This window comes from Natrinema sp. CGMCC1.2065, from assembly GCF_051225675.1.
Classification (GTDB): domain Archaea; phylum Halobacteriota; class Halobacteria; order Halobacteriales; family Natrialbaceae; genus Natrinema; species Natrinema thermotolerans.
Genome location: NZ_JBPJSJ010000008.1, coordinates 1 through 55,160, shown reverse-complemented (window position 1 = coordinate 55,160; position 55,160 = coordinate 1). Strand labels below are relative to the sequence as shown.

The window sequence follows — 55,160 nt, the reverse complement described above, 5'->3', positions numbered from 1 at the left end:
TCCGTTCGGCACGGACGTTGCCGTGGAGTCGGCAGTCGTCGCCGATCGTCGCGGGCGTCGAGACGCGCCAAGCGTCGTCGCCGACGGTCGCGTTCCGGGGGATCACCAGCGGTTCGGCCTCGGAGTCGCCGTCGTCGTCCTCGACGAGTTCGGACACGAGCCGCTGGGCGGTGTCTTCCTCGCCGATCAACAGCAAGTGCTTGAGATAGACGAACAGGAAGACGATCGTCGGCATCGGGTTCCGGATGACGATCCAGCCGTTGGCTTCGAACCCCTCGTCGATCTCGACGTCGTCGCCGATGTCGAGATCGCCGGCGACTTTGAGCCTGCCGCCGATATGAACGCGCTCGCCGACGTAGGCGTCCTCGCCGACCAGGACGTTCTCGGCGACGTCACACCACATGTCGAGTCGGCAGTCGCCGTCGGCCTCGATCGCGCCGCCGAACTCGGCGGACTCGCCGGCCAGCACGTTCCGGCCGCGTACGCCGAACCCGACGGTCGAGCGGGCCCCGACGAGGACGTCCCCGTCGGTAACGAGGTCGCGCTCTTGGGCTTCCGTCCCGTCGGGAACGACGAGTTCGTCGAGCGGGTCCCTGCTGAAGGCCACACTCGGGCCCAAAGGGGGCACCACCTAATAAACCTCGCGCGTCGTCAGTCGTCCGTCGGACGCCCGTCTGCCGGTCCCGGCGCTCGGCCGTCGCGACCAGTCGCCTCGCTTTTACACCCCCGCTGCGTACTCTCGGCCATGACTACGCTCGCATTCGACGACGAGGGCGTCGACGTCGTCTACGAAGGCACCGAGTTCCGTCTCGAGAAGGACCTGATCGAGGAAGCCACCGAGAAGTCCTACTACGACGTGACCGACCACGAGGTGTTACAGATCGTCGCCGAACAGCCGAACCTGCAGGGTGAGCCACGACGCGTCGGTGACATTCTGGACTGAATCCGACCCGGTCAGTAGACCACGTGGAGTAACACGAAGACGACGATCCCCAGCGAGAACGAGACCAGCCACAGCGACGCCGCGACGCGGCCGATCCGGGCGTGGCTCGTCGCCGGGATCTCCGCGACCGGCCGCGAGGCCGCAAGCAGGAGGACGTAGTACAGCAGCGGGATACAGACGATCGCCAGCAGGATGTGAATCGCCAGCAGCGGCAGGTAGACGAACTGCTCGATCGTCGCCGGCCCCGGGAAGTCCGACGGTCCGCCCATCACCGTCAGTCGATAGAGATAGAGCGCGAGAAACGTCGCGAACAGCCCGAACGACGACAGCATCGCGACCCGATGCCGGCCGATCGCACCGCGGCGGATCGCCCGCCAGCCGACCGCGATCGTCCCGATCGCGACCGCACTGATCACGGCGTTGACCGCCGGAATCACATCGATGACCCACTCCGGGGCGGCGGGCACGCTCGAGGCAGGGATCCGGCCGCCGGCGGCCGCGAAGACCACCGCTAGCGACACGACGCTCAACACGCCGGTGAGCAGGCGCACGCGCTCTCGAGGGACGTATTCCATGTGCGATCGTTCGAGCGAAGCGGGAAAGCGGTTACCTTCCGCGACAGCCACGACGGCGTTTGACACCGAACCCGGTATCGAACGCTGTCATCGAGCCGAGTAGAACCGCTCATAGCGCTGTCGCCGCTCTCCTCGAGAACACGTCACATCGGCTCCGTACTGCTGTCGCTCGTCGGTGTAGCGTCGGAAAGAATTATGCGTGGGTGATGTCCACGAAGGGAAATCACCTGCATCGGTTTGGGGTGGAGCTCAGCCACCTGTGCGATGCGTGGGACCGGATTCGAACCGGCGGACCCCTACGGGACAGCGCCCTCAACGCTGCGCCGTTGGCCTGGCTTGGCTACCCACGCTCGCGGTCTCTGTCTGCACTCAATGGTATCCAGTGTGATTATAAAAGCCCTTTCCTTTGGATCGGCGACTGCGGCCGGATCACACGCGGACGACGGTCCCGCGTGACAGGTTCGCGGACTACTCCCCGACCGAGACGCCACGGTCGCGAACACGTGCGGCAGTTCCCGTCGCGCCCCACGAGACACAAAGGTTTCAACGCTCGAGCGAAATCTCAGATCGATGCAGTCGGGACGAACACGTGCGCTCGCAGGTGCTGTCGTGGCCAGCGGCATGGTCGCAGCGGGTCTGCTCGTCTCGCCGTCGACGGCAATCGGGGCCGTCGACTCGCTCGCCGCCGATCCGCTTTCCTTCGGCCTCGTCGTCGCCGGGCTCTATCTCGTGCGGCCCCTGCTCGCGTGGCCGACCACGCCGCTCGCGGCCGTCGTCGGCTACGGGTACGGTGTCGCCGTCGGCGTTCCGGTCGCACTCGCAGGCGTCGTCGTCACCGTCCTGCCGATCTTTGTCGCCGTCGGCTGGCTCGCTGGCGACGAGTCGACCGAGGATGTTACCACGGCGTCGAACGGGTGGGATGAGGGCGGACTCCTCGAACGCGCCGGCGACGCCGTCGGTCGTTACTACGAGACCGCGGGTCCGCTTCGGGGCGTCGTCGCCTCGCGGCTGGCCCCGATCCCGTCGGACGTGGCGACGTGTGCCGCGGCGGTCAGCGACGTTTCGCTCCGGTGGTTTCTCGTCGGGACGGCGGTCGGCGAACTCCCATGGACGATCGCTGCGGTCGTCGTCGGGGCCTCCGCGGCGACGGCGACGGCGGGCGGGATCGGCGACGCCGGGCTAGCAGTTTCGCTGGCCGGCCTTCTCGCGGCCTGTCTCTTGCTCGCCGGGCCCGCCTACCGCACGCTCCGGTCGCGAGACCCGCTCCGAACGGGAAACGGCCAGTCGACGGACAACTGAACGAACAGCCCACCGCTGCTCGTCGCTACTCGCTCTCGAGCAGCGACTCGCTCATCGCCGGGAGTTGCGTCTCGAGTCGGGCGTTCGGCTCGATATAACGAGAACGGCTCAGCGGAAGGGGTCGCTACAGTCGATGATGACCCCGTGTTGGGGGCAGACGTACTTGCAGTGGCGCTTGTACATCGGGGCTTCGCAGTGGGGACACCGCGGCGCGCCGGTACCGTCGCTCGAGGCCGCCGTCTCCCTACCACCGGCGGAGCCGTCCCCAGCGTCGGCAGTCATACGACGCCGTTCGCGCCGGCCGGTGCTAAGTGTGGTGTTTGCGGTGACGCTCCCGTCCGCTGTCCCGAAAAAACGACCGCGAAAACGGAACCGAACCCTCAGTTAGCGCTCAGCACTCGCTCCAGCCACAGGACTCGCAGGTCTTGCAGCCTTCGGAGAAGTACAGCGACATCGAACCGCAGTCGGGACACTCCGGCGACTCGCCGGCCTCGATGAGGTCCTGGGTCGTGTCGTCGGCGTCCGCGGACGCGGCGGCCGCCCCGCCGTCGGTCTTCGGCCCGTCGTAGACCTCGGCGTCGGCCGACTCCTCGAGGGTCTGCTGTTTCGGATACGGCTTGTCGATCTCACCCTCGAGGTACCGGCGCATCGCGGTGCCGATGGCGTCCGGAATGGACTGAATCTGTTCGCCCTTGTCCCAGGCGACTTTCGGCGACCGGGTCCCACAGAGTTCGTCGACGATCTCCTCGGGGTCGACACCGGAGCGCAGCGAGGTCGAGATGACCTTCGCCAGCGCCTCGGTGAAGGAGTTGGTGAAGCCACCCGAATGGCCGATGTTGGCGAACAGCTCGAACGGCTGACCGGTCTCGGGATCCTCGTTGATCGTCACGTAGATCTTCCCGTAGCCGGTGTCGATGCGCTGGCTGACACCCTGCAGGGCGTCGGGCCGCTCGCGCTTCTCGGTGAAGTCGACCTGGACGGGCTCGCCGTCCTCGTCGAGGAGTCCGCCGACGTCCGCCTCGAGGACGTCCTGGACTTCCTCGCTCTCGAGGAACGCCGTTAGGCCGCCGAAGATCTCGTCGATCTGCTCGACGAGGGCCTGTGCGGCCTCGGTCTCGTCGGCGAAGTCGGCGTTGTCGGCGCGGGTGGTCAACACCTGCTTGCTGCGGGTGCCGTCGCGGTAGTAGGTGACGCCCTTGCCGCCGTGTTCGTAGATGTACTCGAACACGTCCTTGGCGTCCTCGAGCGTGGAGTCGTTTGGCGCGTTGACCGTCTTCGAGATCGCGGAGTCGACGCCTTCCTGACAGGCGACCTGGACGCCGGCGTGTTCCTTCGCCGAGAGGTCGCCGGTCGTGACGAACAGTTCGCCGATGGCGTCGGGCACCGTCGAGAGTCCCTCGACCCCGTCGAACTGGTTGGTGGCCATCTGCTCTTTGGCCTCTTCTTTGACCGCGTCGACGTCGATGTCGTTGTCCTCGAGAACGCGGAGGAAGTAATCGTCGAACTCGACCAACATCTCGTCGCCCTGGACGTCGTCGGAGACGTTCTTGTAGTAGGCGACGTTGTAGATCGGCTCACAGCCGCCGGTGGTGTTGCCGACCATCGAGGTCGTGCCGGTCGGTGCGATGGTCGTTGTGTTGTGGTTCCGGATGGCGAAGCCGTCTTCCCAGTCGTCGGCGTCGAGGCCGGTCTGCTTCTCGAACCACTCGCGGTACTCGGTCGGGTTCGCGTACTTCGAGTTGTCCCACTCGTCGAAGCTGCCCCGTTCTTCGGCGAGTTCGTGGGAGGTCCACTTCGAGGTATGGTTAATGTGGCGCATCAGCTGGCGCGCGACCTCGTTGGAGGTTTCGCTGCCGTACTCCATGCCGAGCTGGATGTACAGCTGTGCCAGGCCCATGATGCCCAGGCCGATCTTGCGCATCTCCCGGACCTTCTGCTCGATCTTCTCGACCGGGAAGTCGCTCATCGTGACGACGTTCTCGAGGAACCGGGTGCCCATCTCGATGCGGCGGTCGAACTCCTCGAAGTCGATCGCCTCCGCGAGGAAGGCATCGACGGCCTCGGCTCGCGACTCGTACTCGTCGCCGTGGTCGTCGTACCAGACGCGCCAGTCGGGGGCCTCCAGATCGGCGAGCGTCGAGAGGTTGATGTGCCCGAGGTTACAGGCCTCGTACTCCTCTAAGGGCTGCTCGCCGCAGGGGTTGGTCGCGAGGATGCGGTGGTCGGGGTGTTTCTCGACGTCGAAGGAGTGCTGTTTGTTGATCCGCTCGAGGTAGACGACGCCGGGTTCGCCGTTCTCGTGGGCACCCTCGACGATGTCGTCCCAGAGTTCTTCGGCCGGGATCGACAGCTCTTCGCCGACCTCGACGTGGTCGCCGAGGCCGAACATCTCGTAGAGTTCCTTCGTCTCGGCCGTGGCGATGTGGGGTTCGCCTGTTCGGGGGTTGGTGAACGTGAACTCCTCGCCGTTCTTGACGGCGTCCATGAAGTCGTCGGTGATGCCGACGGAGATGTTGAAGTTCGAGAGGTGGCCCTCGACCGCGTTCCGGAGGTGCTTGGGGACCCGCCCGTCGTCGTCGATGAGTTCGCGGGCCTCCTCCAAGGCGTCCTGGAAGGAGGTGTGCGTGTAGTCGTCGGGGTCGTTCAGCCGCAGCGTCTCGGCCAGCGAGACGTCCTTGTTCTTGGCGTGGATGAACTGGATGACGTCCGGGTGAGAGACGCGCATGACGCCCATCTGTGCGCCGCGGCGAGCGCCGCCCTGGGCGATCGTCTCGCACATCTGGTCGTAGGTGCGCATGAACGTGATCGGGCCGCTGGCGATGCCGCCGGTCGAGCCGACTGCGTCGCCGTAGGGCCGGAGCCGCCAGAAGGCATAGCCCATCCCGCCGCCGCTCTGGAAGACCTGTGCGGCCTCCTTGGCGGTCTGGTGGATATCGTCGATGTCGTCCGCGGGGGAGTCGACGAAACACGCCGAGAGCTGCTGGAGTTCGTCACCGGCGTTCATCAGGGTCGGCGAGTTCGGCATGAAATCGAGGTTCTCCATCATGCCCTGGAACTCCTCGGCAATCGACTCGACGTGGTCGCGGATCTCGTCGGGGAGTTCGGGGACGACGGTGTCGTAGGCGAACTTGTTGACGTTGTAGATAGACAGCGTGGCTTCGGCATCGTCCTCGGCGGTGGTGCCCGCGCCGAACACGTCCGCGGCGAGTTCGTCCCGTCGCGGGTGGTCGGGCTTGAGCTGGTCGGGCGTAACCGTAATCTCAGTATCGCGGTTTTCGGCTTCGTAGACGGCCTCGGCCAGCGCGATGTTCTTGCCGACGCGGTCGAAGAGATCCTCCTGGGCCTCGATGAGGTTGCCGTCGGCGTTCTTGCGGAGATAGCGGGCCGGCAGAATGTCGTGATAGGCGTTGTCGGTCAACCGCTCCTCGAGGGTTTCCCCCTCGGTGCGCTTGATCGGGAGCGTCAACTCTTCCGCGGAGAGCTCGGCGTCGCTCATGCGCGCGTCACCTCGTCGCTACCTCGCTGCAGTACGTCGATCGTGGCGTGGGTCCGGGTCCTGACTTGCATCATTCGTGACGAAGGTTCGGTATTCATCCATCCATCATAAAACGTGGTGTTGTAGTCCTACCGTTCTTGTAGTAATACAAATTAGGTTGTATAGATGTCTCTGTCACCTTGTCGTGTTCGGTCAGCAGGCGACCGGTGAAACGGCCGCTGCCGTGGTCGCTCGAACCTACGTGGCCGACCGTCTTAACCATTTTCAGACCGGACTGAAAGTGACTGTCTGCGACGTGATCACGGTTCCCTCCGGTGGTTTTCTCTTTCATGGCCTCACAGTCCGACGCGCCGAACGATCGCTCGAGCGAGTCAGTCATCGGCGACTGGCAGTCACGACTTCCAGAAAGATTACGTCCCTCCAGTGCGGGGGGTCGTACATGATCGAAGCACTGACTTCGGGACCGACGATCCTCCTGGTCCTGGCGGCGCTTGCCGCATTCGCCGTCGCCGTCGTCGCGATCAAGATCGCAATCAAACTGGCCGTCCGTATCGGCATCGTCGCCGCCGTCGTGCTGGCGGCGCTGTACGCCACCGGCTTCACCGACCTGGGCTTCCTCCCGTTCTTCTGAGACGCCCCCTTTTCGCCGCCCTCACTCCTTCGCGAACGCGAGGAAGTTCTCGATCACGTCGTGCCCGACGGCCGTGAGGACGCTCTCGGGGTGGAACTGCACGCACTCGAGGGGGTATTCCGCATGGCGCACGCCCATAACGAGCGTCTCCGAGCCGTGTTCCGCGGTCGCCGTCACGTCGAGACAGTCCGGCACGTCGGTCGCGACCAGCGAGTGGTACCTGCCCGCACGGAATCCCTGCTCTAAGCCCGCAAAGACGCCCTCACCATCGTGGTCGACCGCGGAGGCCTTGCCGTGGATCGGCTCCGGCGCGCGGCCGACGCTGCCGCCGTACTCGTAGACGGCGGCCTCGAGGCCGAGACAGACCCCCAGGGTCGGTACCTCGGGGCTGATCTCCCGGAGGACGTCCATCGTGACGCCCACGTCGCGGTCGTTCTTCGGATGCCCGGGGCCGGGGCTGATGACGATCGCATCGGGGTCGACCGCGCGGACGTCCGCGAGCGACGCGGTGTTTTTCAGAACTGCGGTCTCGGTGCCGGCCTGCTGGCTGACGTACTCGACGAGGTTGTAGGTGAATGAGTCGTAGTTGTCGACGAACAGCACCGTCAGCGGCTCCGTCTCGCCGTCGCGGCCCGCCGCGTCGCGGTCGTCCGCCGCCGTCGCGCTCATCGGCTCACCTCCGGCGTCGCGTCGGGTTCGCCGTCCGACGGCTGCTCCGCGGCTGGGAGTTCGATCTCTTCGAGGGCCGCGAGGACGCCCCCCATCTTCTGTTCGGTCTCCTCGTACTCGGCGGCGGGGTCGCTGTCGGCGACCAGTCCCGCGCCCGCCTGCACGGTGATTCGATCCTGCTCGTCCTCGGTTTCCACGGTCGCCGTCCGAATCACGATCGCGAAGTCCGCGTCGCCGGACCACGAGTAGTAGCCGACGCCGCCGCCGTAGAGCCCGCGGGGCTCGGACTCGAGGTCGTCGATGATCTCCATCGCGCGGACCTTCGGCGCGCCCGACAGCGTCCCGGCGGGGAACGAGGCCCGCGTCGCGTCGAACGCGTCCGAGTCCGCGGCGAGCCGGCCGGTCACCGTCGACTCGATGTGCTGGACGTGGCTGTACTTGAGGACGTTCATGAACTCGTCGACCCGGACCGAGCCCGGTTCCGAGACGCGGCGCACGTCGTTGCGCGCGAGGTCGACCAGCATCGTGTGTTCGGCGCGTTCCTTGCCGTCGGCCAGCATCTCCCCCGCGAGCCGGCGGTCCTCGACGGGGCTCGAGCCCCGGTCGCAGGTGCCGGCGATGGGGTTCGACATGACCTCGCGACCGCGCACCGAGAGCAGGGTCTCGGGACTGGCCCCGACGACGGTCAGATCGTCGTGGTCGAGCAGATACATGTACGGCGAGGGGTTGACCTCGCGCATCGCCTCGTAGAAGCCGAGCGGATCGATGTCACCGTAGAGTTCCCGCGTGCGGGAGATCACGCCCTGATAGATGTCGCCGTCGAGGACGTGTTCCTTGGCCGCACGGACGCTGTCCTCGTAGGTGGCTTTCGGCCCGGCGTTCTCCTCGTCGCGGACGAAGCCGCCGGTCTCGGGCGGTTCGGCCGCACACAGCGTCGCCGCCACCTCGGCGGCTTCCGCGACGAGCGCGTCGTAGACCGCGTCGGGGTCGTCGTCGGCCTCGAGAACGGGCGTACAGACCAGCGAGATCGTCCCGTCGCGCTCGTCGAAGGTCAGGGTCTTCGTCGTCAGGAGGAACTGCGCGTCGGGAAACCGCGAATCGGGCCGCTCGTAGCCGACTTCCTCGAGCCAGAGGTCGTAGACGGCCTCGTAGGCTAGGAAGCCGACCAGCCCGCCCTCGAGATGCTGGCGGTCGTGATCGGGCACGTTCTCGAGGCGAACGTCGGGCATCGCGGCCCGGAGCGCGTCGACGGTGTCGCCCTCGGCATCGGTGTCGATGGTATCGAGCGGTGCCTCGTCGGTCAGGGCCTCCACGGTCGCCTCGCCGGATTCGACCGTCACGACGGCCTCGGGGTCGTAGCCGACGTAGGAGTAGCGCGCGTGGCGCTCGGCGTCGGCGGAACTCGGCCGGAACGCACCGTCGGGATCGCTCGAGGCGGTCTTCCCCGCGCTCTCGAGGAGGAAGGCGTAGGGTGAGCGTTCCCGGTCGCTCGCCTCGGAGCGGCCGGTGAGCGCGGCGTAGGCCGCGAGCGGCGTCGTCTCGCCCTCGAGGGTCGCGACGGTCCGGACGACGGCCGGTCGGTCGTCCCGGTCGGCACTCGAGCCGGCGTATTCACAGAACGCCTCCCGATCGAGATCGAACGAGAACCGGTCGGTGGGGGTGGGTTTGGGATCGGGCATGGGAGTCACGCGTCGGGCTCCGCCCGCTTGCGGGCGGTCTTGGCTCGGTCGACGAACGAGCGAACGGCCTCGTGGTCCTTGACCCCGCCACGCTCCTCGACGCCGCTGGCGACGTCGACGGCGAAGGGCGCGACGGTCCGGACCGCGTCACCGACGTTCTCGGGGGTGAGCCCCCCGGCGAGGATCAGTGGCGACTCGAGGTCGGCCGTGGCGGTGTGGGTCCGGTCCCAGTCGTGGGTGCGGCCGGTCCCACCGCCGCCCTCGGCGCTGCCCGTGTCGACGAGCAGTCCGTCGACGATCTCGTCGTAGGTCTCGGCGGTCGCGGCGTCGTCGGCATCGACCGCGAGCAGCAGTTCCGCCTCGAGGTTCGCGCGCAGGTACGCGAGGTCGCCGGGTCGGATGTCACTGTGGATCTGGATCGCGTCGGGCTCGATCTCCTCGACCAGTTCGATCGCGTCCGCCGGCCCGTCGGGCATCGTCACGAGGACGCTCGTGACGAACGGCGGGGTCGCCGCCGCCAGCGCCGTCGCCCGCTCGATCGAGACCTCACGGGGCGTGTCGACCGAGACGTCACAGATGATGCCGACCGCGTCCGCGCCCGCGTCGATCGCCGCCTCGAGGTCGGTCTCATCAGTCAGGCCGCAGATCTTGACCCGGGTCATCGGTCCCCGGTCGGCTGGGCCGTGACGCCGCGTAACTGGTCGAGTTTCTCGGCGGCCGCGCCCGACTCGATGGCCTCGCGGGCCGCGTCCGCGCCGGCCTCGAGCGAGTCGGCCTCGCCGGCGACGTAGATCGCCGCGCCCGCGTTCGCGAGGATGACGTCGCGTTTCGCGCCGGTCACGTCGCCCTCGACGATCCCACGCATGTCCGCGGCGTTTTCCTCGGGCGAGCCGCCCGAAATGTCCGCGATGTCGTGTTCAGTGAGGCCGAGATCGGCCGGCTCGAGGGTGTACTCCTCGACCGACTCGCCGTCGACCTCTGCGACTCGGGTCTCGCCGTGGATCCCGATCTCGTCGGTGCCCGCGCCGTGGACGACCAGCGCGCGCTCGACGTCCATTCGAGCCAGGGCGTCCGCGAGGACCGGAACGAGGTCGGGGTCGTAGACGCCGACGACCTGTGCGTCCGCGCCTGCGGGGTTGGTCAGCGGCCCGAGGACGTTGAAGATCGTCCGCATCCCCAGTTCCTTGCGTGGACCGATGACGGCCTTCATCGCCGGGTGGAAGACCGGCGCGAGCATGAACCCGATACCGTCCTCCTCGATGGCTTCTTCGACGGCCGGGGGCTCGGCCTCGACGTCGACGCCGACTTCCTCCAGGACGTCCGCGCTGCCCGACGAGGAGGAGACGGAGTAGTTGCCGTGCTTGGCGACCGGAACCCCGGCCCCGCCGGCGACGATCGCGCTCGTCGTCGAGACGTTGATCGTGTCGTAGTCGTCCCCGCCGGTGCCACAGGTATCGACCAGCGGCGCCCGGTCCGGCGAGATCGTTCGGGCCGCATCACGCATCCCCTCCGCGAAGCCGGCGATCTCGGCTTCGGTCTCGCCTTTCGCTCGCAGCGCAGCCAGCAGCGCGCCGATCTGTGCCTCCGTCGCGTCCTCGAAAACGGCCGTCGAGGCCGCTCGAGCGTCCGCTTGCGTGAGATCCTGCCCGTCCGTGACTCGTTCGACGTAGTCCTGCATAGTGAACACCAATGTACGTAGTTGTCTTGTAATGCCCAAATCAGTACATCGACTTAAGCGTGTCGCCCGGCCGCGTGCGGACGAGTCGCGTACGGCGGTCGATTCGAAACCTTCAATTAGTGTGCCCGGCAACGATTGAGTGCAGCGGACGTGGCGACGCAGGCCACGGACGAAGGTCGAACCAGGGTTGGTGGTCTAGTCTGGTTACGACACCTCCTTGACATGGAGGAGGCCGGCAGTTCAAATCTGCTCCAACCCATTTTTTCGAGCGACAAATCGTGAGGAACTGAGCGACGAGCGCGTCGCTCGAACGATTGTTACGGGCAGATTGAACGAGGCGAGCCGCAGCGCCCGAACGTAGTGAGGGCGACCGTCTCGACGTGGTTCAAATCCGCTCTACCCCACTTCTACGGCTCGAGCGCTGGTTGCGACCGAACTCGAGATCACGTCGAGGTAGTCGTCCGCGATTTCGACTGGCGGGACCCGCCGCTCGAGGCGTCGTTCTCGAGAAGCAGTTGATTTCGAAGAGCCGACCCCTAGACGGGCGATCCCGTCGGAAGTCCGCGTCTTCCGTCGGGCAGAATCGCCATCGAAGGCGTCGCTTTCGTCGCGGTGCTTACTCGCCGTCGTTCCAGGTCGCCGAGTTCCAGGTCGCCGAGGCGGTCACCCGACCGTCGCTGACGTCGACCGAACGCTCGTCCGCGGAGGCGCCGAGCGACTCCTCGAGCGCGCTCGCGTCCGCGTCGCCGAGAACGGCGGCGAACTCGCCGGAACCGCCGCCGTCGCCGTCGAACGACAGCGTGCTGACCCCGCCCTCGAGTCCCTCGAGTTCGGTGTATTCCACGTCCGAGAACATCCCGTCACCGCTGGTACCGCTGTCGCCGCTGGGGTTGGTCTCGAACTCGTCACCGTAGCCCCCGTATGCGACGGTACCATGACCGGCAGCCGAGAGGAACCACTCGACGTCCGCGACCGCTTCGGTCGCCCGTTCGGCGTCGCCCGCGGCGGCCTCGATCGGCGTCTTGACCGCGGCGACGGGATCGGCGATCTCGTTGCCGCTGACGAAGACGATCGCGCCCTCGCCGACGGCGATCGCGTCGGAACTCCCGTCGGCGGGGGTATAGATGTCGTAATCGTCGATCCCATCAGTTCGCTCGTACTGCCTCGCGAACGCGGACTCGGGTTCGGCGGTGAGGATATCGGCCACTTCGTCGGTGTCGATATCGCCGGGCAGGACGACCGCCTGATTCGTCACGAGCGTCGCGTTGGCGCTCGACTCGAGCGATTCCACGTCCTCGGAGTCGGTCGCCTCGAGGACCCCGGTGAGCCCGTACGAACTGAGACCGAACCCGATGGCGAACCCCGCCGCGATCGTTCCGGCCATCGGCAGTCCCATCATCGGGTCGTTCTGATACGTCTCGTCCAGTTCGTCGTTCTGGCTCTCGTCGTCGCTTTCGGAGTCCTCGAAGTCCGACCAGTCGATGTAGATGAACCCGACCGCGCCCTCGTCGTCGGTGGTGAGCCACTGCGCGTACGTCGGCGGTGAGTCCTCGCCGTCTTCGTTCCCGTTGCCGCTCTCGTCGCCGGAACCGAGACAGCCGGCGGCACCCGCTGCCATCGAAACACCCGTGAGCTTCAACACGTCACGGCGATTTACAGTCATGATCGTATACCAGTCCCGTTATCTATTATAAAACCCCGTTGAACCGGATCGAACGGTACAAACCACGGAACCGACTGGGACGGGGTATGGAGGTCGTCGGTCGGCTGTTAGCACTGCTCGTCGTCCTGGTGGGCGGCGCGGGCATCCGAGCGATCGGCGTCCTCGACGACCGCCGGACCGCGCTGTTGAACGACCTCGCCTACTACGTCGCGCTCCCGGCACTGATTTTCGTTTCGACGTTCGATCGCTCGATCGCCACGTTGCTCTCGCCGGCGCTGCTCGGCGGGCTCTTGCTCGTCGTCTTCGGAACCGCGGGGGTCGCCTGGGTCGTCCACTGGCATCGGGACTCGAGCGCGCGCCGAAGCGTCGCGATCGTGCAGTCGTATCACTCCAACCTGGGCTATCTGGGATTGCCGCTGGTCGCCGCGACGTTCGATCCGACGGTCACGGCGATCGCGAGCGTGGTACTCGGCGTCGTCTCACTGACTCAGGTCCCGCTGACAGTCGTCATCCTTTCGACACTTAACGCGGCCGGCGCGACGGTTACCGGCGAACTGCGGCGACTCGCGACGAACCCCGTCCTCGTGACGCTGCTTGCCGGATTGACGATCGGTTCGCTCGGGCTCGGGGTGCCGTCACCTGTCGCCGTCGGTCTCGACGCCGTCGGGTCGCTGGCGCTGCCCGTCGCGTTGCTCTGTGTTGGCGCATCGCTGGACATCGACCGGTCCTCGATCGACGCGGCCACGACCGCGGCCGTCGTCGCCTGCAAGGTCGTGGTGATGCCGGCCCTCGCGTGGCTCGTCTTCTCCGCGCTGGCCGTCGACACCGCGACGTTTATCGCCAGCGTCGTGATGCTCGGCACGCCGACGGCCGTCTCGACGTTCGTCTTCGCGAGCGAACTCGGCGGCGACCCGGAGTTCGCGTCGCTGAACGTCTTCGTCACGACGCTGTCCTCGATCGCGACGCTGTTCGTCCTCATTACACTGGTCGGCTGAGTGACTGCGGGCGCTCCTTCGAGCAAGGATCACAAGCTGACGCCGCGTTACGGCGAAAAGAAGCGTTTGAGCCGCCCGAGCAGACCGGGGGTGTCGTCGGACGCGTCGTCGCTTCCGTCGCCGTTTCCGTCGCGATCGACCGAGCCGGCGAGTGGGCCGGCGTCGTCGGGCCAGTCGTCGTCCGCCGACCCCGACGCGGCCGTCGTCTCGAGGTCGTCCATCGAGAGATCGACATCGTCGATCTCGGGGGTCGATTCGCGGCCTTCGCCGGCCTCGGCCGCGCGGACGTCCGCGCCGGTCACATCGCCCGCCTCGACGCGGGCCGCGAGGTCCTCGAGGTCGGTGTCGTCCGGGATCGAAGCGGCAGCGTCGTCGATCGACGTCGGCTCCGTCTCAGTGGCGTCCGCGGACGTGCTGTCGCGACCCTCGCCCGCACTCGGCTCCGGGGTCGGTTCGGCGGCCGTGGAGTCGGCCGGAGCGGTGTCCGTTCGCGCCGACGACTGCTCGTCGTCGCCGTCGTCGGTCACGGGATCGGTTGTCGGAACGTCGTCCTCGTCGAACGCAGCCGTCACGGACTCGCTGGTCGCCGTGTCGTCGGCCTCGTCGCTCGAGCCGGCGTTCCCATCGCTCGAGTCGGGATCCGACCGGGTCGAATCCAGCGACTCGAGGATGTCGTCGACGCTTTCCTCGGAGACGACCCGCTGGGGACCGCCGCCGGGCTCTAAGGCGTCGTCCGAGTCGGCGTCGGCCGCGTCCGTCTCGTCGGCCGTGGAGGGACCGGATTGTCGCTCGTCGCTCATGGTGGTGGCTGTCGCTGCCGACGACATAATCCTTCCCCTGTCGGTGGTCGAACGGCGGGTCCGTAGCTGTGTCCGGACGGCGGGGGCGAATCACTCCGCGAGCGCCGGGTTCGCCCGGACGACGTTGAGGACGGCCCCGATCAGAATGATGATGCCCGCGAAGTAGAGCCAGGTAACAAACAACAACACGGCACCGAGTGCCCCGTAGGCCTCGTACTGGGCGGCGTTGGCCGCGTACAGCTGGAACCCGAACTGGAGGATGGTCCACCCGACGGCGGCGAAGACCACGCCCGGCAGGATCTCGGCCACGTCGACGGGGATCGGCGGCAGGACGTAGTAGATCGGCAAGAAGACGAGGATGAGCCCGGCAAGCAGGATGAGCCAGCCGAGGAAGTCGGCTAACGGCACGGTACCGGTGACGAGCCTGAGCGCTGCCCCGATCCCGATCATCAGCGCGATCGCGCCCGCGCCCGCGACGAGTACCGTGAGTCCGTCGACGAGTTGCCCGACGAGGCTCTCCTCGGCGACCTCGTCGTAGACCTTGTCGAACGCGAGGCTCAGCCCTCGAAAGACCTTGAGCGCACCCCAGGCGGCGACGACGAGCGCGACGGCGGTCGCCTCGGCCCGTCCCGATTCGGTCGTCAGGGCTTCGGTAACGAGGTCTTCGCCCGACGCCGGGAGGAAGTCCCCGGCGACAGTGATCAGCCGCTCGGCGGCCGCCTCGCCGCCCAGCAGCGAGCCGACGACGAGTGCGAGCAGGACCAGCGGGATCAGCGACACGAACGCGTAGTAAGCGAAACCGGCCGCGAGAAAGGTTAGATCGCGGTCGCTCGCCGTGCGATAGATCGTTGTGACCGTCTCCGGAAGCTCCATACAGTTCGTACGACGGTCAGGACTATGAACGTGTAAATCGTTCGCAGTTCCTGTCGTCCGGTATCGGGGAGAGCGGCAGCCGCCGACCGACTCGTTCCCGTGGCGATGCTTACCACTCGCGACAGAAGTTCTGGCCGGCGTAGACTGCGCCGTCCTCGTCGATGTAGACGCCGACCCCCGCCCGATCCCACGTTGGCGTCTCGCCCTCCTCGAGGATCGCCCGCCGGTGATCGGTGGAGTTCATCCACTGATCGACCAGACCGATCGCGAGGGTCTCGGCCGTTTCGTAGCGAACGACCCCGCCGGACGGTCGTTCGACGCGTCGATCGACCCAGGTCATGGCGATGTTCTCGCCGTAGGCCCGACAGTAGTCGTCGACGTCTCTGAAGCGGTCGTACGGCCCCTCGCCGTCGGGGTTCGTATGTGCGAAGTAGTCCCGCTGGCCCATGTCGCGAGTGTGTGCGCGAGCCACCGACGCGGCGGTCCCGTCCCACTCGAGGGGCTCGAGGCCGTGTTCGGCCCGCCGCTCGTTGATCTCGGCGTGGACGAAGTCCTCGACGGTCGGCGAGGTGATCGTCTCGACGTCGGTTTCGTACCGGGTCGTTCCCGGGTCGTCGGGATCCGTTACCGGCGGATTGCGTTCGCCGGCCGGCGGCGGCTCGGAACTGGGCGCGGGCCCCTCGCCGAGGCCGAGCCCGTCGGTCACCTGCGGGGCGAACACGGCGGTTCCGACAGCGAGGGAGACGACGAGCGCGATCGCGACGAGGAGACTCAGGAGTCCCCGAAGCAGTGCCCGGTCGCACCGCCGGGCGCGGTCGTGTCCCGTTCCGTCGGACCGGCTCCCATCCATCGGATCGACCGTCGACTCGCCGGTACAAGAGCGTCGGGACGGACTACAGCGAGTGAGAGCGGTAGGGACCGATTACGGGTCCGTGACCGCGACCCCGTCCGCCCCGTCGCCGAAGATCGTCTCGTGCATGCCGATCACGAGACCGGGGACGACCGCCATGAACAGGTGTTCCTCGAGCGGGATGCCAGCGACGTCGATCCCAGTCCGGAGTTTGATATCGAAGACGCCGACGGCGAGGGTATACCGGTCCCAGACGTAGGCGATGGGGTACAGCGCGAGGATGGTCACGCCGGCCTTCCGAACGGCGTTTGCACGACGCAACAGGAGCGCGGCGACGATCCCCCAGACGAGTTCGGTCACGAGGTAGGTGTAGCGTCCGAAGACGCTGATGTCGAACATCGACGGCCATTCAACGGCCAGTATAAAAACACCCGGGCTGGATCCACCCGGATAAAACGGGCAGTATCTTAAATACCCCGGCGGCACTACGTTCACGTAGAAGGATGAATATCGCTGATATCGCCACCACGGAGTTCATCGAAGTCGACGTCGGGACGCGAATGGGGAAAGTCCGGTCCATGTTCGAGGACGGCAACCCCAAGGGAATTATCGTCATGAACGACGGGGACTACGAGGGGGTCATCAGCGAGCGGGAGATCCTCCAGTCCCACGTCGAGGACGACGCCAAGGTGGCGGCACTCACGAAGCCCAGTCGGAGTACGCCATCGCCCAAGGTCGACCGCCAGGAAGACGTCCGGGAGACCGCCCGCGTCCTCGTCGAGAGCAACGCGAAGGTCGCGCCGGTCTTCGAGAACGGCGAGCTGTGGGGGGTCATCACCGACGACGCGATCCTCGAGGCAGTACTGGAGAACCTCGACGCGCTGACCGTCGAGGACATCTACACCGCCGACCCGGTCACGGTCACCGAGGACGACGGGATCGGCAAGGCGATCAATCTCCTGCGCGAACACGGCATCTCCCGCCTGCCCGTGATGAACGAGAACGGCTTCCTCGCTGGGGTCGTCACGACCCACGACATCGCCGACTTCGTCATCCGGGAGAACCACACGACGACGACGGGCGATCGGGTCGGTGACTCCGATCGGTTGCTCGACGTGCCGGTCTACGACATCATGACCAGCCCCGTCGAGACGACCACGCTGGACACGACCGCGGAGGCTGCCGTCGAGCGGATGCTGGGCAACGACTACGCGGGGCTGATGGTCACGCCGGCCGACGACGACCGGGTCGTCATCGGCGTCATCACCAAGACCGACGTCCTGCGGGCGCTGACCTTCACCGAGGAGGAACACATGGACGTCCAGATCACCAACATCTCGATGCTCGATACCATCACTCGAGAGGGGATCGTCGAGAACATCGAGGACGTCGTCGACAAGTACCAGGACATGCAGGTGATGCACGCCCACGTTCGATTCAAGGAACACCAAGAGCGACTCCGCGGCACGCCGCTCGTGCAGTCACAGATCCGACTGCGTACTAACAAGGGCCAAGTCGCCGGCACCGGTGAGGGCTACGGCTCGGAGAACGCCTTCCGCGTCGCGCTCGATAAACTCGAGCGCAACGTCCTCGAACTCAAGGGCGTCACCAGCGACGAGGAGTACCGCGGCCAGCTCCTGCGGAAACTCAACGAACTGTAGCGTCGACATCGACCCCGGGTTCGTTTTTCCAACTCCGGACTGGACACCGACCATCGGCCGGCCGGAGGTGGCTCAATGTCGCGCCGACTCCTCGCCGCCCTCGAGCCCCCGATCCGTAATCCGGAACTGAACCGACTCACCGGCCGGCTTCGAGCGGTGTTTCTCCAGCGTCGCGCGTCGGTTCCCGCCCCGGAACCGCTCCAAGCGGACGACGGTCCCGGTCCAGTGTTCCAACGTGTTGCCGCCCAGCCCACGGGTCCGGTCCGAGTCCGGGTCCGAAAAGACCTGATTCGTCAGCACGACCGCGAGATCGTGTTTGCGCGCGAGCGAGAGCAGATGGGTCACCTGTCGGGTGACGCTTCGCAGCGCTTCCCCCTCGTCGCCGTCGGCGGTCCGCTCGAGCCGGTAAAAGCCCGTCGCGCTATCGAGGACGATCAACTCGGCGCGCTCGGCGAACCCCTCGGCGTCGCGGACGGCCTCGGCCTGTTCCTCGAAATCGACGGCGTCTTCGATGACGATCCGCGAGGCGACGGCCTCGAGGTCTTCCCCGTCGACGCTTCCCTCGAGCAACTGCTGGAAGCGGTCGACCGAGACGCCTTCGGTATCGATGTAGACGACGGTCCCTCCGTCGACGGCCGTCTGGACGGCGGCAGACAGCGCGAGGTTCGTCTTCCCGGCCGCCGGCGGGCCGTACAACTGCGTGACGGTCCCGCGTTCGAACCCCCCGTCGAGCAACTCGTCGACCGGGCCACAGCCGGTCGGGATCGCCTCGTCGGTCACGGTTCGAGTTGACTGGGGACGCGCAAAAAGGCCCCGGAACGGCCGGGGCAGGACTTCGCCTCCGCCTCGCGGGCGATCGTGGCCCGATACTGTCGGCGCTCGCGACTCCGACCGCTCGTCTCGACGATGGAATCCGTTCGCGTACGTTTATCTCCGATGGGGGCGAAAGTCGCCCGTGATCGTCGTCGCTACGGCGGACTTCGAGGTGTACCACGGTGTCGTCAACGAACTTCGCGACCGCGGAACGACGTTTACGACCATCGAACTCGATGAAGAGCTACCGGACCGGGCGGCCGTCGTCATCACCGACGGGGACAACGCCGATGCCTTCGCGAACGCGACGACCGTCGTCGCCGATCCGGACGACCCCCGGCGCGCGGTCGACCGGGCGCTGGCGGCCGTCCGCGGCGACGGCGGTCGGACGATCATCGGCGTCGACCCCGGTCGCAAACCCGGCATCGCCGTCCTCACCGGCGAGACGGTCGTCGCCGCCTTTCAGGTCCCGCTCTCCGACGCCGTCGACGTGATCGAACGCGAGGCCAGCGACGCGCCCTCGCCGGTCGTCCGGATCGGCGACGGCTCCCGCCTCGAGGGCGCGAAACTCGTCACCGACCTCGAGGACGTCCGGGTCGAACTCGTCGACGAGACGGGGACGACCCCCTATCTGGGAACGGGCTCGCGGGGGATGGGCGACGTGCTGGCCGCGGTCAACATCGCTCGCCTCGAGGGAGAGGTCGTCGACGCCCGCGAGATCGAGCCGACGGAAGGGGAGATTCAGGTCATCAAGGACCGCTCGCGCGAGCGAAGCGAACACAACCGGGCGATCGACGAGGCACTGGCCCGGCGGGTCGCCGCCGGCGAGTTGACGATCGACGAGGCGCTCGCGGAACACCGCAACGATGGAACTGGCTCGGAAACCGAGTCGCGCGAGACGGACGACACCGACGGCTCGGAGCCGTCGTCGTAGCGTCGGAAAACCGGACAAAAGAAACGGATACGTCGGTCACTGCGGTCGAAAACCGACCGTGTGACGGATCGAGAGGTTACGCGCCGACCCAGGTGTTCGTCGAGGCGACCGACGTGAGCTGGACGTTCTCGTTCTCCTGCATGCTGATCTGTGAACTCCCGGCGCTGCCGCCGTCTTCGGCGACTGCGATGGAGCTGTGCTGTTCGTTCAGGTTCTGCTGCGTGATGATCTGCTGCTGGGCGATCGCGGCGCTGGCCTCTTGCTCGACGTCGTTCGTCTGCGTGGCGTTCCCGGCGTAGTCGTACGACGTGCCGGCGCCCATGCCCGCGTTCCCGTCGACCGTGACGGTCGTACTCGAGGTCCGAGTGACGTCGTCGGAGACGTAGCCCGGGCTCGCGTAGACGTTGAGCGCGTCGGCATAGGCGACCTGTGCGTTGTAGTTCTGCTGGTAGGCGAGCTGGATCGCGGTGGCCTCACTGCCGTTCTCCGCGAGTGCCATCGCGGTGTTCTGGAAGTTGATGTTCTGCTGTTCGACCGCCTGTTCTTGGGCAATACCCGCGGTAGCGGTCTGTTCGGTGTCGTTCACGTTGTCGTTCTTGTCCTTCTTGTCGGGCTTGTGTGCGTCAGTCGTGGTCGAGAGGACGTCGCCGTCGACATCGCCGGCGGTGGCGACGTTCATCCCGAGGGACGAGACCATCAGGTTCGAGGCGGTTGCGCTACCGAACTGCTCGTTGAGGTTGCTCTGGTCGGTGAACTGAATCGCCGTGGCAGTGCTGTTTTCGCCGATCGCGATGGCAACCGCACCGCCCTGTTCGTTGACGTTCTGCTGGGCGACATCTTGTGACTGGTTGACGAGTGCTTCGGCACTCTGGCCGACACCGGGACCGTCGTCGCCGGACTTGTCCTTCGCGTGTCCGAACTCGCCGTCACCGAGGTAGACGTTCGAGGCGTTGGCCATGCCCTCCTGGAGGTTCTCGTTGCGCTGGTAGGACTGCTGGAGCGCGGTCGCCTCGCTGTCGTTCATGGCGTACGCGAACGCGGTACTCTGGTTGTTGTAGTTGACCTGACTGACCGTCTGGGACTGGGTCACGCCGGCGATGGCTTCCTGGGTGACCGTCTCGTCGTCGCCCTTCTCGTCTTTGATGCCCCAGCCGTCGAACTGCTGGTCGCCACCGTTGCCGATGATGATGTTGACCTCGCCGACGTTTTCGAACTGCGTCTGTGCGGTTCGAACCTCGACGTTGCCGGCCGTTGCCTCACCGGTCTGGACGTTGTCGTTCTGCTGGTTGGCCTCCTGGACGGCCGTCGCCTGGCCGCCGTCGATCGAGACCGAGACCGCCGACCCCTGTTCGTTGATGTTGACTTGATCGACGTCTTGGTGCTGGATGACTTCGGCGGCCGAGCTGCTCGTCCCGTCCGCGTGTTGTTCGACGTACTCCTCGAGCGACATATCGCCGAGGTCGGCGCCAAAGACCAGATACAGCTCGTCGCCGTCCTCGAGCGTGTGTACCGTGTCACTGTTGGACGCGGCGTCACCGCCCGCGGACGCGGCCGGGACGCCAGCCATCGCCATCGACAAGGCCAGCATACAGGCCATAAGAACCGTCGTAGCTCGTGATCGTCTCGTCGTATCGGTTGTCATTGAGTGTTTGATATTCGTCGTGATTGTCTTTCGTTTCTGTAACTGTGCAACGCAAACCCCCGTTCTCCCATTACAGACTTTGTTATCGACAGGTTGGCCGGAGTATGAAGTCGCCTATGGGACCGAAGGGGGCTACTTACGGGGAGAAATCGGCGGCTTCGGTTCACCGAACCGTCTTGCTCGAACCTGTCTGGGCGTATTTATCGCCACTCGACTGAAAATGAAAATTGAGGAATGCTTTGGCGCGCCATTGATCTGCTTACTGATCGTTTCAGGGATCGAATGCGGGTATTAGCGCCGCGAAACGGATCAACAACCGTTTCACACCGCGGATTTCGGCAACGGGGGCGCGGAATCCCGTCCTCGAAACGCTGAGGGAAGTCCGAATAGGGTCGTCGAAACGACGACACGTTGTTGGTTACGGTCGCTGAACGGTTACCCTGGACGCATAAACGGACGTATCAGGTTTTCTAATGCCGCTATTCGGCTCGAAACCGTTTGCCGGATTCAAATGGGTCCCCGTGATGAGTAGCGACCGGGCAACGCGCCACAGCGGGGAGCGACCGGGAGACGACAGCCGCATTCGCCACTAGCGACAGCACTGTCGCTCGAGGGAGCCCCCTCGAGAGTCTCCCCAGTGTGGCGACGCGTGGTGCCCACACACGGTGACCGAACCAATGAAACGCGCACTCACGCTCGCACTGACGATAGCAGTGATCGGCGGCCTCGCTTTCATGGGGGCTGCTGGAACAGCCGCGGCCGGAGACTACGACGATGACAATAACGACGCTGAAGTCGAAACCCAAGGAGAACTCGATGATCTAGGGGACACCTCCACGTACGTAGAAACACATAGCGTCGATCAAGACCAAGAAGTCGCACAGATAAACGATAATAATCAGGACGATAACATCGGTGGCGTTCAGGTGAACCAACAACAGAACCAGAACGCACAGACGGCGACCACCGATGGTGACGTCAATGTCAGCCAGAGCGGTACCCAAGCTGCTGACGCAGGCCACGATATTGACGTCGATTTCGGTGACGGTGCCGACGACGGCGACAACGGCGACAACGGCGACGACGGCGACGACGGCGACAACGGCGACGACGGCGACGACGGCGACAACGGCGACAACGGCGACAACGGCGACGACGGCGACAACGGCGACAACGGCGACAACGGCGACGACGGCGACAACGGCGACAACGGCGACAACGGCGACAACGGTGACAACGGCGACAACGGTGACAACGGCGACAACGGCGGTGACAGCATTATCGAACTCCTGATCGAAGCTGGAATCCTCAGCTAATAACGCTGTAATTCCTCCTATTCGGTTTTATTTTATCCGGTAACTTGGACCGGACTCTATAACCCGATTGGAGATCTATCTGCTCGTGGCCCTCTATTCCAAGTCAGCTATAACATCGGATTCTGCTTGATGAACCACTTCGCGGATCGAATTATCGCTCTTACGAGCTACTGCCTTCGCGTCGTCGTACTCCGCACTCACATCGTAGACATCACCGTCAGCATCGCTGGCGATTTTCACGCTGACCTCGTACTCCTCGCCGTCGATCTCGAGCGTCACCGTCTCGAACTCCCGCTCGGCGATCCATCGGTGTGTGGCCCCCGAATCCCGGACGCCGAGCGTCCCGGTCTCCTCGGCCAGCGCTCGAGCGACCCGCTCCCGATCCGCCGGTTTACAAATGACCTTCACCAGATGCCCGGGCCGGGACTTCTTCATCGTCGCGGGCAGGATCGACACGTCTCGAGCGCCCGCGTCCGAGAGCGTCTCCTGCAGGCCACCCAGCACTTCCGGCGTCGCGTCGTCGAGGTTCGTCTCGAGGACGGCGATATCGTCTTTCACCAGCGTCCCCTCGCCGGTCCCGACCAGCGTACGAAGCACGTTCGGATGCGGGTCGAGATCGTAGCCGCCCGCACCGTAGCCCGATGACTCGAGGTCGAGCGCGGGCAGCGAATCGACGCCGTCGGCGACGTGCGCCAGGATCGCTGCGCCGGTCGGCGTCAGGAGTTCGGCGTCGACGGGGCCGCCCCGCAGCGACCAGTCGGCCCACTGGGCGAGTTCGACCACCGCCGGCGTGGGGACGGGGTACTCGCCGTGGCTCATCGAGACCGTCCCGCCGCCGGTCGCAAGCGGGGTCGTGACGACGCGATCGGGCTCGAGGTCGTGCAACAGGGCCGCCGCGCCGACCACGTCCGCGATCGCGTCGTCGGCCCCGACCTCGTGGAAGTGGATCGACTCGAGGTCTGCGCCGTGGACGGCAGCCTCGGCCTCGCCGAGCAGTTCGAAGATCGCGAGCGCATCGCGCTCGACTGCCGGCTCGAGGTCCATTTCCCGAACGATCTCGCAGACCTCGCGGTAGCTGCGATGGGGGCCGTGGCCCTCTGCGGGAGTGTCGGTACCGTCGCCTGCCGTCTCGTGTGTGTGCCCGCCCTCCGTGTCGGCCTGTTCGTGCGAATGATCGTGACCGTGGGAATGATCGTGACCGTGCGCACCGTCCGTGTCGGCGTGATCGTGGTCGTGTGCGTGATCGTCGTCGGGGAAGACGACGTCGGCCGTCGTGGCCGCGATCCCGGTCTTTTCGGTGTCGTCGATCCGGTAGGCCACCGGCAGTGCCTCGGTTACCGGCTCGAGGACGGCGGCGTCGGCACCGGCGTCTATGAGCGCGGCAAGGATCATATCGCCGCTGGCTCCCATCCGGCCGTCGAACGCGAGGACTCGCATGCCAGTTCTCGGCGCGGAAAACGCAAAAAGCCATCTCTCCTCGCTCGAGGGGCGGTATCGATAGGGCCAAAACCAACCGAGGCCGGTACATCTTTGTAACCGCCCGTCCGACGTGAGTATGGTAGATACTAGCACAGGAAATGACTCACCCTAGCAAAAAACCTATCCGCGCACGAATCGGAGTCAATTACATCGCCGTCCCCAAATCATGAACGAAGTCCAACTGGAGGTTGCGAAGGCGTACCCGAACGATTCGGGTCGTGGTATCGCCCGACTCGACCCGGACACGCTGTTGCATCTGAAGCTGAGTCCGGGCGACATCATCGAGATCGAGGGTGCAGACACCACTGCCGCGAAGGTCTGGCGTGCCGACCGGCAGGACTGGAACACCGACACCGTCCGCATCGACGGCTTCACGCGCCAGAACGCCGACGTCGGTATCGGCGAGCGGGTGACGATCCGCAAGGCCGAGGCGACGAAAGCCGACAAGCTCGTCCTCGCGCCGCCGGAGGAGGCGTCGGTCCAGTTCGGCTCCGACGCCGCCGGCATGGTGAAACGCCAGATCTTAAAGCGGCCGGTCGTCGGTCGCGACATCGTTCCGGTGATGTCCTCGACGAACCATCCGTTCATGCGGTCGCCGGGCCAGGCGATCCCGCTGATCGCCGTCGAAACCGAGCCCGAGGGGGTGGTCCTCATCACCGAGGACACCGATGTCGAACTCCGCGAGGAGCCGATCTCGGGCTTCGAGAAGACCGGTGGCGGGATCACCTACGAGGACATCGGTGGCCTCCAAAACGAGATCCAGCGGGTCAGGGAGATGGTCGAACTCCCGATGAAACACCCGCAGATCTTCAAGAAACTCGGCATCGAGCCGCCACAGGGGGTCCTCCTGCACGGCCCGCCGGGCACCGGGAAAACGCTGCTCGCGAAGGCCGTCGCCAACGAGACCTCCGCCAGTTTCTTCTCTATCGCCGGGCCGGAGATCATCTCGAAGTACTACGGCGAGTCCGAACAGCAACTCAGGGAGATCTTCGAGGACGCGACCGAGGAGTCGCCCTCGATCATCTTCATCGACGAACTCGACTCTATCGCTCCCAAACGGGAAGACGTCACCGGCGAGGTCGAGCGCCGGGTCGTCGCCCAGTTGCTGACGATGATGGACGGCCTCGAGTCCCGGGGACAGGTCATCGTCATCGCGGCGACTAACCGCGTCGACAGCGTCGACCCCGCGCTCCGACGGCCGGGCCGGTTCGACCGCGAGATCGAGATCGGCGTCCCCGACGAGACGGGCCGCGAGGAGATCCTGCAGATCCACACCCGCGGGATGCCCCTCTCGGACGACGTCAGCCTCGGTCACCTGGCCGACGAGACCCACGGTTTCGTCGGGGCCGACATCGAGAGCCTGACCAAAGAGGCGGCGATGAAGGCGCTACGCCGGTACCTCCCCGAGATCGATCTCGACGAGGAGGACATCCCGCCGAGCCTGATCGACCGGATGATCGTCAAACGGGAGGACTTCCGCGGCGCCTTGAACGAGGTCGAACCCTCGGCAATGCGGGAAGTCCTCGTGGAGCTGCCGAAGATCTCCTGGGACGACGTCGGCGGCCTCCACGACGCCAAGGACCAGGTCCAGGAATCGGTCGAGTGGCCGCTCTCGAACCCCGAGCGGTTCGATCGGCTCGGCGTCGACCCGCCGGCCGGCGTCTTGCTGTACGGCCCGCCGGGCACCGGGAAGACGCTGATGGCGAAAGCCGTCGCCAACGAGACCAACGCCAACTTCATCTCGGTGCGTGGCCCGCAGCTGCTCTCGAAGTGGGTCGGCGAGTCGGAGAAAGCCATCCGCCAGACCTTCCGCAAGGCCCGTCAGGTCTCGCCGACGGTCATCTTCTTCGACGAACTCGACGCGCTCGCGCCCGGCCGGGGCGGTGAGACCGGCTCGAACGTCTCCGAGCGGGTCGTCAACCAACTGCTGACCGAACTCGACGGGTTAGAGGACATGGGCGACGTGATGGTCATCGGCGCGACCAACCGCCCGGACATGATCGACCCCGCACTGCTGCGCTCGGGCCGCTTCGACCGGCTAGTCATGATCGGCCAGCCCGACGTCGACGGCCGCGAACGCATCCTCGAGATCCACACCCAGGACACGCCGCTGGCGGCCGACGTCACCCTGCGCGAGATCGCCGAGATCACGGACGGCTACGTCGGCAGCGACCTCGAGTCGATCGCCCGCGAGGCGGCCATCGAGGCGCTGCGCGAGGACGAGGAGGCAGACGTCGTCGAGATGCGACACTTCCGGCAGGCCATGGAGAACGTCCGGCCGACGATCACCGACGACATTCTCGACTACTACGAGCGGATCGAAGAGGAGTTCCGCGGCGGTGGCGGCGGCGGTCCCGATCCGACGGGTCGTCGCGGCAGCCGGATCGGCTTCCAGTAACGCGAATCCCCCTTTTCGTCGCTGTTTCGCCGGTCGGATACCCACGGAACCGCGAGACGGCCGTTTGGTCGCTATCGTAACAACCGAAACGATTTACACACCGATCGCACAGCCGTCGTGCGATCGGGTGCGCAATGACTTTCAGTGGCTACTATGGTCGGGACGAACGACCACGTCGCTCGCAGCCGGGCTCTCGCCGCCGTGTGGCGTGTCTCGCTCCCGCACCCGCCCCGCGTGGACCGTCTCCGTGGCGTCGTCGATGACGAGGACCTCGCCGGGGGCCTCCGGTAGTCGGTCGGCGTCGGCCAGCGAGCCGCCGACGTAGGTCGGCTGGGCGGCCTCGAGCGCCGCCAGATCGTCCCCGGCTGTAAGCCGGTGCGAGACGAGGATATCGGACTGTGAGATCCCGACGTCGGGGAGCGCGCTCGGGCGCTGTGTGGCGGCCACGAGGCTGACGCCGGGCGCGCGGCCGCGGGTCAGGATCGTCTCGAGGGCGGGTGCGGCCACGCCGTCGAAGAAGGTGTGGGCCTCGTCGAGCAAGAGCCAGGGGAGCCGGTCGACCGCGGCGTCGACGCGGGCGCGGTACAGCGCTTCGGCGACCCCGCGACAGACGGCGTTCATCGGGGCGGCCGAGAGACTGGAGACGTCGACGACCGTTATTTCGGGACCGGCAAGCGCTCGAGCGCCGAGCCCGTCGGCGTCGAAGACGTCCCACGAGTCGGCCAGCCGCAGGTGGTTCGTCGCCGCGCGTCGTGCGGCGCGTGCCGCGTCGGCCGATTCGACGTGCGTTCGCATGCCGTCGATCGTAGGTTCGGCCTGTGCGGCCCGCCAGAGGAGGCTTCCGGCGGCACTTTCCGGCGAGAGACCGAGCAGCGTACACCACGACCTGGGGTCGAGCGACGCCGGCGCGACCGTCGGCTCCGCGACGACCGTCGCCGGAACCGGCTTGCCGTCCGCCGACGCCGCGAGCGTTGCGAACGCTCCCATCGGATCGACAACGACTGGTGCGAGTCCATGCGCCCGTGCGAGCCCCTCCGCGATCACACCCATCGTATGTGACTTACCGTAGCCGCGCTTGCCGACGAGCGCGATCGCGTGGGGAGAGTCCAGATCGAGCGCGAGCGGGGCGCCGTCGCTGCCGTCGAGCGCCCGATAGACACCGAGCCGACAGCTGGGGCCGTCCTCGCGGTCGGCATCGCGACCGAGTACGAAGCTCACGGCCCCGACTCCCGCGGCTTCGTATTTGAACCCGCGTCCCACCGTTTAAGACGGAAGCCGCGGCCAGCACGCCCATGAGTTCGAACCGGACTGAGTCCGATTCGAGGGACGGACCGCATCGATCACTGTCGTCGTTCGCTCGCGACGACCGCGCGATCGAGGGACTGCCGATCCGGCTAGTCATCGCGCTGGTCGTCGGGGTCGCGGCGCTCGCGATCATGCTGAACATGCTCGGCGGGATCGGTAGCGTCGGCGATACGGAAGTGACCGTGAAGATCGCCGACGACGATCAGGTGATCGAGGCGGACGCGACCGGAAGCGACGCGAAGGTAGACGTCTACGCGATCGACGAGAACGGGAACAACGTCTCGGACGCAACCATCGTCGCGACCGCCGACTCGGCGCAACTCGACGGCGTCCTCGACAAACCGACCGGCGACGACAATCACGCACAGCTCGATTTCAGCGGTGACCAGAGCCTGCGGGCCGATCAGGACATGGGGGCGATCCAGCTCGAGGTGATCCCGCCGTCGGACAGCAACTATATCGACGAGCAACCGAACCCGACCATCCGGGTCGTTTCCCGATGATCGCCGGCCGCTACCACCGATGATCGAAATTACGACGGAACTCGTCGTCGGTATCGCGTTCGGCTTCGTCGTCGGCGTCGGTCCCGCGATCGTCGTCGGTGCCCTCGCCGTCGTAACTGACTGCCGGGATCGCGAACTCCCGCTCCCGGCCGCCGTCAGTATCGGCGTCTTCCTCGCCGGGTGCAACGGGTATTTCGTCGGCCTCCTCGAGGGAGGGGTCAGTCGAGCGCAGGTCCCCCGATTCGGGGCCGCGGCGCTCGTCGTCGCCCTCCTTTCGGCGTCCGCGGCGAGTCAGGGCGAGCGCATCGCCGCGGAACTCCCGATCGGGGCCGATCGGCCGACTATCCGGACGCGGTCGCTGTCGGCCGCAGCCATCGACGCAGTCGATGCCATGGGACAGGTGCGGATCCAGACAACCGGCGGTGTTCGCGATATCGACGGCTACCCGCCGCTGTCACCGGACGTGCGGACGGCGATCGAAGCCGACGCGTGGCGACTGCCCGCGGACCTTCCGCTTTCGGCCCTCGAGACCCGGCTAGCGACGCGGCTCCGAACCGAATACGACCTGACCGCCGTGTCGGTATCGATCGACGGCCGCGGCCGGGCGACCGTCGCCGCTGCACCGCCGACCGACGGCGTCGCGGCTGCGGTTCCGGACGGCTGGCGTGCGGTTTCGGTTTCCGCCCCCTTCCCGCCCGGATTGGTGCCCGGGACGACCGTCGAGGTCGTCACTCGAGACGCGTCGACGACGGGAACCGTCCTGTCCGTCGACGGGTGTGCCCGCCCGGGGCGAGAGACGGGAGCCGACGATTCGACTGATGAGGACGAGACCGTTACCGTCGCCGTTCCCGCACCCGACGCCACGCCGCTCCTGGCCGCAGATCACGCTCGCATCGCCGTTCCCGCGACCGGTCACGACCCCGAGCGGGAGGCGCTGGCCCGCCTCGAGCGAGCGGACTACGCGGTCCGGCACGTCTCCGGGGGGACGATCGCATCGGCGCTCGAGGCGAGCAAGGGCGAGACTGACGATTCGATCCATCCCGTTGCGGCGAGTTCACCGGCCGATGTCGATGCGACCGAGACGACGGGAGCAAAGCCCGTTGCCGACCGGAACCGGTGGCAGCTCGATCCGGATCCGGAGACACTCGACGACCGGGAATCGGTGTTCGTTTCGGGGGACAAAGTCACCCTCCAGCGTTACATCGATGACGATCACGACTTGCGTCCACCGCCGCCCGTCGAGGCGGCGACGGGGGTGTCGCCATGAGCGTCCTCGCTCAGGCGGTCGTCACCGAGTGGACCGAAACGGCGATGCGAACCGTCGTCGGGTTCGCGCTCCTGTCGGGGCTTGTCGCGACGGTCGTCGCGTTCGGCTACCGCGTCGCGAGCGCTCGAGCGCTCCCCGTTGGCGTGGGGCTGTTCGCGGGGCTCGGCGTCGTCGTCGGCTGGCTGAACGCAGTCGGGCTCGGTCGGTCGACGATACTCGATGGGACGCCGCTCGTTCACTACGCCACCGCCGCGTACTTCCTCGGGGCGATCGCCGCGAGCGCCCTCAGCGCCGAGGGCGGCCGGCGGGTGGGCGATCGGATCGCCCGCGATGTCTTCGACATCGAGCGACTTGGCGCGACCGGCGAGATCGCCGCACTCGTTCGGTCGGCGCGGCTCCCGTCGGTCGTCCGGCTGCCCGACCGGATCGACGACGCGGCGGGCTCCCCATCCGTCGAGCCGTCGATCAAACGCGATCTCGCCGGCAGCACGGTCCTGTTACCGCAGGTCGATACCCACTCGGCGCTTCGAACCCGACTCTCGAGCCGGCTCGAGCGCGATTACGATCTCGGCCACGTCTCGATCACGGTCGGGGCCGACGGGGCGATCGACCGGCTCGCGGTCGGGGGAACCCGGTCGGGGATCGCAGCGACCATCCCGCCGGGAACCGTCGCGGTGTCGATCCGCGGCGAGCCGGCGCCCGCCGTCGGCGCGGGCGACCCCGTCGAAGTCTGGGCGACCGCCGAGGGATCGAGTCGCCTCGTCGCGACCGGACGGCTGTGGGCGACGGATGGCGACGCCGCGACCGTCGCCGTCGACGCCGACGTTGCCGACCGACTCGCTACCGAGCCTGACACCCGGTATCGACTCGCGGCTCGGTCTGGCCCCCCTGACGACGGTTTCCGGCTACTCGCCGCGCTCCGTGCGGCCGATGGGACGGTCAGGTCGGTCACCGTCGACGACGGCGGGTCGCTCGAGAACGTCTTCGTCGGGTGGGTTCCGGGGACCGTCCTCGCCGTGGTCCGCGACGGCGAGGTCCGTCCGTTCCCGGCGGACAACCTGACCCTCCGGGCCGGCGACGACCTCTCCGTCCTCGGTACCGTCGACGAACTGCGTTCGGTGGCCCCGGACGGACGATCGTGACGACACTGACCGAGCCGCCGACGCCGACGGGCCGGCCTCGGATCGCCGGCCCGTGACGCGACGCTAGGGCCGGTCGGTTGCGTCCCGCGCGGCCTCGAGGTGGCGGCGCTCGATTCGGACCTCCGAAGCCTTCTCGTTTGCCGTTTCCGGCCCGTACTCGCTCGCGACGTCGCGGATCGCTCGCATCGAGGCGTCCCTGACCAGCGCCTCGAGGTCGGCACCGGTGTACCCCTCGAGTTCGACCGCCAGGTCGTCGATGTCGACGTCGTCGGCGAGCGGCTTGCCCTCGGCGTGGACCGCGAGGATCTTTTTCCGAGCCTCGAGGTCCGGTTCGCCGACGAAGACGTGGGTATCGAGCCGGCCGGGTCGAAGCAGTGCCGGGTCGATCTGGTCTTTGCGGTTCGTTGCGGCCAGCACCACGAGGTTGGGGTTCTCCCGCATTCCATCGAGTTCGGTCAGCAGCTGTGAGACGACGCGTTCGGTGACCTCGTGGCCCTCGCCGCGGGCGGCGGTGATCGCGTCGATCTCGTCGAAGAAGACGATCGAGGGTGCCGACTGGCGAGCGCGCTCGAAGACCTCGCGGATCGCCTTCTCGCTCTCGCCGACGTAGCGGTCGACGATCTCGGGCCCGTCGACGCGGACGAAGTTGACGTCGGTCTCGCCCGCGAGCGCCCGGGCGAGCAACGTCTTGCCGGTGCCGGGCGGCCCGTACAGCAAGACGCCCGACGGCGGGTTCGTATTGGTCTCCTCGAAGAGTCGGTCGTAGGTCAGCGGCCACTCGACCGACTCCCGGAGTGTCTGTTTCGCCGCCTCGAGGCCGCCCACGTCGTCGAAGTCGGTGGTCGGCGACTCGGCGACGTACTCGCGCATCGCGGAGGGCTCGACCGACGCGAGCGCGGCGTCGAAGTGGGCCGTTCGCACCGTCGGGTTCCGGTTCCAGTCCTGTTTCTCGTCGGTATCGGTCGGCCGGTCGCGGATGGCCGCCATCGCGGCCTCGCTCGAGACGGCGTCCAGGTCTGCCCCGACGAAGCCGTGGGTCCGTCGCGCGATCGCGTCGACGTCGACATCGTCCGCGAGTGGCATCCCGCGGGTATGGACCTCGAGGATCTCCCGGCGGCCCTCCTCGTCGGGGACGCCGATCTGAATCTCGCGGTCGAAGCGACCGCCGCGCCGGAGTGCGGGATCGATCGTATCGACGCGGTTGGTCGCGCCGATGACGATGACCTCGCCGCGGGCGTCGAGACCGTCCATCAGCGTCAGCAGTTGGCCGACGATCCGGTTTTCGGCGTCACCCTCGCCGTCTCGAGCGCCCGCAATAGAATCGATTTCGTCGAAGAAAATTATCGTCGGTGCGTTCGCCTCGGCGGTTTCGAACACCTCTCGGAGCCGTTCCTCGCTCTCGCCTTTGTACTTCGACATGATCTCCGGCCCCGAGATCGTCTCGAAATTGGCATCGACCTCGTTGGCAACTGCCCGTGCGATCAGGGTCTTCCCGGTGCCCGGCGGGCCGTACAGCAAAACGCCCGACGGCGGCTCGACGCCGAGACGACGGAACAGCTCCGGTTCCGACAGCGGGAGTTCGATCATCTCCCGGACCAGTTCGAGTTCCTCGTCCAAGCCGCCGATGTCCTCGTAGGTGACGCCCGAACTCGGCCCGGGTTCGTCGCGGTCGGTCGCGCCGTCGGACGGGAGGGACGCGGCCCCCTCGCTGCGGGTATCCGAACCGCCGCTGGCAGCGGTACCGGAGCCGGCGTCGCTCGAGCCGACAGCACCCGATCCCGCGCCGGCGTCGACGATCCGGACCGTCGTCTCGTCGGTGATCCGCACGTCGCCGTTCGGATCGGTGTCGGTCACCCTGAACGGTTGCTGGTCGATCCCTTCGATCCGGATCTGTTCCCCGGCACGGACCGGTCGGTTCCGGAGTCGCTTCGTCGCGTCGGTTTCGGCGGCCCGCTGCTGGCGGTCGGAAAGTCCCGGCGGCGCGACGAGGGTCACGCGGTCGGCGTCGGTGATCGTCGACTTGTCCTTGGCCCGGACGGCGACCGTATCGCCGACGTGGACGCCCGCGTTCGCGCGCGTATCGCCGTCGATCTGGATCGCCGTCTCCGGGACGGACGCGTCGGCCGGCCACATCTTGGCGACCGTCGTCTCTGTGCCCTCGATCACGACGGTATCGCCGCTGAGAACTCCGAGCTGTCGCCGCGCCTGCTCGGGGATGCGCGCGACGCCCCGGCCGGCGTCGCCTTTCTCCGCGGCGCGAACCGACAGCGTCACGCCGTCCGCTTCCGACGAACTCATACCCGTTCCTTTCGCGCCGGTGGCCTTGAGAATTGTCCCCTCGGAAGCGCCCTCACAGCGCGTTCTCGAGCAATCGATCGATCCCGCGACGGAGCCGCTCGGAGGCAGACGGTGCCGAGATACCCAGTCGATCGCCGACCTCCTCGGTGGAGGCCGCCCGCGGGACGGCGAAGTATCCCGCATCGCGGGCTTCGACGAGGGCCTCGTACTGTTCGCGGGTGAGCCCGAACGGCGGCTCGTCGCTCGCCGACTCACGGGTGAGTCGCTCGAGTTTGAAGTCACTGCCCCGCTCGGTACAGAACGCCCGGTATTCGGCGAGTGCCTCCCGGTCGGGGAATCGGGCGCGTGCCCACCAGCCGTCGACGGTCACGATACCGCCCAGCGGCGTCGTCCCGAGTTCGACGTACTTTCGGTAGATCGGCAGCGGCGGGTTCCGGAGTCTGATCCGGTACATCGCATCCTCGTCCCCGCCTGCGTCGATCGTCTCGGCCATTTCGACCGTCGGATCGTCCGCAAGCGCCGCCGAAAACCGCTCCTCGTCGCCGATGACCCGACAGAGGACGACCGGCCGATCGGGATCGACGACGAGGATTCGGTCGATATAGAGCGTCACGTCCGGAACGGCCGCAACGGCGTCCGTCAGCGGCATATCCGGCGAGTTATGTTGGAACTCCGCGATGAGACCCATACGTCGCGTTCGGCCCGATAGCACTTAAACACCCTAATACATGAGATACAGCCTCATCGGGGACCGACGCATATGTTCGGGCACGCATGAGCGCTGACGAGCCGGCAATGCAACTCGATACGGGAATTCGCTCGCACAACTACTACCGAAACGCGGTCGAGAAACACTGGGACCCCCACGAGGTCGATCTCGAGGCAGACCGCGAGGGAGCGGCCGAACTCTCCGAGCCGGCCTTCGAGGGGCTCAAGCAGTCGCTCGCGTTGTTCGGCGCTGGCGAAGAATCGGTGACCGAGGACCTCGCGCCGCTGGCCGTCGTCCTCGAGGACATCAACGACCAGATGTTCCTCACGACCCAGCTCTACGAGGAGTCGAAACACACGGACTTCTTCGACCGCTACTGGCGGGAAGTCATCCACGCCGAGGAGAAGCGCCGCGGGCAGGAGCGATCGTCGCCGACCGACGAGAAGTGGTACAACGAGCCGTACGACGAACTGTTCGAGCGCAACGAGCGGGCGATGGCGCGGCTGCTCGAGGACGATACTCCCGAAAACCGTGCGCGTGCACACTGTCACTACCATCTGACGATCGAAGGAATCCTCGCCCAGACCGGCTACTACGGCCTCACGCTTGCCTACGGCGAAAACGAGCCCGAACTTCCCGACCTACCGGGGCTGGTCGAGGGGCTCAAACTGGTCCGCAGCGACGAGGGTCGTCACGTCGGCTTCGGGATGGCCAAACTCAAGTCGCTCGTGGGCGACGGCGAGGTCGAGCCGGACCTCCTTCGGGAGACGGTCGACGAACTGGTGCCACTCGTCCAGGAGAGTTTGGCCGGTGACGGCGGTGCAAGCTCCGAGAGCGGCCCCGGCCCGAGCCCGTCCGAACTGGCCGATTACGCCTACACGAAACACGAACAGCGCATGCAACAGATCACCTCGGCCAGCGAGAAGATTCCCGACGTCGAGGAACTGACCGAACTCGAGAACTGACCATAGCGTCGCGGGTCAGTTCCCGGGCGATGGAACCGGAGCAACGCCTTTTGTCGTTCGCGTTCCAACGACTACCATGGTCGTCCAGACCGAACGCGACGACGCCACCTGGTACGAGTGCGAGACCTGCGGGATGCTCTTCGACGAACAGGCGGACGCCGCCGACCACGAGAAACACTGCGACGACAGCGATCCGTCCTACATCCAGTAGGTCACTCGAGTCGGTCGCGATGCTCGGCGGCGAGTTCCGCGGCCCGCTCGAGCGTGTGGGCTTCGGTCCAGCGGACGCGGTCGCCGTCCCCGTAGGCCAGCGCGCTCTTGAGTTCGTCCCGGAGGACGCCGTGGTCGACCGCCAGTACCGTGCCAGATCCGTCGCCGAGTTCGTAGACGCCGGGCCGATCCGGGGCGGCGGCGACCGCGTCGCGATCGAGGTCGCGCCAGGACTTCTGCAGCGGCATCAGTCGGCCTCCTCGACGAGTTCGTAGGCGTGTTCGCTCATCTCGTCCTCGGCGAAGACGAACACCCGCCCGTCGACGACCGAGGGGTCCGCCTCGACACGGATCGAGTAGGCCTCCGTGGCGACGGTTACGCCGGGGAACAGCTCTTCTTCGTCGTTGCGATCGAGCATCACGCGGCCGACGCCGGTCGACTCGAGGATGTCGTCGTGGGTGTTGCGATCGTTGACGTAGGTCATGACGCCCTCGACGCCGTCGGGATCGGTCACGAGGACGTGGACCTCCTTGCCGGGCGGGGTCGTCACGGCATCCTCGACCGGTTCCGGCGGACCGTGGTAGAAGACCTCCCGACCGTCGTGGTACTCGACGACGACGCCGCCGTCGACGAGATCGACGCCGATCGTGCTGGGGGCGACGTTGTTGCGCGCGCTCATAGGGGCTCGTTCGGTCGGATCGGGGAAAAGGAGTGCGTTCCGTTGCCCGCGTCGGTCCGGTCTAGACGTTCGCCCTCGAGGTGTCGGTACCCGCTCGAGAAACACCCCGCTCCCGTCTGGGTCGCGTAACCACGAGACCGTCAGCCGTAAGTACACGCTTTGAGAGTGTTCGAGTATGGACGGCCGTGCTGTCGCACCCGCAGCCGGGACGGTACTCAACGCACTCGCGACCGGCACCGGGTCGGCGTTCGCGATCGACCTCGAGACGACGGCCAGCGTCGAACTCACCCACGACGGCGACGTCGTCGGCGAGGTCGCCGGCCGGCCCGAGGCCGATACGACGCTCGTCGAACGCTGCGTCGAACTGACGGTCGCCGAGTACGCGGCCGCCGCGGGCCTGGACGAGTCCACCGTCGGCGCCCGCGTAACGACCGAAAGCGACGTGCCGATGGCCTCCGGCCTGAAGAGTTCCAGCGCCGCCGCGAACGCGACGGTCCTCGCGACGCTCGACGCGCTCGAGGTCGCCGACGCGGTCGAACGGATCGAGGCCTGCCGGCTCGGCGTCCGGGCCGCCCGCGACGCCGGCGTCACCGTAACCGGTGCCTTCGACGACGCCAGCGCCAGCATGCTCGGCGGCGTGACGGTGACCGACAACACGGCCGACGCCCTGCTCGCCCGCGAGGAGATCGACTGGCACGCGCTCGTGTACACCCCGCCCGAACAGTCCTACAGCGCCGACGCCGACGTCTCGGCCTGCGAGCGCATCGCGCCGATGGCCCGACTCGTCGAAGAACTCGCACTCGACGGCCGCTACGGCGAGGCCATGACGGTCAACGGCTTCGCGTTCGCCGCGGCCCTCGAGTTCCCGACCGGACCGATGCTCGACGCCCTCCCCGACGCCGCCGGCGTCTCCTTGTCCGGCACCGGCCCGAGCTACGTCGCCGTCGGGGAACGGGACGCGCTCGAGGCCGTACAGGAGCGCTGGACCGACCGGGACGGACGGACGCGGCTACTGAAAACGCGAACCGACGGTACGCAACGACTATGACTCGAGAGCCAACCGACGACCCGACCGACGACGATGAGAACCGCACGCCCGACGAGATGAGCCTCGACGAACTCCGCGAGGAGATCCGCTCGATCGATCAGGAGATCGTCGAGCTGATCGCCCAGCGGACCTACGTCGCGGACACGATCGCGGCGGTCAAAGACGAACAGGACCTGCCGACGACCGACGAGTCACAGGAACAGCAGGTCATGGACCGAGCGGGGGACAACGCCGAACAGTTCGACGTCGACGCGAACCTCGTCAAGGCGATCTTCCGGCTGTTGATCGAGCTGAACAAGGTCGAGCAACGCGAGAACCGCTGAAGGTCCGGTCGTTCGCGCCGTGTACAACCCTATGGGCCGTTCGCTCAGTCGCGTTTCGAGGGCGAGTCGAGTACCGTTTTCGAGGGGGCGCGACCACATAACACGATGGCGAGAGCAAATCGTAGGTGAACAGCGCTCGCGTCCGGCATGTGTGAACGGACGGCGAAAGCCTACCACGGAACACCGCCGATCGGACCGAACCGTCGCTCGAGGCGGTCCCAGACAACGATCGTCGACGGCAATATGACGATCGACGTGAGGTAGGCATAGAGGACCCCCATCGCGAGGAGGAGTCCGAACTCCATGATCATCGGAATCAACGCGAAGTAGAGGACACCGAGACCGCAGACGGTCGTGAGCATACTCCCGGTCAGAGCGCCTCCGGTACCGCGAACGGTCACCTGCAGCGCTTCGTGGACATCGGCACCCGACTCATATTCGTCGACGAACCGGTGCATAAAGTGGACCGTGTAGTCGACGCCGAGTCCGATCGAGACTGACAGGATCGGCGCATTGAACGGCGACAGCGGGATGTCGAACAGTCGCATCGAACCCGCGAGCATCGCGACCGTCACGAGGACTGGGACGAGGTTGATCACGCCGTAGATCATCCGTCCCTCGAGCCACCGGTAGGAGAGCATCAGGAAGACGGCGGTAAGTACGAACGCGACGACCAGACTCCGCATCGCCGACTCGGTGATCCGGTCGATGACGGCCTGGTTGACGACCATCGTTCCCGTCGCAGTCGCATCCATGTCCATCCCGTCGGCGACCGTTTTCGCGGCCGCCGTCGCCTCGGACTGATCGGCGTCGGGTTCCACCTGATACTCGATACGCGTGGCGCTTCGATCGCTGGTCACGTACTGTGGCCCCTCGTCGCTTTCGAGCAGTTCGTCGTAGACCCGGTCGACGTCCCGGTCCGGCAACTCGTCCCCGTTCGAGTCGGTTCGCTTGACCGTCGCCGCGAACTCGGGATCGGTCGCCGCCCGCTGTTCCGTGACGCTCACGATGCTGGTTGCCTCCGCGCGCCGGTCGGTCTCCTTGAACGCATCCGGTGGGTCCTGTAGCGCGCGATCAACCTCACGGAAGGCAGTATTCGATCTGACGTCCGGATCGTCGACGTAGACCGTCACCGACCCCACGAACCCCTGATCGAAGTCCTCCTCGAGATAGTCGAGGACCGTCAGGAACGTGTACTCGCCTGGCTGGAGCGGGCCCGGGAGCCGTTCATACTGATCGAGTCGGGTTTCGTCCGGGAAGAACGCCTCCTGAGAGAACTCGGAATCGACGCCCGTCCCGTAGCTGGCCGCAACGCCGCCAAAGAGGAGTGCAGTCACGAGAACGACGGCAGGTGCGATCTTCGCAAGTCTCGTTCCAATGGGGAGAACGCGGCCGAGTATGGAGTCGTCGCTACCGAGCGGGGTCGAGCCGAACGCCGGGAACCGCGTCCCTTCCCGGAGCCGGTCCAGTCCGACCTTTCCGGCCGGCAGGAACACGGCGAAGATCAGGAACGTGAACGCAATTCCGACCGAGGCGACGATACCGAAATCGCGAAGCTGTGACAGCGAACTCGTCAGGTTCGCGGCGAACCCGATGACGGTCGTGAGGGTGACGATCATGAACGCGCCGGACATCTGGCCAGTCGTGATACCCATCGCGTCGCCGATCGCCGCACCCGCGGCGCGTTCCTCGCGGTATCGATTGATGATGTGAATCCCGAAGTCGATCCCGACCGCGAGTAACAACGGAAAGACCGTGATCAGCGAATCCGAGAACGGAATCCCAGCGTGACCCATGAACCCGAACGTCCAGACTATAGTCAGCAGTAGCGAGACGAGGCCGAGGCCGAGATCGATCGGATCCCGGTAGGCCACCAGCAGGAAAAACAGGATCAAGACGAGCGCCGCGGGGAAGACGACCATCGAGGTATCGCCGAGCAACTGCAGCATCTCCTCCTCGATGATCGCGTCGCCGAAGACCACGACGTTATCCCCCGACTCGTAGCCGTCGATCTCGTTGGCCAGTTCGACGGTTCGGCTCTGTAGCTCGGCGGTGTCGTCGGTATCCGCGTTCGGCGGTACGTCGTAGGTCACTGCGACCTGAGCGACGTCCGCTGCGGCCGACTCGCGGGTGAAGTCGGTACTTACCGGGAGACCCGCCGTCTCGTCGGCGTCCGCGATCGCCGCCTCGAGCTGGCGCTGTGACGCGCGCTCGATGGCACGGTACTGGGTCTCCGGCGTTGTCGCGCTCGGATCGAGTTGTCGTGCCACGAGTGACGCCGGACTCGTCGTCGATGCGACCCGCAGTCCATCCTCGTTTTCCGCCCGTTCTTGGAATTCGAGCATCCGGAGGAGGTTCGGTTTCGAGAGGGCGTTCCGGCCGTCCTCCAAAAACAGGCTCGCGGTTGCGTTCCCCTCGTCGCGAGCGCCGCTTGCGAAGTCGGCCTGCATCTCCTCGTAGGCCTCCTGTTCCTCGAGACCCTCAGTGAACTGATCGGTCCCGGCCTGTTGCTCCCCGCCGCCACCGATGCCGCTGGCGAGCAGCACGGTCACGACGGCGAACGCGAGGACAACTTTCAGGGGATGTTCGGTGATCACCGTCTCCAGCCGGTCTGTCAGTAACGGCTCGCTCTCCCCCGGGTCGTCGTCGCGGAACGCGTCGATGTCCGGCATCGTCAGTCCTGTCTATACCAGAGGGCGATCCCGATCGTACTCACGGCGAGTGCGACGAGTATCCCGACGACGACCGAGGGAACCCCTCCGCCATCGTCTTCGCTGGCCGTGACCTCGATCGGATGCTGATAGGTGTCCGAGAGAATCGACTCGCCGCGTTCGGTTTCGTACTCGAAGTCGAGTTCTACCGGATGCGTCTCGACGGTCGCGTCCTCTGTCGCCTCGAGTTCGAACCGGATCTCCGCCGATTCGCCGGGCTCGAGCTTGTTGACGAACGCCTCGCCATCGGGCGCGTCGAGCGGGTCGTCGGCGTAGAGTTTGGCGTCGATGTTCGAGAGCGTCTCCGACCGCTGGTTCGTGATCTCGAGGACGGCGTCGCTCGACTCGCCCTGACTGACCGAGATGCCGTCGTCGGCGATCGAGAACTCGTCGCGCCGCTCGTCGACGACCACCCGCTCGGAGATTGGGCCGTCGGTCAGCGTCGCGTCCCCGCTGCCGGTGTACTCGACGGTAAAGCGAAGCTGACGCGCGCCGGCGTCGGCCTGTCCGCTGACGTCCATGGGATACTTAAACTCGGTCGCTTCACCCTCTTTCAGTGCCGGCAGCGCGTAGCGGGTGTCCTCGACGAACAGCGACTCGCTCATCGGCTCGACGATCAGGACGGCGTCGTCGACGGGCCGGGGGCCATCGTTGACGATTTTACCCGTTACGTCGCCCTCGTAGCCGACCGAAAGCGACCCCTCGAGATTCCGGAGCGAGAAGGACTGCTCCGACGCGGGGGAGAGCGACGCGGTCACTTCGTTCGCTTCTCGCTCGATACCGTCAGCGTCCCGGTAGCTAAACCCGATCTCGATCGGGCGGTCGCCGCCACTCATTCCCTCCGCAACCGCGACATCGACGGACATCGTCGTCGATTCGTTTGGTGCGAGGTCGCCGAGTATCTCTTCGGCCGGCCGCTCGGCCGTGCTTCCGTCGACGGTGATCCCGTTCCCGCCAGCGATGGTCGTTCGGGTCCAGTTCGCGGGTTCCGTTCCGACGTTTTCGATCTCGATCGTCGCGTCGCCGCTCGAGCCGGGTTCGACATCGGTCGCCACATTAGTGACCTCGAACCGCGGTTCTTCGGGCACGACGATCGTCACGTCGTGCGTTTCGGTCTCCGTCTTCCGGTCGGCGCTCCCGGTCGTGCTGATGTAGCTGTTGTAACTGTATCGCGTCTTGACGGTTATCTCGTACTCGCCGGGTTCGATATTTTCGGGTACACTAATCCGTTGTGTTGCCGGGATCGTTTCGCCGTCGGGAACGGTTCCGATCGCGGTCTTGCCGGACTCCACTTCGAACGGACCACCGTCCGTAATTTCGATGACTGTGGATCGAGCGTTAGTAACGCGTTCCCCAGACCCGGAGACGACCCGGCCGTCGTTGCGGATCTGAAGTTCGAGGGTGGTCGTCGTCCCCGGTTGGACTTCGTCATCGGGGAGCAACACCCCAAGGTTGGGGTTGCCTCGATCGGGTGCGGTATACCCACCACCGCCAGCCTCTTGTGCGGAGACGGGTACAAAGGCCCCGCCGAAGCCGACGATAAGGAGGGCCGCCATGACGGCGGTCGTCACTCGACTCGTCACGGAGACCACCTGCGACCCGTCGATTTGAAGGGACGATTCGTCGAATGGATCCGTTTTTCACGGGAAGTATATTCGAATCGAAGACCGTTTCTCATTGATTGATAACTAGAACACTGACGGATATACTTTCTGATTGAACGTTCAATCAAGGCGTTTTTGTAAACCGCTCTCGTCCAGCGTGGTATGCCAAGAGGGAACTCGAGTACCACCGGCGTTCAAACGTGGCTTTCGAGCGATGTCGGAGACGACACGACTATCGGAGGGCAGCCGTGACGGACGATTTGTTCGACGAACCCTCGGGTACGCGCGAAGAAATAATGGCTGCGACGACGCGGTCGTTGCGCGAACACGGCTACGCGGACCTCACGATCGAGAAGATCGGCGACGAGTTCGAGAAGAGCCAATCGCTAATCTACCACCACTACGACGGAAAGGACGATCTGGTCATTGCGACGCTCGAGTTCGTACTCGACCGATACAGCGAGCAGGTGACTGCACAGTCCGTCGAGGACCCGAAGCACAGCCTCGAGACGGTCGTCACGCAGTTCGTCGACGACGACTGGGAGTCCCGATTGGCCGCGACGCTGTTCGAACTCCGGGCGCAGGCGATCCACGACGAGGCCTACCGGGAACACTTCACCCGCAGCGACGACGTGTTCGAGCAGTATCTGGCGGATCTCATTGCGGACGGAATCGAGCGTGGTGTCTTCAAAGAGTGCGATCCGAACGCGACTGCGGCGACGCTCGTAACGTTGATTAACGGCGCCACGGTGCGTCGCGCCTCGACCCGCGACGACGCGTGGCTCGAGGGCGTCCGCAGCGAGATTGACGCCTACCTCGAGGCCCGAGTCTACCGGGACGAGGAGTAACAGACACTAGGTCGGCACGATTGTTTCTGCCCCGCGTCGACGGGTTCTGATCGAGGCGACACGACCAATTCCGAACTCGGCGGTCGGGTGGTCGAAGGAACTGGTCTCTCGGGAGGAAGCCGAGCGGATATCCCGGGACGAGGCTCGCAGAGAGTAGTTCTTCTAGACGACGTATGCGGGACCACGTCGACCTCCGGTAATGAAATATTATCGGAGTGTATCTCGAGCCTGCAGCGGGTAAGATATCCTTACGAACCAATCAGTATAGGAGGGGGTTCAACAAGAAAGCTTATTACAAGACGTTGAATAGATTTTGACACCCCTACCCGGAGGACGAGTATACGCAGCCCGAACCGTCGCCGGGGCGGTTCGATTGCGTACTCGATCCCGGTGAATCGCGCGCTAACTAATCGAAACACGATAATAACACAACATAAATGACAAACGAAACGACCTATCGCGAAAAGGGACGTGCAGTAGTCCTGGCCGCGCTTATGGTCCTCTCTGTTGTCGCGATGTCCGCAGCGTTTGCGGGCGGCGCGGCAGCAGCCCTGAACGCGGACAACTACGACGAAGGGTCGACCTACACATCCCCCGACGATCTCCAAGGGAATGATGTGTGGATCGGCCAGGAGGTAACGATCGGTGACTCAGATGCAGACAAGAGTGACGACTCGTCGGACTACATTGACGCATCGGGCGTTGTAGTCTACGAGGGCCTCTACGAAGATGAGCCCGATAGTGACAGCCGTGTAACCACGATCCAAGTGGAAGACGGTGAAGCAGACATCGACACGTCTGAACTGGAAGCTGGTGAGCCATACCACCTCCAGATCGGTGGTAGTAGTGGATGGACGACGGGTACAGACGCCAGCGACGTTCAGGTTGACTTCTGGGCGCAGTCGGAGGATCTGAACGTTGAGTTCAGCAGTAGTACGGTCGAGGAAGACGGCACGGCCGATATCGACTTTGAATCCGACCGGTCGCAGCAGTACGTCAACGTCTCGTCCGATTCCCTCGACCACGAGGAACTCGAAGGTGTCTTCGCTGACGATGGAATCGCCACTGACATCACGGATAGTGGCTCCCACGAAGACGATGATATCGTCACGCTCGACATCAGCACCAACAAAGACGACGAGGAAACGCTCACTGCTGATTTCGAGGGACTCGAAACCGGTGAGTACAACTTCGACTTCAACGTCACTGACTCGGCGGCCGAGGACAACGCCACGGTCGAAGTGAGTGACGACGCACAGGACCGTAGCTTCGGCGAATCGAGTTTCATCGAGAACCGCGGTGACATCGCAAACATCACTGTCGACCTCGATGGCTCCGATGAGGCCGTTGTGCAGGTCGGTCAGTACGATGAGGTCCGCTACGAAGCCGGACTTACCATCAACGCTGAAGACTACGATAACGACACCGTCACCCTCCAGATGAACACCCATCTGGCTGGTGCTGCTGGTGCAACTGAAGACCACCTTAAGGATGGCAACTTCGACGAGAACGCCGTCTATGATCTGCACGAAGCAGATGACGAAGACGTCTCCGTCGAGGTTGACTATGTCAACCGTACCGCCACTGACGGTGTCCAGGGCGCGACGTACGATGCCAGTGAGTTCGGTCTCAGTACCCCGCTCGAGGGCGACGACTACGAACTCACCATTGGTGACGCATGGGACACTAAGGGCGATGTGTCCGCTGAAGACGATCCTGAAATCGTCGACGAGCAGGACTCGGCGTTCCTGACGCTGCAGGATGGTACGGGGCCGACTAACATCCAGACCCACACGGTCCCGAGCGAACAGTCCATGACCGACCTCGACGACTTCGAGGACGCGAACGTCACGGCCACGGACACGATCGCTCACGATGATCAGTTCCTCCTGACCGTCGATGACTTCGGCAAAACTGGCTACTTCGACGCCATCGACGCCGGTGACAACGACGATATCGGGAAGGAACTCGCTCAGGCAGGTGTCTTCCTCGAATTCGAACAGCAGGATCCGCCTGCCAACACGGAAGACCGTACCTGGAACAACAGCGCGCTGCTGCCAGAGGGTCACAGCGACTACGACGAGGACGCTAACGCGCTCAACCTCAAGCTGGTCAACGGTGGCGACTACGATGGTGACCAGCTGATCCTCAAGCCCGACTACGAGAACTTCGATGACGAGAAGCTGCCCACCGACGAGGGCTACGACTGGAACCTCTCGGTCACTGAAAGCAGCGTCTACGTCACTGACGACGACGAAGAACTCGACGTCGGCGGCGAGTTCACGCTCGAAGAGCGGAACTTCGAACTCGATGACGCAAACGAAGAACTGCCGGCGGCAAGCAACACTGCCGTGACGGGGACGACCAACATCGCACCCGGCTCTGAAGTCGACGTGCGTGCCGCCTCGTCCGGTAACTTCGTCGAGGACGACACTGTCGAAGTCGAAGACGGCTCGTTCGAAGCCACGTTCGACTTCAGCGGGTACGCTGCTGGCACGGCAGTCGACCTCGAAGCGACCGGCCCCGTCGACGATGACTCGGACGACATGGACGCCGAGCTCATCGAAGCCGACGAGCCCAAGTCGCTGACCTACGACGTCACCACCGACCCCGCCGAACCGGTCGTTGGTGACGACGTCTCCGGCATGATCGCCGTCGAGAACCCCAACGAGGATCGAACCGTCTCCGAGGACATCGTGTTCACCTTCGACGGTGACACGATCGTCGACGAGACGGTCGAACTCGAAGGCGGTGCCTCCAACTCGCTCGAGGCATCCCTGCTCGAGAACGCCTCCGCTGGCGACTACGAGTGGGAACTGACTGCTGACGGCGAAGTCGTTGCCGACGGTACGCTGACCGTCGAAGACCCCGACAAGGGCGACGGCTCCGACGGCTCCGACGGTGACGACGGTTCCGACGGTGACGACGGTTCCGACGGCTCCGACGGTGACGACGGTTCCGACGGCTCCGACGGTGACGACGGCTCCGACGGCGACGACTCCGATGACGGAACGCCCGGCTTCGGTGTCGGCGTCGCTCTCGTCGCACTCCTCGGCGCTGCCATGCTGGCGCTGCGCCGTCAGAACTAAGCTGTAGAACCACCGGATCACTCCGGTTTCAATTTCCGCGGTTTTCTTTTATCGGACGCTACACCGACCAGCGACGGGTGTCGCGGGATCGAGTCGGACGACCGCCCAGTTAGTACTGACCCCGACCGATGGCATCGACCGCTCGACCTCGAGGCAGAGCCACACGTTGGTATCGCGGCGAAAGTGAGCCGCTCGTCCGACGCCACGTCCGGGCTCGAGGTACCACGCCGATCGTGTCGCTACTGTCCTGGAGCAGCTGCGTCACCGCTCACGACAGTGCAGGGACTACTCGGCGTGGGATCGAACGCGTCGTCAAAAGAGGAGAGGAGTGGAAGAGCGACCGGGATGATCGTTGCGGGTCCGACGCGACGGTTCAGTCGTCGGCTGCAGCGGGTTCGGCTTCCTCGGCCGTCGACTCGGCGCGCTCGAGGTCCTCCAGATACTCGTCTGCGTCCAGGGCAGCCTTCGAGCCCATGCCGGCCGCGGTGACGGCCTGCTGGTAGTGGTAGTCGACGACGTCGCCGGCCCCGAAGATTCCGGGGACGTCGGTTTCGGTCTGGCCGCCGCCGTCGCCGCCCTTCGTTTTCAGGTAGCCGTCGGCGTCGGTTTCGACGCCGGTTCCCTTGAGGTAGTCGGTGTTGGGGGTGTGGCCGATCGCGAAGAAGACCGCGCCGACGTCGAAGTCGAACTCCTCGGTTTCGGGGTCGTCGAGACGGTCGGTGGGGTGGCCCTGCTCGTTCTCGACGAGGGTGACATGGTCGACCCCGTCCTCTTGGGAGCCGTGGATCTCGATCAGTTCGGTGTTTTTCATGATCTCGATCTCGCCCTCCTCGACTTTCTCCTGGACGCGATCGACCCAGTAGTCCTCCGCGCGGAACTCCTCGCGGCGGTGGGCGATGTAGACGGTGTCGGCGAACTTCGTGAGGAAGGTGGCTTCCTCCATGGCGGCGTCGCCGCCGCCGACGACGAGCATGTCCTCGCCGCGGAAAAACGCGCCGTCACAGGTCGCACACGTCGAGAGACCGTAGCCCATGAGTTCGTCCTCGCCGGGGATGTCGAGCGTACGGGCGCTGGCACCCGAGGCGGCGATGACGGCGTCGGCAGTGTAGACGTCGCCGTCTTTCATCTCGACGCGGAAGGGACGACTCGAGTCGTCACCAGAACGCGACGCGTTCTGGTTTGCAGTCGAGCTTTGCTCGACGCGCTCGACGGACTCGATGATGCCGTTTTTCAGGTCAGCGCCGAACTGTTTGGCCTGCTCTTTCATGTTGTTGACCAGTTCCGGGCCGCCGATGCCGTCGGGGAAGCCGGGGTAGTTGGCGACGTCGGTAGTCAGGGTGAGCTGACCGCCGGGTTCGTCGCCTTCGATGACCAGTGGCTCGTTGTTCGAGCGGCCGGCGTAGATGGCGGCGGTGAGGCCGGCGATGCCGGTGCCGGCGATGATGAGTTTGCGGTGTTCGACGATCTCATCGTCGTCGTCCTCGGCGATGCCCAGCTTTTCGTCGAGTTCGCCGGTCTCGTTCAGCGCGGAGGTGTCGTCCCAGCCACCGATGAGTTCGTCGTCGATGAACACCTCGGGAGCGGTCTGGCGGCCGTCCGCGCGCTCGACCATCTCCTCGAAGAGTTCGTCGTCGTCGGTGACGTTGTACGTCTCGTACTCGATGCCTTTGCTGTCGAAGAGATCTTTGGCCTTCTCGCAATACGGACAATCAGTCTTCGTATAAATCTCGACGCGTGGCTGGTCGCTCATGTGTCACGGTTGGGGTAGAGCGCCTAAACCGCTTGCGTTCTCAGCAATCACTCCCCCGTACTGTGACGCGGGCACCGTCGTCGAGGCTGTCACGAACGCCGCCCTACCGGCCCGTCGCGGTCGGTTCGAACTGAGAGCAGCGTCGCACGTCTCGCTGCAGCGGCGATCGCTCGACGCACACGCTGAGACCGCACCGGACGGTTCGACCGTACGCTGCCGACGGCCCATCGACCAGCCGATGCACTTACGGACGCAAGCGACGACGGTCGGATATGGCCGCCGATCTCGAGGAGAAGACGAACCGGTACGGAGAGTTGCTCGCGGAGGCGCTCGAGGAGGCGACGATCGCACCGCCTGAGGGGACACCGATGGCCGAGGCGGCCGCCGACTGCTACGAGATGGCGGCGTCGTATCTGGACGACGGCAACCATTTTCGGGAGCGGGACGACCTCGTCAACGCCCTGGCGTCGTTTTCGTACGGACACGCGTGGCTGGACGCGGGTGCCCGGGTCGGACTGTTCGGCGTCCCGAGGGAGGGGCATCTCTTCACCGTCGAGTAGCGACTCGGGTCGTCCGACGGCACTCGGTCCAAGGTGGGGAATCCCACACGATTAATCACTATGTAACCGGAACCTATATAATAGAAAATACGGTCAGTTTATAAAGTAGGCGAAAGGTTTATATGCGTTTCGGCCTTACCCTATGTTAGCCGAGGCGACCGGGTTTCTTCTGGTTACCCCACCCGGGAGCCCCGAGTAACCCACCCGATACACCATGACAGATACGAGCATCCGAACCTATACGAACGAGCGAGAGGCGGAGACCGAGGACGAGACCGCGGTATCCGACGAGCAGGAACACTGCCCCGAGTGTGGCGGCCGACTGGTCTCGGACGACGAACACGCCGAGACGGTCTGTACGGACTGTGGCCTCGTGGTCGAGGAAGACGAGATCGACCGCGGCCCCGAATGGCGTGCGTTCGACGCCGCTGAGAAAGACGAGAAGTCCCGCGTCGGCGCGCCGACGACCAACATGATGCACGACCAGGGGCTCTCGACCAACATCGGCTGGCAGGACAAGGACGCCTACGGCCGGTCGCTCTCGAGCCGCCAGCGCCAGAAGATGCAGCGCCTGCGCACCTGGAACGAGCGGTTCCGTACCCGCGACTCCAAGGAGCGCAACCTCAAGCAGGCGCTGGGCGAGATCGACCGGATGGCCTCTGCCCTCGGTCTCCCCGAGAACGTCCGCGAGACTGCAAGCGTCATCTATCGACGCGCCCTCGAGGAGGACCTGCTGCCGGGCCGCTCGATCGAAGGCGTCGCCACGGCGTCGCTGTACGCCGCCGCCCGACAGGCCGGCACCCCCCGCAGTCTCGACGAGATTTCGGCGGTCAGCCGCGTCGAGAAGATGGAACTGACCCGCACGTACCGCTACATCATTCGGGAACTCGGCCTCGAGGTCAAGCCGGCCGACCCCGAACACTACGTGCCCCGCTTCGTCAGCGACCTCGACCTCTCGGACGAAACCGAGCGCATGGCGCGTGAACTGCTCGAGTCCGCGCGACAGGAGGGCGTCCACAGCGGCAAGTCTCCGGTCGGCCTCGCGGCCGCCTCGGTCTATGCCGCCGCCCTCTTGACCAACGAGAAGGTCACCCAGAACGAGGTTAGCGACGTCGCCAGTATCTCCGAGGTCACCATCCGCAACCGCTACAAGGAACTGCTCGAGGCCTCCGATACGGCCGCACCTGCGTAAGCTTCCGACCGTCATCTGTCAGGTCGGCTCGGAGCGGGTGGTATTCTCGACCGTCCGAAACTGCGGCAACGTTTTTCTATCCCCCAGTGAAAGGGAGTCACATGGATACGACGACCGTCCAGTTACTGTGTCCCGAATGTACCAAAGACTGGCAGGTCTCCCCGGACGAACTCCCCGCAGCTGCGGAGATGTTCCACTGCCCGAACTGCCATGCCTCCCACCGGACCGCCGAGTTCATGCGGACGGATCGTGACCTCCAGACGCTGAAACAGCTCGGCTAGCAGTACGGTTTCTCCCGCCGTCGTTCTCCGAGTAGTCACCGTTTAACTCTCCGGAGCCAGCATTTCGGAACGTGGGGAGAAACAAATTATTACGGCGAGAAATAAACCTCTACCTCGATCCCGGCTTGTGATTACGCCGTTGTAGGTGATCCGTTCGAACCGTACCGGACGATGACAGGCCGTTCGATCGCCACGAGGCGCGTGTTAACGCAACTCAAGATAATAATATAACCCTGCAGTGGGTAGGACTGGATGGTTATGAAGAAGCAGGAGCTCATTCACCTTCACGGCCTTCTCGCGGAGGTATCGAACCAGTGCGCCGAGTGGGACAACTGTCAGATCGATCTCGAGAAATACGAAGCGAAAGGGATCCGACCGACATCCATCCACAAATCGAAGACCGACCACAAGGCCGCTGTTTTTGCACTCGCCGGGGGAATCACGAAGAACATGCGTGAGGAAGGGGAGCAGGAAGCAGTCGCCGCTACTGCCGACTGAGTCACTCGTCGCATCCTCCGATCGTCACAACCGCTGCGGAGTCTCATCTCTCTCGGTTCGACGTTCTCCGACAACCGACTCGAGACGGACAACTATCGGACTATTCGCCGTCCGTGGCCCCGAAAACGACTACTCGACGAGATCCTCGAACTCGGGGAGGATTTCCTCGTCGTCACTCTCGTCCTCGTCGACGTCGGTCGGCGACTCGACGGCTTCGTCGTCGGCCGACTCGGTCCCGGCCGATTCGTCGTCCGTTTCGTCCTCGGCGTCTTCGTCTTCGATGATCTCGATTTGCGTGACCTCGAGCGGAATGTTCTCGAGGCGTTGGCCGATCTCCTTGCGCGCGATTCGGGAGGCGTGTTCCTCGCGCTCGACGTTGAAGACGGTCATCTCCAGTTCGAGCGCGACGAGTGCCTCGTCGGCCGCGATGAACGCGGGGGGCAGTTCCTCTCCGGACGGAGAGGTACGCTCGCCCATGTTGATCTCGACGTAGTTCAGGTCAGGGTTCAACATCTCGCCCGTCTTCGAGATGGCGATACGGATCGCCTCGTCCGGTGTTTCGACGTCGAATACCGGCACGGCAGCTTCGACGACAACCCTGCAATTCATACCTAGACAATGTGTGGCCTACAGTAAGAAGGTTCGCCCGACCGGGAAGCGGCGGAAACGCGTTGTTGCTCCGGGTCGGCCCGGTCGGTTCGAAAGGCAAAAGCCTGCCCCCGCGAAGGCCCCAACGAATGGCGACGGGCACGATCGAACTCGCGGAACTCGCCGGTGGACTCGATCTGTATCGGACGCTCGAGAGCGGACAGAGCTACCTCTGGCGACGCGAGGACGGCGAGATGTATCACGGGGACCCCGCCCCCGGCGCGTGGTACTCGACGGTCGTCGACGGCGACGTGATCCGTGTTCGGTCTCGCGACGATCGCCTCGAGTGGGAATCGACGACCGACGCCGAGCCGACCGTCCGTCGACTTCTGTGTCTGGACGACGACCTCGAGGCGATCGTCGCGGCCGGACCGGACGACCCCCTGCTCCGGGAGGCCTACGAGGCTCACCGCGGACTGCGTCTGGTTCAGGATCCGCCCTTCGGCTGTCTGATCGCGTTCATCTGCTCGGCACAGATGCGGGTGAGTCGGATCCACGGGATGGTCAGGGCGCTGGCTCGGGAGTACGGCAGTCCGATCGCCTTCGACGGCGAGACCTACCACGCGTTCCCGACGCCCGCGCAACTGGCGGCCGCGACCGAGGACGAACTCCGCGATCTCGGATTAGGGTATCGTGCCCCCTACGTCGTCCGGACTGCCGAGATGGTCGCCGACGGCGAGGCACATCCGGCCGCGGCACGTGACCTCGAGTACGAGGCTGCCCGGGAGTATCTGACGCAGTTCGTCGGTGTCGGTGAGAAGGTCGCCGACTGCGTTTTGTTGTTCTCGCTGGGCTTCGACGAGGCCGTCCCGCTCGATACGTGGATCAGATCGGCGATCGAGGAGTACTACCCCGACTGCGATCGCGGGTCTTACGCTGACACTTCTCGAGCGATCCGGGAACGACTCGGCGGGGAGTACACGGGGTACGCCCAGACCTATATCTTCCATCACCTGCGAACCGGTGAATAACGGGGCGTCCCACTGACCCGGCGAGTACTGGCTTGGTCCGCGCGACTAACGCACCAAATGTTTTGTGAGATGAGTGTCAATTGTTCGGTATGGCCACCGACTCGGTCATCGGTCTCCTCGTGACTGCAGGGTTCATCGGAGCGTTCGGTGTCCTCATCAAGTACTTCGGTGTGGTCGAACTGATCGCGGGCTACGATCCGGAGCGGGTTACCGACGAGGACGGGCTGGCGGACTTCATCGGCACCAATACGCTGTACGTGGCGGCGCTCGTTCTCCTCGTCGCCGCCGTCGAATACACCGATTCGTTCGGCGGGTCGGACGCGGTCTGGATCGCGTTCGCCGTCGGCGTCGTCGTACTTGCCGCCCGGATGATCGTCGGCGCTCGCCGCTACGAAGAGCCGCGGTAAACGCAGGCAGGCCGTTCGCCACATCGTCATCGCGTCACTCGCCGGCCGAACGGCCGCGGATTTTTGCCCGTCGCGCTCGAGTCCACGAACATGACCGACCGAACCCGCGCACACGTTTTCGTCTCCGGAACGGTACAGGGCGTCTACTACCGAGCGAACACCCGTGACACGGCCCGGGAGAACGGCGTCGACGGCTGGGTGAAAAACCTCGAGGACGGTCGCGTCGAGGCGGTCTTCGAGGGCCCCGATGACGCCGTCGAAGCGATGGTCGAGTGGTGTCACACGGGCAGTCCCGCCGCCGAGGTCGACGACGTCACGGTCGAGTACGAGGACCCTCGAGACGAGGACGGGTTCGAGATCCGGTACTGAATCGTCGCTCGGAACGGTCGGTCGAGCGGTACCCCGTTTTCGCGGCCACGTCGGTGCCGATTCAGCGACGCAGCGTCCGGATAGCGACCGCGACGTACTCGATGAACGACACGGTCGGCGTTCCGGGCAGATGGATGTCGGGGTCCGGTTGTGCGAGCGGGGGGTCGTGAAATTCGTCGTCGGCGCTGTCGATCGGCTCGGTTACTTCGAGCGTGTTCATGTGTTCGATACGGGTCGGGAGTACTTATGCGTTCAGAGTCATCGGGACGAAATTAAGTCGAATAATCGTTATCGAGTCCGGGTCCCGCGGGCCGCGAGGGCACGTATCACGGACCGCGGGGGTGAGTAGACCGCTCGAGATGCCGTGGGTTCACTCGGCGTCGGACAAATGAGCCGCGAGCCACGGTGGTTCGTCGGTATACGCCCACTTGGCCCAGTCGGCCTTCTCGCCGGCGTAGTAGGCGCGGTAGGCAGCGACCGGATCGCCGGGTCGTTTGTACTCCTCGGGCATCGCCTGGGGACGTGGTGTCGGCTCCGCGGACGGGAACGCGATCGCATCGACGTCGATGCGTTCGATGACCGTCCAGCTCGCGTGGGCCTCGTCCTTGTCGTAGCGTTCGACGAACTCCGCGTTGAGCGCCTCGGCGTGGTCGCGCAGCCGGAGCCAGTTGGCCCGCGATTCGGTTGCCCACCGCGTGACGGGGTGATCGACGTGAGTCGACCCGTAGAGGAACTCGGCCTCGTAGCCGTTCTCGCGGGCGGCAGTACACAGGACCTGGGCGGCCTCGAGTAGCAGCTTGTTGACGTGCTGGTCGCAGTGGTACCGCGCCGCGAGGCGAGGGTCCTCGTCGAGCCAGAAGACGTTCACGGACGGGCTGGGGGCCGCGTCGGTTTCAGGCTGCCGGTCGTCCGCAATCTTCACCAGTCGGCCGGTCGAATCAGTAGCCATGATTACAGGCGAACGGATGGCCGCCGTCGACGAGAACGCCGCGTCGCTTGGCGTCCCGCGAAAGCAGTTGATGGAGTCGAGCGGGGGCGCCGTCGCTCGCGCGGTCCGCGAGGTCGCGGAACCGGGTGCGAGCGTTACCATCGTCGCCGGACGTGGCAACAACGGCGGGGACGCGTTCGTCGCGGCCCGGTTTCTCGATGAATACGACGTCACGACGCTGTTGCTGGGCCGGGCCGAGCGGATCGGCACCGAGATCGCTCGCGAGAACTGGGCGGCCCTCCAGCGGGCCGACTACGAGACACACGAGATCACGGACTCGAGCGCGATCGACCTCCCCGAGGCGGACGTGATCGTCGATGCGATGCTCGGGACGGGAATCAGCGGCGAGTTGCGGGAACCGGCCGCCACCGCGGCCGCGGCGATCAACGCTGCCGACGCGACGGTCGTCTCGGTCGATGTCCCCTCCGGCTTCGACGCCGACGGCGCTGATCACGCCGACAACGGCGTCGACGCCGACCGGGTCGTCACCTTCCACGAGACGAAGCCGGGGCTCGACGATCTCGACGCGGCGGTCACGGTCGCGGACATCGGCATCCCGGCAGCCGCAGAACGATTCGTCGGCCCCGGTGACGTGGCCCTCGCGCGGCCAGACGGTCGCGAGGGCCGCCCCAACGTCATCGGCGGCGGTCCCTACACGGGCGCGCCGGCGCTGGCCGCACAGGCGGCCCTGCGGGCCGGCGCGGAACTGTCCTTCGTCGCCGCCCCCGATTCCGTCGCCGGCGAGATACAGGGCTACAGCGAGGACCTGATCGTCCAGCCCTACGACAGCGAGGTTCTGACGCCCGATGTGGCCGACGACCTGCTCGAGACGGCCGAGAACTACGACAACGTCGTCGTCATCGGCCCCGGCCTCGGGACCGCCGACGAGACCCTCAAGGCGACCCGCCAGTTCCTCTCGGCCTACACGGGTCGGGCGGTCGTCGACGCCGACGCGCTCGCGGTCGTCCCCGAGATCGAGACCGAGGCGACGCTGGTCTGTACGCCCAACAGCAACGAACTCGCGCGGATGGGCGGCCCGGACGCGGACGACCTTGCCGCCGCGGCCGACGAGATCGAGGCGTTCGCGGCCGACCTGGGCCACGTCGTCCTCGCGAAGGGCGCGAACGACGTGATCACCGACGGCGAGCGGACGCGGATCAGCCGCTCGGGCACCGTCGGCATGAAAGTCGGCGGCACCGGCGACACGCTCGCCGGGATCGTCGCGGCGTTGCTCGAGCACGCCGACCCGCTCGAGGCCGCCGCGGCGGGCGCGCACGTCAACGGGCTCGCGGGCGAACGGCTCGCCGAGCGCGAGGAGTACGGCTTCCTCGCGTCGGACATGCTCGCGGAGCTTCCCGCGGTCCTCTGGGGTGGGAGCGATGAGTGACGACGGCTCGGCCGACGGTATGGGCGAGGGCAGCGCGGACGAACTCACGCATACAACTGCGGAGGGCGACGTCCAGATGGTCGACGTCGGCGACAAGCCCGACAGCGAGCGCCGCGCGGTCGCGGCCGGCGAGATCCGCCTGCAGCCCGCGACGATCGAGGCGATCCGGGCCGACGAGGTCGGCAAGGGTGACGTCCTCGCGACCGCCCGCGTCGGCGCGATCCAGGCCGTCAAACACACCTGGGAGACGATCCCGATGTGTCACCAGATCCCGATCACGAACGTCGATACCGAGTTCGCCCTCGACGAGGACCGGATCGAACTCCGGGTCACCGTCGAGACCACCGGCAAGACCGGCTGCGAGATGGAGGCACTCGAGGGCGTGACGACCGGCCTGAACGTCGTCTGGGACATGGTCAAGGCCGTCGAAAAGGACGCGGACGGCCAGTACCCCGACACCGGGATCGAGGACGTCCGGGTCCTCGAGAAGGAAAAGCGGCAGGCGTAGTCACGGATGACGCTCGAGACGCGACTCACTGACCTGCTCGGAATCGAGTACCCGATCGTCCAGGCACCGATCGGCAGCGCGACCACACCGGAACTCGCGGCCGCCATCTCGAACGCCGGCGGGCTCGGTCACCTCGCGGTCACGTGGCGCGACCGCGAGGAAACGCGGCGAGCGATCCGCGAGACCCGCGGGCTGACCGACGACCCGTTCGCAGTCAACCTCGTGCTGGACGAAGCGACGACGGCCATCGACACCGCCGACCACCTCGAGGCCGTTCTCGATGCGGGCGCGCCGATCGTCACCCTCTCGTTCGGCGATACCGCTCCGTACGTCGATCGGATCCACGAGGCAGGCGCGGTCGTCACCCGGACGGTCGGCAGCGCCGAGGCGGCCCGCGATGCCGTCGACGCCGGCGTCGATCTCGTCGTCACGCAGGGCCTCGAGGCCGGCGGTCACGTTCAGAGCGAGGTCGCGACGACGGCGCTCGTGACGCGGGTCGCGGACGC

General features: G+C 65.6%; 55 protein-coding genes and 2 tRNA genes (1 of these 57 running past the window's edge). 28 read left to right on the top strand and 29 right to left on the bottom strand.

Annotation, left to right across the window (positions count from 1 at the left end):
* Positions 1-607, bottom strand: the 5' portion of a protein-coding gene (locus ACSBP4_RS10190) for a polymer-forming cytoskeletal protein (RefSeq protein WP_006179754.1). The gene continues 251 nt to the left of window position 1, outside the view; only the first 607 of its 858 coding nucleotides appear in the window; the start codon lies at positions 605-607; its stop codon lies beyond the left edge, outside the window.
* Positions 608-745: 138 nt separating this feature from the next.
* Between ACSBP4_RS10190 and ACSBP4_RS10185 the strand changes: the two genes are divergently transcribed.
* Complete coding sequence (locus ACSBP4_RS10185; protein ID WP_006179753.1) at positions 746-943, top strand: DUF5800 family protein; 198 nt, start codon at positions 746-748, stop codon at positions 941-943.
* A gap of 11 nt (positions 944-954) precedes the next feature.
* On the opposite strand, the gene ACSBP4_RS10180 is transcribed toward ACSBP4_RS10185, so the two are convergent.
* On the bottom strand, positions 955-1,518 hold the full coding sequence (locus tag ACSBP4_RS10180; protein WP_049966251.1) for a DUF420 domain-containing protein: 564 nt from the start codon (positions 1,516-1,518) through the stop codon (positions 955-957).
* A 265-nt stretch (positions 1,519-1,783) separates the two neighbouring features.
* Positions 1,784-1,868: transfer RNA gene (locus ACSBP4_RS10175), tRNA-Leu, on the bottom strand.
* Between the two features lie 220 nt (positions 1,869-2,088).
* Between ACSBP4_RS10175 and ACSBP4_RS10170 the strand changes: the two genes are divergently transcribed.
* Positions 2,089-2,817 carry a TVP38/TMEM64 family protein gene (locus ACSBP4_RS10170; protein ID WP_435552137.1) on the top strand — a complete coding sequence of 243 codons (729 nt, stop codon included), beginning with the start codon at positions 2,089-2,091 and terminating at the stop codon, positions 2,815-2,817.
* 108 nt (positions 2,818-2,925) lie between these two features.
* On the opposite strand, the gene ACSBP4_RS10165 is transcribed toward ACSBP4_RS10170, so the two are convergent.
* The 3 genes from ACSBP4_RS10165 to ACSBP4_RS10155 all read right to left on the bottom strand — a co-directional run bounded on the left by ACSBP4_RS10165 (position 2,926) and on the right by ACSBP4_RS10155 (position 6,692).
* Positions 2,926-3,099, bottom strand: coding sequence for an HVO_2523 family zinc finger protein (locus tag ACSBP4_RS10165; RefSeq protein WP_373633394.1), 174 nt, complete (start codon positions 3,097-3,099; stop codon positions 2,926-2,928).
* A 109-nt stretch (positions 3,100-3,208) separates the two neighbouring features.
* Positions 3,209-6,313, bottom strand: coding sequence for an adenosylcobalamin-dependent ribonucleoside-diphosphate reductase (locus tag ACSBP4_RS10160; protein ID WP_435552136.1), 3,105 nt, complete (start codon positions 6,311-6,313; stop codon positions 3,209-3,211).
* Between the two features lie 94 nt (positions 6,314-6,407).
* Entirely contained in the window at positions 6,408-6,692 is a 285-nt protein-coding gene (locus ACSBP4_RS10155) for a hypothetical protein (RefSeq protein ID WP_172704560.1), read from the bottom strand.
* A 60-nt stretch (positions 6,693-6,752) separates the two neighbouring features.
* On the opposite strand from ACSBP4_RS10155, the gene ACSBP4_RS10150 reads away from it, so the two are divergent.
* Positions 6,753-6,944, top strand: coding sequence for a hypothetical protein (locus ACSBP4_RS10150; protein ID WP_006649331.1), 192 nt, complete (start codon positions 6,753-6,755; stop codon positions 6,942-6,944).
* 21 nt (positions 6,945-6,965) lie between these two features.
* Here the strand turns inward: ACSBP4_RS10150 and trpG are convergent, their stop codons facing one another.
* From trpG to trpD, 4 genes are read right to left on the bottom strand one after another with little or no spacing between them, the layout of a single operon-like run.
* Positions 6,966-7,613: an anthranilate synthase component II gene (gene trpG / locus ACSBP4_RS10145; protein WP_049966255.1), complete on the bottom strand. Its 648-nt coding sequence runs from the start codon at positions 7,611-7,613 to the stop codon at positions 6,966-6,968.
* Positions 7,610-9,292 carry an anthranilate synthase component I gene (gene trpE, locus ACSBP4_RS10140; protein WP_435552135.1) on the bottom strand — a complete coding sequence of 561 codons (1,683 nt, stop codon included), beginning with the start codon at positions 9,290-9,292 and terminating at the stop codon, positions 7,610-7,612. The genes trpG and trpE overlap by 4 nt, the downstream gene beginning before the upstream one ends.
* Before the next feature lie 5 nt (positions 9,293-9,297).
* A complete protein-coding gene (locus tag ACSBP4_RS10135; RefSeq protein WP_006649334.1) occupies positions 9,298-9,954 on the bottom strand; it encodes a phosphoribosylanthranilate isomerase in 657 nt (218 codons plus the stop codon).
* Positions 9,951-10,970 carry an anthranilate phosphoribosyltransferase gene (gene trpD, locus ACSBP4_RS10130; protein ID WP_373633399.1) on the bottom strand — a complete coding sequence of 340 codons (1,020 nt, stop codon included), beginning with the start codon at positions 10,968-10,970 and terminating at the stop codon, positions 9,951-9,953. The genes ACSBP4_RS10135 and trpD overlap by 4 nt, the downstream gene beginning before the upstream one ends.
* A gap of 184 nt (positions 10,971-11,154) precedes the next feature.
* Between trpD and ACSBP4_RS10125 the strand changes: the two genes are divergently transcribed.
* Positions 11,155-11,229: transfer RNA gene (locus tag ACSBP4_RS10125), tRNA-Val, on the top strand.
* Between the two features lie 357 nt (positions 11,230-11,586).
* Here ACSBP4_RS10125 and ACSBP4_RS10120 read toward each other — a convergent pair.
* Positions 11,587-12,633 carry a hypothetical protein gene (locus ACSBP4_RS10120; protein ID WP_435552134.1) on the bottom strand — a complete coding sequence of 349 codons (1,047 nt, stop codon included), beginning with the start codon at positions 12,631-12,633 and terminating at the stop codon, positions 11,587-11,589.
* Between the two features lie 86 nt (positions 12,634-12,719).
* Here ACSBP4_RS10120 and ACSBP4_RS10115 point away from each other — a divergent pair, with 86 nt between their 5' ends.
* Positions 12,720-13,628, top strand: coding sequence for an AEC family transporter (locus ACSBP4_RS10115; protein ID WP_049966259.1), 909 nt, complete (start codon positions 12,720-12,722; stop codon positions 13,626-13,628).
* Positions 13,629-13,675: 47 nt separating this feature from the next.
* On the opposite strand, the gene ACSBP4_RS10110 is transcribed toward ACSBP4_RS10115, so the two are convergent.
* From ACSBP4_RS10110 to ACSBP4_RS10095, 4 genes are all read right to left on the bottom strand, one after another.
* The gene (locus tag ACSBP4_RS10110; protein ID WP_435552133.1) at positions 13,676-14,428 is read right to left on the bottom strand and encodes a hypothetical protein; all 753 of its coding nucleotides are present in this window, start codon (positions 14,426-14,428) and stop codon (positions 13,676-13,678) included.
* Positions 14,429-14,518: 90 nt separating this feature from the next.
* Positions 14,519-15,301, bottom strand: a complete 783-nt coding sequence (locus ACSBP4_RS10105; protein WP_435552132.1) for a YihY/virulence factor BrkB family protein — start codon at positions 15,299-15,301, stop codon at positions 14,519-14,521.
* Positions 15,302-15,410: 109 nt separating this feature from the next.
* The gene (locus tag ACSBP4_RS10100) at positions 15,411-16,151 is read right to left on the bottom strand and encodes a CAP domain-containing protein (protein ID WP_435552131.1); all 741 of its coding nucleotides are present in this window, start codon (positions 16,149-16,151) and stop codon (positions 15,411-15,413) included.
* Positions 16,152-16,223: 72 nt separating this feature from the next.
* Complete coding sequence (locus ACSBP4_RS10095; protein WP_006179738.1) at positions 16,224-16,550, bottom strand: lycopene cyclase domain-containing protein; 327 nt, start codon at positions 16,548-16,550, stop codon at positions 16,224-16,226.
* Positions 16,551-16,654: 104 nt separating this feature from the next.
* Here ACSBP4_RS10095 and ACSBP4_RS10090 point away from each other — a divergent pair, with 104 nt between their 5' ends.
* A complete protein-coding gene (locus ACSBP4_RS10090; RefSeq protein ID WP_006649342.1) occupies positions 16,655-17,812 on the top strand; it encodes a CBS domain-containing protein in 1,158 nt (385 codons plus the stop codon).
* Between the two features lie 72 nt (positions 17,813-17,884).
* Here the strand turns inward: ACSBP4_RS10090 and radB are convergent, their stop codons facing one another.
* Positions 17,885-18,592, bottom strand: a complete 708-nt coding sequence (gene radB / locus ACSBP4_RS10085; protein WP_006649343.1) for a DNA repair and recombination protein RadB — start codon at positions 18,590-18,592, stop codon at positions 17,885-17,887.
* Positions 18,593-18,767: 175 nt separating this feature from the next.
* Between radB and ACSBP4_RS10080 the strand changes: the two genes are divergently transcribed.
* A complete protein-coding gene (locus ACSBP4_RS10080; protein WP_006649344.1) occupies positions 18,768-19,559 on the top strand; it encodes a hypothetical protein in 792 nt (263 codons plus the stop codon).
* Positions 19,560-19,635: 76 nt separating this feature from the next.
* Here the strand turns inward: ACSBP4_RS10080 and ACSBP4_RS10075 are convergent, their stop codons facing one another.
* Positions 19,636-21,156 carry a hypothetical protein gene (locus ACSBP4_RS10075; RefSeq protein WP_435552130.1) on the bottom strand — a complete coding sequence of 507 codons (1,521 nt, stop codon included), beginning with the start codon at positions 21,154-21,156 and terminating at the stop codon, positions 19,636-19,638.
* A gap of 722 nt (positions 21,157-21,878) precedes the next feature.
* Between ACSBP4_RS10075 and ACSBP4_RS10070 the strand changes: the two genes are divergently transcribed.
* Entirely contained in the window at positions 21,879-22,517 is a 639-nt protein-coding gene (locus ACSBP4_RS10070; RefSeq protein WP_435552129.1) for a hypothetical protein, read from the top strand.
* Between the two features lie 93 nt (positions 22,518-22,610).
* Here the strand turns inward: ACSBP4_RS10070 and larC are convergent, their stop codons facing one another.
* Complete coding sequence (gene larC, locus ACSBP4_RS10065; RefSeq protein ID WP_435552128.1) at positions 22,611-23,954, bottom strand: nickel pincer cofactor biosynthesis protein LarC; 1,344 nt, start codon at positions 23,952-23,954, stop codon at positions 22,611-22,613.
* 208 nt (positions 23,955-24,162) lie between these two features.
* Here larC and ACSBP4_RS10060 point away from each other — a divergent pair, with 208 nt between their 5' ends.
* Entirely contained in the window at positions 24,163-26,394 is a 2,232-nt protein-coding gene (locus ACSBP4_RS10060; RefSeq protein WP_006179730.1) for a CDC48 family AAA ATPase, read from the top strand.
* A 141-nt stretch (positions 26,395-26,535) separates the two neighbouring features.
* On the opposite strand, the gene ACSBP4_RS10055 is transcribed toward ACSBP4_RS10060, so the two are convergent.
* A complete protein-coding gene (locus ACSBP4_RS10055) occupies positions 26,536-27,612 on the bottom strand; it encodes an ATP-binding protein (RefSeq protein WP_049966266.1) in 1,077 nt (358 codons plus the stop codon).
* A gap of 74 nt (positions 27,613-27,686) precedes the next feature.
* Between ACSBP4_RS10055 and ACSBP4_RS10050 the strand changes: the two genes are divergently transcribed.
* From ACSBP4_RS10050 to ACSBP4_RS10040, 3 genes are read left to right on the top strand one after another with little or no spacing between them, the layout of a single operon-like run.
* Positions 27,687-28,202, top strand: coding sequence for a DUF7382 domain-containing protein (locus tag ACSBP4_RS10050; RefSeq protein WP_006649351.1), 516 nt, complete (start codon positions 27,687-27,689; stop codon positions 28,200-28,202).
* A gap of 19 nt (positions 28,203-28,221) precedes the next feature.
* Positions 28,222-29,469, top strand: a complete 1,248-nt coding sequence (locus ACSBP4_RS10045) for a hypothetical protein (protein ID WP_435552127.1) — start codon at positions 28,222-28,224, stop codon at positions 29,467-29,469.
* Positions 29,466-30,611, top strand: coding sequence for a hypothetical protein (locus tag ACSBP4_RS10040; RefSeq protein ID WP_049966268.1), 1,146 nt, complete (start codon positions 29,466-29,468; stop codon positions 30,609-30,611). The genes ACSBP4_RS10045 and ACSBP4_RS10040 overlap by 4 nt, the downstream gene beginning before the upstream one ends.
* A 63-nt stretch (positions 30,612-30,674) precedes the next feature.
* On the opposite strand, the gene ACSBP4_RS10035 is transcribed toward ACSBP4_RS10040, so the two are convergent.
* Positions 30,675-32,909 carry an AAA family ATPase gene (locus ACSBP4_RS10035; RefSeq protein WP_435552125.1) on the bottom strand — a complete coding sequence of 745 codons (2,235 nt, stop codon included), beginning with the start codon at positions 32,907-32,909 and terminating at the stop codon, positions 30,675-30,677.
* A gap of 52 nt (positions 32,910-32,961) precedes the next feature.
* Positions 32,962-33,597 carry a helix-turn-helix domain-containing protein gene (locus ACSBP4_RS10030; protein WP_006179724.1) on the bottom strand — a complete coding sequence of 212 codons (636 nt, stop codon included), beginning with the start codon at positions 33,595-33,597 and terminating at the stop codon, positions 32,962-32,964.
* Positions 33,598-33,683: 86 nt separating this feature from the next.
* On the opposite strand from ACSBP4_RS10030, the gene ACSBP4_RS10025 reads away from it, so the two are divergent.
* A complete protein-coding gene (locus ACSBP4_RS10025) occupies positions 33,684-34,583 on the top strand; it encodes a ribonucleotide-diphosphate reductase subunit beta (RefSeq protein ID WP_435552124.1) in 900 nt (299 codons plus the stop codon).
* A gap of 76 nt (positions 34,584-34,659) precedes the next feature.
* A complete protein-coding gene (locus ACSBP4_RS10020; RefSeq protein WP_049966271.1) occupies positions 34,660-34,794 on the top strand; it encodes a DUF7128 family protein in 135 nt (44 codons plus the stop codon).
* 1 nt (position 34,795) lies between these two features.
* Here ACSBP4_RS10020 and ACSBP4_RS10015 read toward each other — a convergent pair whose 3' ends face one another.
* A complete protein-coding gene (locus ACSBP4_RS10015; protein WP_006649357.1) occupies positions 34,796-35,041 on the bottom strand; it encodes a DUF7508 domain-containing protein in 246 nt (81 codons plus the stop codon).
* On the bottom strand, positions 35,041-35,472 hold the full coding sequence (locus tag ACSBP4_RS10010) for a DUF5796 family protein (protein WP_006179720.1): 432 nt from the start codon (positions 35,470-35,472) through the stop codon (positions 35,041-35,043). The genes ACSBP4_RS10015 and ACSBP4_RS10010 overlap by 1 nt, the downstream gene beginning before the upstream one ends.
* 175 nt (positions 35,473-35,647) lie before the next feature.
* Between ACSBP4_RS10010 and ACSBP4_RS10005 the strand changes: the two genes are divergently transcribed.
* On the top strand, positions 35,648-36,520 hold the full coding sequence (locus ACSBP4_RS10005) for a shikimate kinase (RefSeq protein WP_006649358.1): 873 nt from the start codon (positions 35,648-35,650) through the stop codon (positions 36,518-36,520).
* A complete protein-coding gene (locus ACSBP4_RS10000; protein ID WP_049966274.1) occupies positions 36,517-36,843 on the top strand; it encodes a chorismate mutase in 327 nt (108 codons plus the stop codon). Before ACSBP4_RS10005 ends, ACSBP4_RS10000 begins: the two co-directional genes overlap by 4 nt.
* A 170-nt stretch (positions 36,844-37,013) precedes the next feature.
* On the opposite strand, the gene ACSBP4_RS09995 is transcribed toward ACSBP4_RS10000, so the two are convergent.
* A complete protein-coding gene (locus tag ACSBP4_RS09995; protein ID WP_435552123.1) occupies positions 37,014-39,515 on the bottom strand; it encodes an efflux RND transporter permease subunit in 2,502 nt (833 codons plus the stop codon).
* A gap of 2 nt (positions 39,516-39,517) precedes the next feature.
* Positions 39,518-41,110 carry a COG1361 S-layer family protein gene (locus ACSBP4_RS09990; RefSeq protein ID WP_435552201.1) on the bottom strand — a complete coding sequence of 531 codons (1,593 nt, stop codon included), beginning with the start codon at positions 41,108-41,110 and terminating at the stop codon, positions 39,518-39,520.
* 344 nt (positions 41,111-41,454) lie between these two features.
* On the opposite strand from ACSBP4_RS09990, the gene ACSBP4_RS09985 reads away from it, so the two are divergent.
* On the top strand, positions 41,455-42,006 hold the full coding sequence (locus ACSBP4_RS09985; RefSeq protein ID WP_435552122.1) for a TetR/AcrR family transcriptional regulator: 552 nt from the start codon (positions 41,455-41,457) through the stop codon (positions 42,004-42,006).
* 437 nt (positions 42,007-42,443) lie between these two features.
* The gene (locus ACSBP4_RS09980) at positions 42,444-45,095 is read left to right on the top strand and encodes a BGTF surface domain-containing protein (protein WP_435552121.1); all 2,652 of its coding nucleotides are present in this window, start codon (positions 42,444-42,446) and stop codon (positions 45,093-45,095) included.
* Between the two features lie 373 nt (positions 45,096-45,468).
* Here ACSBP4_RS09980 and ACSBP4_RS09975 read toward each other — a convergent pair whose 3' ends face one another.
* Positions 45,469-46,845 carry an FAD-dependent oxidoreductase gene (locus ACSBP4_RS09975; protein WP_435552120.1) on the bottom strand — a complete coding sequence of 459 codons (1,377 nt, stop codon included), beginning with the start codon at positions 46,843-46,845 and terminating at the stop codon, positions 45,469-45,471.
* 272 nt (positions 46,846-47,117) lie between these two features.
* Between ACSBP4_RS09975 and ACSBP4_RS09970 the strand changes: the two genes are divergently transcribed.
* The 4 genes from ACSBP4_RS09970 to ACSBP4_RS09955 all read left to right on the top strand — a co-directional run bounded on the left by ACSBP4_RS09970 (position 47,118) and on the right by ACSBP4_RS09955 (position 49,376).
* The gene (locus tag ACSBP4_RS09970) at positions 47,118-47,405 is read left to right on the top strand and encodes a DUF357 domain-containing protein (protein WP_435552119.1); all 288 of its coding nucleotides are present in this window, start codon (positions 47,118-47,120) and stop codon (positions 47,403-47,405) included.
* A 214-nt stretch (positions 47,406-47,619) separates the two neighbouring features.
* On the top strand, positions 47,620-48,597 hold the full coding sequence (locus tag ACSBP4_RS09965; protein WP_006649363.1) for a transcription initiation factor IIB: 978 nt from the start codon (positions 47,620-47,622) through the stop codon (positions 48,595-48,597).
* 101 nt (positions 48,598-48,698) lie between these two features.
* A complete protein-coding gene (locus tag ACSBP4_RS09960) occupies positions 48,699-48,878 on the top strand; it encodes a hypothetical protein (RefSeq protein WP_006179698.1) in 180 nt (59 codons plus the stop codon).
* 258 nt (positions 48,879-49,136) lie between these two features.
* A complete protein-coding gene (locus ACSBP4_RS09955) occupies positions 49,137-49,376 on the top strand; it encodes a UPF0058 family protein (protein WP_006179697.1) in 240 nt (79 codons plus the stop codon).
* A 129-nt stretch (positions 49,377-49,505) separates the two neighbouring features.
* Here the strand turns inward: ACSBP4_RS09955 and ACSBP4_RS09950 are convergent, their stop codons facing one another.
* Positions 49,506-49,985: a DUF555 domain-containing protein gene (locus ACSBP4_RS09950; protein WP_006649364.1), complete on the bottom strand. Its 480-nt coding sequence runs from the start codon at positions 49,983-49,985 to the stop codon at positions 49,506-49,508.
* 128 nt (positions 49,986-50,113) lie between these two features.
* Here ACSBP4_RS09950 and ACSBP4_RS09945 point away from each other — a divergent pair, with 128 nt between their 5' ends.
* From ACSBP4_RS09945 to ACSBP4_RS09935, 3 genes are all read left to right on the top strand, one after another.
* Positions 50,114-50,995: a DNA-3-methyladenine glycosylase family protein gene (locus ACSBP4_RS09945; RefSeq protein ID WP_049966281.1), complete on the top strand. Its 882-nt coding sequence runs from the start codon at positions 50,114-50,116 to the stop codon at positions 50,993-50,995.
* An 89-nt stretch (positions 50,996-51,084) separates the two neighbouring features.
* Complete coding sequence (locus tag ACSBP4_RS09940) at positions 51,085-51,402, top strand: DUF3784 domain-containing protein (protein ID WP_049966282.1); 318 nt, start codon at positions 51,085-51,087, stop codon at positions 51,400-51,402.
* 90 nt (positions 51,403-51,492) lie between these two features.
* Entirely contained in the window at positions 51,493-51,771 is a 279-nt protein-coding gene (locus ACSBP4_RS09935; protein ID WP_435552118.1) for an acylphosphatase, read from the top strand.
* Positions 51,772-51,832: 61 nt separating this feature from the next.
* Here ACSBP4_RS09935 and ACSBP4_RS09930 read toward each other — a convergent pair whose 3' ends face one another.
* On the bottom strand, positions 51,833-51,991 hold the full coding sequence (locus ACSBP4_RS09930) for a hypothetical protein (protein WP_435552117.1): 159 nt from the start codon (positions 51,989-51,991) through the stop codon (positions 51,833-51,835).
* A gap of 150 nt (positions 51,992-52,141) precedes the next feature.
* Positions 52,142-52,639, bottom strand: a complete 498-nt coding sequence (locus tag ACSBP4_RS09925; RefSeq protein ID WP_435552200.1) for a hypothetical protein — start codon at positions 52,637-52,639, stop codon at positions 52,142-52,144.
* Positions 52,640-52,718: 79 nt separating this feature from the next.
* Here ACSBP4_RS09925 and ACSBP4_RS09920 point away from each other — a divergent pair, with 79 nt between their 5' ends.
* The 3 genes from ACSBP4_RS09920 to ACSBP4_RS09910 form a co-directional block, all read left to right on the top strand.
* A complete protein-coding gene (locus tag ACSBP4_RS09920) occupies positions 52,719-54,146 on the top strand; it encodes an NAD(P)H-hydrate dehydratase (protein WP_435552116.1) in 1,428 nt (475 codons plus the stop codon).
* A complete protein-coding gene (gene moaC, locus ACSBP4_RS09915) occupies positions 54,139-54,654 on the top strand; it encodes a cyclic pyranopterin monophosphate synthase MoaC (protein WP_435552115.1) in 516 nt (171 codons plus the stop codon). Before ACSBP4_RS09920 ends, moaC begins: the two co-directional genes overlap by 8 nt.
* A 6-nt stretch (positions 54,655-54,660) precedes the next feature.
* Positions 54,661-55,160: NAD(P)H-dependent flavin oxidoreductase (locus tag ACSBP4_RS09910; protein ID WP_435552114.1), on the top strand; the 500-nt coding region annotated here is incomplete at its 3' end.

Bases quoted from the DNA above. Each gene is read 5' to 3' on its own strand.
- larC (WP_435552128.1), bottom strand. From the start codon at position 23,954: ATGCGAGTCCTCGCGTTCGACGGCCGGATGGGAGCCAGCGGCGATATG.
- ACSBP4_RS10185 (WP_006179753.1), top strand. From the start codon at position 746: ATGACTACGCTCGCATTCGACGACGAGGGCGTCGACGTCGTCTACGAA.
- ACSBP4_RS09920 (WP_435552116.1), top strand. From the start codon at position 52,719: ATGATTACAGGCGAACGGATGGCCGCCGTCGACGAGAACGCCGCGTCG.
- trpE (WP_435552135.1), bottom strand. From the start codon at position 9,292: ATGCCCGATCCCAAACCCACCCCCACCGACCGGTTCTCGTTCGATCTC.
- ACSBP4_RS10050 (WP_006649351.1), top strand. From the start codon at position 27,687: ATGAGTTCGAACCGGACTGAGTCCGATTCGAGGGACGGACCGCATCGA.
- ACSBP4_RS10070 (WP_435552129.1), top strand. From the start codon at position 21,879: ATGAAACGCGCACTCACGCTCGCACTGACGATAGCAGTGATCGGCGGC.
- ACSBP4_RS10115 (WP_049966259.1), top strand. From the start codon at position 12,720: ATGGAGGTCGTCGGTCGGCTGTTAGCACTGCTCGTCGTCCTGGTGGGC.
- ACSBP4_RS10135 (WP_006649334.1), bottom strand. From the start codon at position 9,954: ATGACCCGGGTCAAGATCTGCGGCCTGACTGATGAGACCGACCTCGAG.
- moaC (WP_435552115.1), top strand. From the start codon at position 54,139: ATGAGTGACGACGGCTCGGCCGACGGTATGGGCGAGGGCAGCGCGGAC.
- ACSBP4_RS10155 (WP_172704560.1), bottom strand. From the start codon at position 6,692: ATGACTGACTCGCTCGAGCGATCGTTCGGCGCGTCGGACTGTGAGGCC.
- ACSBP4_RS10150 (WP_006649331.1), top strand. From the start codon at position 6,753: ATGATCGAAGCACTGACTTCGGGACCGACGATCCTCCTGGTCCTGGCG.
- ACSBP4_RS10000 (WP_049966274.1), top strand. From the start codon at position 36,517: ATGACTCGAGAGCCAACCGACGACCCGACCGACGACGATGAGAACCGC.
- ACSBP4_RS10165 (WP_373633394.1), bottom strand. From the start codon at position 3,099: ATGACTGCCGACGCTGGGGACGGCTCCGCCGGTGGTAGGGAGACGGCG.
- ACSBP4_RS10105 (WP_435552132.1), bottom strand. From the start codon at position 15,301: ATGGAGCTTCCGGAGACGGTCACAACGATCTATCGCACGGCGAGCGAC.
- ACSBP4_RS10020 (WP_049966271.1), top strand. From the start codon at position 34,660: ATGGTCGTCCAGACCGAACGCGACGACGCCACCTGGTACGAGTGCGAG.
- ACSBP4_RS09945 (WP_049966281.1), top strand. From the start codon at position 50,114: ATGGCGACGGGCACGATCGAACTCGCGGAACTCGCCGGTGGACTCGAT.
- ACSBP4_RS09985 (WP_435552122.1), top strand. From the start codon at position 41,455: ATGGCTGCGACGACGCGGTCGTTGCGCGAACACGGCTACGCGGACCTC.
- ACSBP4_RS10005 (WP_006649358.1), top strand. From the start codon at position 35,648: ATGGACGGCCGTGCTGTCGCACCCGCAGCCGGGACGGTACTCAACGCA.
- ACSBP4_RS10030 (WP_006179724.1), bottom strand. From the start codon at position 33,597: ATGGGTCTCATCGCGGAGTTCCAACATAACTCGCCGGATATGCCGCTG.
- ACSBP4_RS10110 (WP_435552133.1), bottom strand. From the start codon at position 14,428: ATGAGCGACGAGCGACAATCCGGTCCCTCCACGGCCGACGAGACGGAC.
- ACSBP4_RS09970 (WP_435552119.1), top strand. From the start codon at position 47,118: ATGGCCGCCGATCTCGAGGAGAAGACGAACCGGTACGGAGAGTTGCTC.
- ACSBP4_RS09940 (WP_049966282.1), top strand. From the start codon at position 51,085: ATGGCCACCGACTCGGTCATCGGTCTCCTCGTGACTGCAGGGTTCATC.
- ACSBP4_RS10180 (WP_049966251.1), bottom strand. From the start codon at position 1,518: ATGGAATACGTCCCTCGAGAGCGCGTGCGCCTGCTCACCGGCGTGTTG.
- ACSBP4_RS10060 (WP_006179730.1), top strand. From the start codon at position 24,163: ATGAACGAAGTCCAACTGGAGGTTGCGAAGGCGTACCCGAACGATTCG.
- trpG (WP_049966255.1), bottom strand. From the start codon at position 7,613: ATGAGCGCGACGGCGGCGGACGACCGCGACGCGGCGGGCCGCGACGGC.
- ACSBP4_RS10045 (WP_435552127.1), top strand. From the start codon at position 28,222: ATGATCGAAATTACGACGGAACTCGTCGTCGGTATCGCGTTCGGCTTC.
- ACSBP4_RS09975 (WP_435552120.1), bottom strand. From the start codon at position 46,845: ATGAGCGACCAGCCACGCGTCGAGATTTATACGAAGACTGATTGTCCG.
- ACSBP4_RS10025 (WP_435552124.1), top strand. From the start codon at position 33,684: ATGAGCGCTGACGAGCCGGCAATGCAACTCGATACGGGAATTCGCTCG.
- ACSBP4_RS09930 (WP_435552117.1), bottom strand. From the start codon at position 51,991: ATGAACACGCTCGAAGTAACCGAGCCGATCGACAGCGCCGACGACGAA.
- ACSBP4_RS10035 (WP_435552125.1), bottom strand. From the start codon at position 32,909: ATGAGTTCGTCGGAAGCGGACGGCGTGACGCTGTCGGTTCGCGCCGCG.
- ACSBP4_RS09980 (WP_435552121.1), top strand. From the start codon at position 42,444: ATGACAAACGAAACGACCTATCGCGAAAAGGGACGTGCAGTAGTCCTG.
- ACSBP4_RS10170 (WP_435552137.1), top strand. From the start codon at position 2,089: ATGCAGTCGGGACGAACACGTGCGCTCGCAGGTGCTGTCGTGGCCAGC.
- ACSBP4_RS10100 (WP_435552131.1), bottom strand. From the start codon at position 16,151: ATGGATGGGAGCCGGTCCGACGGAACGGGACACGACCGCGCCCGGCGG.
- ACSBP4_RS10040 (WP_049966268.1), top strand. From the start codon at position 29,466: ATGAGCGTCCTCGCTCAGGCGGTCGTCACCGAGTGGACCGAAACGGCG.
- trpD (WP_373633399.1), bottom strand. From the start codon at position 10,970: ATGCAGGACTACGTCGAACGAGTCACGGACGGGCAGGATCTCACGCAA.
- ACSBP4_RS09955 (WP_006179697.1), top strand. From the start codon at position 49,137: ATGAAGAAGCAGGAGCTCATTCACCTTCACGGCCTTCTCGCGGAGGTA.
- ACSBP4_RS09950 (WP_006649364.1), bottom strand. From the start codon at position 49,985: ATGAATTGCAGGGTTGTCGTCGAAGCTGCCGTGCCGGTATTCGACGTC.
- ACSBP4_RS10090 (WP_006649342.1), top strand. From the start codon at position 16,655: ATGAATATCGCTGATATCGCCACCACGGAGTTCATCGAAGTCGACGTC.
- ACSBP4_RS09990 (WP_435552201.1), bottom strand. From the start codon at position 41,110: ATGGCGGCCCTCCTTATCGTCGGCTTCGGCGGGGCCTTTGTACCCGTC.
- ACSBP4_RS10160 (WP_435552136.1), bottom strand. From the start codon at position 6,313: ATGAGCGACGCCGAGCTCTCCGCGGAAGAGTTGACGCTCCCGATCAAG.
- ACSBP4_RS09960 (WP_006179698.1), top strand. From the start codon at position 48,699: ATGGATACGACGACCGTCCAGTTACTGTGTCCCGAATGTACCAAAGAC.
- ACSBP4_RS10095 (WP_006179738.1), bottom strand. From the start codon at position 16,550: ATGTTCGACATCAGCGTCTTCGGACGCTACACCTACCTCGTGACCGAA.
- ACSBP4_RS09935 (WP_435552118.1), top strand. From the start codon at position 51,493: ATGACCGACCGAACCCGCGCACACGTTTTCGTCTCCGGAACGGTACAG.
- ACSBP4_RS10015 (WP_006649357.1), bottom strand. From the start codon at position 35,041: ATGCCGCTGCAGAAGTCCTGGCGCGACCTCGATCGCGACGCGGTCGCC.
- ACSBP4_RS10120 (WP_435552134.1), bottom strand. From the start codon at position 12,633: ATGACTGTAAATCGCCGTGACGTGTTGAAGCTCACGGGTGTTTCGATG.
- ACSBP4_RS09965 (WP_006649363.1), top strand. From the start codon at position 47,620: ATGACAGATACGAGCATCCGAACCTATACGAACGAGCGAGAGGCGGAG.
- ACSBP4_RS10010 (WP_006179720.1), bottom strand. From the start codon at position 35,472: ATGAGCGCGCGCAACAACGTCGCCCCCAGCACGATCGGCGTCGATCTC.
- ACSBP4_RS09995 (WP_435552123.1), bottom strand. From the start codon at position 39,515: ATGCCGGACATCGACGCGTTCCGCGACGACGACCCGGGGGAGAGCGAG.
- ACSBP4_RS10075 (WP_435552130.1), bottom strand. From the start codon at position 21,156: ATGGCCTGTATGCTGGCCTTGTCGATGGCGATGGCTGGCGTCCCGGCC.